Consider the following 53,743-nt stretch of genomic DNA (forward strand, 5'->3'; position numbering starts at 1 on the left):
GTAATGTCCCAGCACAGTACCTGGCCAGGTGCTGTGGCGCGTACATGTGGCGGGGAGGCGTTTCGTTTGCGTTGAGCTTGCTTGGCTTTGGTGTTGTGTCGTTGGTAGAGCAATCGTCCATGTTTTTTGGCAACTCGGTAGAAACTGCGCAGGCTTGCCAGGTAAATCCCGTTGTTTAACGCGGCGTAAAATACCTGGTCCACCCCGGAATGTGGATTGGCGTCTAACAATTCCAAGATGCGCTCGACAGTGGTATCGGACAGTCGGTTGATCCGTCGTTTGTCGTAGGCAATTGGATCGGCAACACGTGGGCGTGGCTTCGTTTGATAGAACACGCGGCTGCGTGAGACTCCGATGATGCGCATTGCGTGAGTTTTCGAATAGCCACAGTCAACTAACTGGTCAATCAGTGTTTCTTCTGCGTGTTGTCCTTGGTCGTAGAGGCGTTGTTGGTCTTGAGTGAGGACTCTTCCGCCACGTTTGAGTCCACGCCATGTTGCCCTGGCATGGTCGCTAAAGCTTTTCCCAACACATCAGTGGCTAATTCAGCCCGCTCTGCTCTTTCTGTTGCCTTATCCAGGGCACGCTGCATAGCTTCCTCCCGACGCTTCGCATCGAGTTCGAGCTTGCGCTTTTGCTGCATCAACGCGGAGACTTCCTTGCGTAACTGCTGGATTTCAACGCACTCATCCATCGTCAACGTTCCAATCCTCCTTGGTGTAGTACGCGTGGTGAGATCACCATCGGCAACCATTGCTGTCCAGCGTCGCACGGTGTGGTCAGCAAGTCCATGTTCAATCAACCACGCTTCTTTCTGGCCATACGGCACCAGCTGATATTCAATGACCATCTCACGGATGTAGTCAGGTGAATACCTTCCCCGATATGCTTCATCAACGCTGCGTTTGGCTCGTTGAATACCATCTAAACCATCAGTGGTGGACTTTGATAACTGTAATGCGCGGGCCCAGCGCTTGATATCGCAAGACTGGATTGCCTGTCGGGTGCACCATGGGCCTTTCGTGCCGTACGGCAACCGGTTATAAATCGTGATCATTTGTCGCTGCTGTGCTGGATGAAACCACCTGCCAGAGCCAGTAGTGCGGTACGGGGAGAACACGACTGCTACTGCTTGAAGTGAGGCCAACGTGTCTTCATCGAGTACTTGCCCCGCTGCCAGCACACGCGGTGGCATTGCTAGGATCTCTTTGACTTCCTCGCGTGATGTTTTAGTCTTGCCCCCGTGGGTCCTTACCGGGGTTGCAACGGTCGGTGGTGACGTCAACGCTGACGGCACCAACTCAGGCAACTGTGGGTCGGTCATGAACAAAACCTCCTATGGATTGACGTTCACAACCATCCTGACACTAAGGGAAAATGCCGGATTTTGGTGCGCAACTACCCTCCTCGCGCACTACATTCCTGGGTTTCGCGGGACGGATTGGAAAAGTCAAGGTCACTGGCAGCCAGTGGGGGAATTTGGTGTCTCCGTGCGTGGTGTGAGTGCCAGAGGACGCAGTTCTTGTTGGGGGAGGGGGTAAAAGCCCAGGTCGTGAAAAGTGGGTTGCGTCCTTTGGCACTCGGGCGATGGGTAGTGCACCAGATTCCCGGCTTAAGGGACATTTTGTGTGTATAAATCTATCCGGTTTCCCGTGATGACCTCGGCCAACAGTCCGATATGGTTTCCAAAACAGTTCCATTCGCCCGTTTCGAGAAATCAACACCGAATACCACCACACCTGTGGTATAGGCTCCGACCGTGGTGCGGTAAGGCCAATTGCTATGGCAATCACAAACCGGCCGTCTTGCCCACTATGCGGCCACACACTGATAAAAAACGGAACCACAACCGCAGGCACACAACGCTGGCGCTGCCCGAACTGCAACGCATCCACAATCAACCCCCGCGCCCGCACCAACGATGTACGCCACTTCAAAATCTTTCTCGACTGGATCCTTTCCGGGGAACCCGCAGACCGCGTCGCTCAACGACACAAGGTGACCAGACGCACCTTAACCAGATGGTTTCAACTGCTGTGGTTTATCACCGTGCCCAACATGACAGACCCATATCGCGTCTACGACCAAGTCTTTATCGACGGCACCTACTTCCACAAGAAATGCCTGCTCGTTGCATGTACGGACACACACGTCATTGCCTGGCACTGGTGTTTGCGGGAAAGCTCATCGGAGTACCTCAAACTCCTCGACAAGATCGCCCCACCGCTAATCATCACCACTGACGGCTCAGGAGGAGCCTTAAAAGCAATCCGGAGTAAATGGCCCCACGTAGCCATCCAGCGCTGCCTAGTCCACGTACAACGCAACACGTTTAGCGATATCAGTAAAAACCCGATCCACCCAGCACATAAAGCAATCCGCAAGCTTGGCTACATGCTCGTCAACGTTGCTGATACCGACGATGCCGCACGGTTTATCGCAGCCGTACACACCACCCGCATCACCTTTGACGACTGGCTCAAACAACGCACCTATCGCCGTGATATCCCCCAAGGTCAAGTACCAACATGGGTCAACGACACCCAACAATGGTGGTACACCCACCGCAATGCACGCCGTGCACTACGCAGGTTTGAAAAGCTCATCCAAGACGACCAACTCTTTGTCTTCCTCGCCCCACCAGAGGGCGTGACACAAGATGTAAAAGCCACCACGAACCTGTTAGAAGGCGGGATAAACAAGCAGCTCAAAGACAAAGCTGGCCAGCACCGTGGCATGTTCGATGAACATCAACGCATCACCATGGACTGGTGGCTATACATGCACACGCAAGACCCGGTACCGCCTCTTGAGCTTGCCCGGCACCAAGACTTCGGACGCGTCGGCGAGAAGGCCGCACGAGCTGCGTGGGCCAGAGAAGAATTACAACGCCGCGGTCACCTGGATGGGCGGCCGAAAGAATTCGATACCGGCATTGATGGTCAGTGGAACCCCAGCTTAGGCGTGAGAAAAGGGTGGGCTGGACGCAGCTAAACACACACAAAATGTCCCTTATCGCGACACGCCGTAAAAACACACAAAATGTCCCTTAAGCCTCGATACCGGCATTGATCATCAGTGGAACCCCAGCTTAGGCGTGAGAAAAGGGTGGGCTGGACGCAGCTAAACACACACAAAATGTCCCTTATCGCGACACGCCGTAAAAACACACAAAATGTCCCTTAAGCCAGATTCCCTCACGAAGCGAGCGCGACCTGGGGAAATGCTCGGGCACCACTCCGAAAAACAGGGAATGTGGTGCACAGCAAGCCCAATGCAAATACAAAAACAGCGCACCCGGCGAAAACTTCAACCGGATGCGCTGTCAAAAAGCGCGGAGGATGTGGGATTTGAACCCACGAGGGTCGTGAAACCCGCACGCGTTCCAGGCGTGTGACATAGGCCGCTAGTCGAATCCTCCTAGTTGCGACACATCATGCGTCGAGGGACTACTTTAACCCATCCCCCCAGGTTCCGACAAAACGCCTGCGCAGTCAATGTTTTGCAACGCCTAAAGCTTCAGGCTAGAGTGTTCTGCAGGATCTCACGCGGTGCTCATCTCGTGAACTCCCCCAGGGCGGGAACGCAGCAAGGGTAAGCGGGCGCTGGCAGGTGCGTGAGGTCCCCTTTTTTATGGGGTAAAACTGGGGAAAAACCGTCGCGCGGGGTGGGGTGTCGCTAGTACGATGATGGGTCGTTAGTAGATACGCCGACGTACTCGAATAGGACACCAAGACATTGAACACCCCGTTGAAAGAACTAGATGCTGAGCAGCTTGCAAGCCTGGCTGCTGAGTTGCGTGAGCAGTACAAGCAGCTGGAGGAGACCAACATGGCGTTGGATCTCACGAGGGGGAAGCCCTCGGCGCGCCAGTTGGACTTGGCGGACGATCTGTTGGCACTGCCGGGTGTGGGGAATCACCGTGATGCGTCGGGTGTGGACGTGCGTAATTACGGCGGCCTGACGGGCATTTTGCAGTTGCGTGAGTTGTGGGCCGAGGCGCTCGGTATTGACCCGAAGCTGTTGGTGGCGGGAGACTCGTCGTCGCTAAATATTATGTTTGACCTGGTGTCCTGGGCGTACACGTTTGGGACGAATGATTCGCCGCGGCCGTGGGCGGATGAGCAGCGCGAGCACGCGATTAAGTGGCTGTGCCCAGTGCCCGGCTATGACCGCCACTTCACGATTACGGAGCGCTTCGGCTTCGAAATGATCACTGTCCCGCTGCTTGAGGACGGTCCCGACATGGACGTCGTGGAGGAACTGGTGAAGGACCCTGCCGTGAAGGGCATGTGGTGCGTGCCGGTGTTTTCTAACCCGACGGGCGCGGTGTACTCGCAGGCGACTATCGAGCGCCTGGCGGCGATGGAGACGGCCGCGCCGGACTTCCGCATTGTGTGGGACAACGCGTACGCGGTACACACGCTGACGGATACCTTCCCGGTGAACGCGGACGTGCTTGCGCTGTCGGCGAAGGCGGGTAACCCGAACCGGTTCTGGTACATGTCGTCGACGTCGAAAATTACGCACGCGGGCTCGGGCGTGGCGTTCTTTGCCTCCTCGCAGGAGAACTTGGAGTGGTATGAGTCGATCGCGAATGTGCGAGGCATCGGTCCGAACAAGGTGAACCAGTTGGCGCACGCGATGTACTTCAAGGACGCGAATGGTGTGCGTGAGGTGATGCGGAAGCATGCTGAGTCGCTGGCGCCGAAGTTTGAGGCTGTGCTTGAGGTGCTGGAGAACCGGCTCGGGGGCACGGGCGTGGCGACCTGGTCGGAGCCGAGGGGCGGCTACTTCATCTCCCTGGACGTGATGGACGGGACCGCGACTCGCGTGTGGGAGTTGGCGAAGCAGGCCGGCATCAGCCTGACGAAGGCGGGCTCGGCGTTCCCGAAGGGGGAGGACCCGAACGACCGCAATATTCGCCTAGCGCCGTCGATGCCGCCACTGGAGGATGTCACGCGGGCGATGGACGGCGTGGCCACGTGCGTGTTGCTCGCGGCGGTGGAGAATCTCGGGGCATGACGGGCGACGACCTCGCCGCCTGGCTGGCCTCGGTGTTTCCGGGGATGCAGCTTTCGCTTGTCGACGCCCGCGCCGTCGCCACCGCTGAACTGGACGGTTCGAACGTGGCGGTCACCGCCGGGTTCAGCGGCACCGATTTGGGCCTGGTGCTGGCTGACGATGACGCCACCAAAGTGGTGTGTGAGGTGATGGCGGTGGGGGACGTCGAGAAGCAGGTGCTTGCCGAGACCGTCGTGGACGCGACCCGCGAGCTTGAGCGCCTTGGAGTGCCGGGGCAGCCTGGCGTGCTGCTCGAGGGGCTGCTGGTGGACGCGCCGGGCACCGTGCGGCATGGGCTGCTGCGGGAGCCGGAGGTGTTCGCGCAAGGCACCCCGATGGTGCGAGAGCCGGGCCGGATTACGCTGCTTCTGGAGCTGATTGCGCTGACGGATGAGGAGTTCGGGATCGCCTCCGAGCAGGGCTATCCGGTGCTGGAGCGGCGTCTGCGCAGGCGTGGCGTGGATGTGAAAGATTGGCGCCGGGAAGAGGGCTGATCGTCTACACTTGGCGCCGTGGCTCTGTACCGGAAATATCGTCCTGCAACGTTTGGTGAGCTGGTTGGGCAAGACCAGGTGACTGTGCCGTTATCGAACGCTCTCGACAACGGGCGCATCAGCCATGCGTACCTGTTTTCTGGGCCGCGGGGGTGCGGCAAGACGTCCTCTGCGCGCATTCTGGCGCGCTCGTTGAACTGCGTTGAGGGGCCGACATCCACTCCGTGTGGCAAGTGCGCGTCCTGCGTGTCGCTGGCGCCTGGTGGCACCGGGAACCTGGACGTGATGGAGCTCGACGCTGCCTCCCACGGCGGTGTCGACGATATGCGTGAGCTGCGCGAACGCGCCATGTTCGCGCCTGCGGAGTCCCGCTACCGCGTCTTCATCATCGACGAGGCGCACATGATTTCACCCTCCGGCAACAACGCCCTGCTCAAGATTGTGGAGGAGCCGCCAGAGCACCTCATCTTCATCTTTGCGACGACCGAGCCGGAGAAGATCCTCGGCACGATCCGCTCGCGTACCCACAACTACCCGTTCCGCCTGCTCACGCCGCAGGCGATGCGCCACCTGTTGGAAAACATCGTTGCGGAGGAGGGTGCGTACGTCGACGAGAACGTGTACCCGCTGGTCATCCGCGCTGGCGGCGGTTCGCCGCGCGACACGCTGTCGGTGTTGGATCAGCTGTTGGCGGGCGCCGGCCCGGACGGCCTGACCTACGAGATGGCGCTGCCGCTGCTCGGGGTCACGGACCTCACGCTTCTCGACGCCGCCATCGACGCCCTCGCCACCAAGGACGCCGCGGCGATGTTCCACACCATCGACAAGGTGATCGAGTCCGGCCACGAGCCGCGCCGTTTCGCCCTCGACCTGCTGGACCGGCTGCGTGACCTGCTGCTCATCGTCACCGTGCCGGATGCCTTCGGCGAAGGGCTTGTCGACGCCCCCGTCGACCGCGCCGAAATACTCCGCGCCGAAGCGCAACAGTTCCATCCGTCGACGCTGGCCGCGCTCGCGACCGAGGTGAACGACCGGATCGGTGACCTCCGCGGCGCGACGTCCCCGCGCCTGTTGTTGGAAGTGATGATGGCGCACCTGCTCACGATGGGCGACCGCCCGCCGGTCTCCTCGGCTACCGCAGCTGCACCGGCGCCTGCTGCCCCTGTGCAGGCGGCCCAGCCTGCCCAGTCGGCCCCGTCGCAGGCTCCTTCGCAGGGTGGGGGAGCCGCGGCCGCTGCGGCTGCTGCGGCCAGGATCGCGGAGCGCCGAAAGGCGCAGAGCGCGCCAAAGTCTGAGCCCAAGCCCGAGCCTGCAGCGAAGCCTGAGCCCAAGCCAGTGCCGCAGCCACCCGCGGAACCCGCAACGCCGCCGAAGCCGGAACCAACCCCGGCACCGAAGCCAGAGCCAGCACCTGCGGAAGACCTCCTCGAACGCGTGCAGCGTGACTGGATGAAGCTGCGCCAAGCTGTGGGCAAGCGCAACCAGGTCGCCGAAATCATGCTTGCCGAAGCCAAACCGCTCTCCCTCGACAACGAAGACGGCCAGCCCACACTGCTCATCGGACACAACACGGGTGCCCTCGCGGAGCGCCTCAACGCCGACAACAACAACGCGGACATCGTCGCGGTGTTCTCCGAAGCGCTTGGCACCAAGGTTGCCGTGCGTTGCGTGGTGGGCACGAAAGGGGCGAAGGGGGCGTCGAAAAGTGAAGCAACCCCAAAACCCACAGCACAGCAGCCCACTGACTGGCGGGCGATAGCGAAGGCCGCCGGGCAGCGCAGCGCGCAACAGGAGCGCCGCGAGCGCGAGGAAGTCCCACCGCCGCCCGAACCATTCCACGAAGACGCCGGATGGGAGCCGCCTCCGCCGCCGCCCGAGCCCTACAGCCAAGAGGATGAAGAGCGCGACATGGTCGACCAGGCCGAGGCCGAGTCGGCGACCTTCGACCGTCGTGACGCCACCGAAGTTGCCATGGACCTGCTTGCCAGCGAACTTGGAGCTAAGCCCTTGTAAGCATTCAGGAATCACCGGGTACACTGGTGAGCAAATTAGACAAAATCACTGACACGAAAGGGTGTTACACACCATGACCCAGCCAAATATGCCTCAGGACATGCAGGAACTCATCCGCCAGGCAGCCGAGGTGCAGCAGGCGCTGCAGCAGGCACAGCAGGAGCTGCTCAGCACCACCGTCACCGGCACCGCTGGCGGCGGCCTGGTCACCGTCGTCATGACCGGTGGCGCAGAGATCACCGACCTGCAGATCAAGCCGGAGGCTGTTGACGCCGACGACGTCGAGACGCTGCAGGACCTCATCCTCGCCGCATACCGCGACGCCCACAACAAGGCCGGCGAGCTGGCACAGGAGAAGATCGGCCCACTGACCGGCGGCGCAATGCCACAGGAGGCTCCTGGTGGTCAGCAGCCTGCACCTGGTGAGATTCCGTTCGGCGGCATCATCTAAACCCACCCGCTTGAACGCCTGGCACTTCGCCAGGCGTTTTGTGTTGTAAAGGACCCCCATGTTCGAAGGACCGCTCCAAGACCTTATCGACGAGCTCTCGCGCCTCCCCGGCGTCGGACCCAAGTCTGCGCAACGGATCGCCTTCCACCTCCTCCAAACCGAGCCCGAAGATATCGACCGACTCCGCGCCGCCCTCGCCGGCGTCCGCGACGGCGTGACGTTCTGCCGCATCTGCAACAACGTCTCCCGCGAAGCGGTCTGCCGCATCTGCGCCGACTCCGGCCGCAAAAAAGACCTCATCTGCGTCGTCGAAGACGCCAAAGATATCCAGGTCATCGAGCGGACCGGTGAGTTCAACGGCCGCTACCACGTGCTCGGTGGGGCACTGGACCCACTTGCGAACGTGGGCCCCAAGGACCTCGCCGTCACGCCCCTGCTGAAGCGCATCGGCGGCGTCCTTCCCGACCTCGACGGCGACGACGCCCCCCAAATCACCGAAGTCATCCTCGCCACCGACCCCGACACCGAAGGCGAAGCCACCGCCTCCTACCTGGCCCGCCTGCTCAAGGACTTCCCAGATCTGACCGTCTCCCGCCTGGCCTCCGGCATGCCGCTCGGCGGCGACCTCGAGTTCGTCGACGAGCTCACCCTCTCCCGCGCGCTCTCCGGGCGGCTCACGTTGTAGGAGGTGCTGTGCACCAAATTCCCTCACTGACCCTAGGTGGCAGGCTGGTTGTGGGCCAGAACCCGAAGGAGGTCCGCACCCATGTCCCCACACGATATTCCCCCGCTGATCCCCAAGCCACCAGAGAAGGATTGGGCCGATTACAACACCAACCCCGACCCCGGCAGGACTCGTAAACGTCGGCGTGCAAGCATGCTTTCTGCACGCGATGTGCTGGCGTTGCCGACTGTCACCCTTGCACCCGGTGCCACGCTTTCCGATAGTGAGTTGGTCATGCCGGATGCTGCGGCAGTCGTGTTTATCCCCAACACTGAATGCTCATGTACGGTAAAGAAGCAAGCAACCGAAAACAATAGATAGACCGCCAGCACTACACTATTCCGAACCAAAGACCAAAAGATAAGCATTTTGAGAAAATCTAAACTTTTGGATTTTCCTACAATGCCGACTACGGCGGAATCCCTCCCACTCCTTATATATTTCTTTCTGTATACATTGAATTTGTATTTAGTAAAATGCAGACAACACCACGGATCGGCTTTTGGCTGGACAATTCCAACCAAACACCGCAGCAGACAGTAGAAACCATTCTGAACGTTAGGAAGCCGGTATGATTGTTACATATAAGGGGAAGAAAAATTTCTTTTAGATACTTGTTTTCCTAAAACTGATGTGATATAATAATTCAATTCCAGAAAAGGAGTAAAAAATATGCGGCAAGGTATTCTTAAATAAAACTATAATCAAATAGTGGGAACAAAGGATTATGATAGTCCCTTTTGTAGGGGCTTAGTTTTTTGTACCCAATTTAAGAATACTTTTGCCTTATCAATTTTGACATATCCCCAAAAACAGCACTCACAAACAGGTGTATGCTGTATATGTGTATGTCCGCAAATTATCATCCCCAGTGGTAAAAGTATTTTACTGCTGGGGATTTTTATGCCCTTCGGGGCAGTAAAGGGAGGACAATCACATGAAAATAATCAATATTGGAATTCTTGCCCATGTAGACGCTGGAAAGACGACCTTGACGGAGAGCCTGCTATATGCCAGCGGAGCCATTTCAGAACCGGGGAGCGTCGAAAAAGGGACAACGAGGACGGACACCATGTTTTTGGAGCGGCAGCGTGGGATTACCATTCAAGCGGCAGTCACTTCCTTCCAGTGGCACAGATGTAAAGTCAACATTGTGGATACGCCCGGCCACATGGATTTTTTGGCGGAGGTGTACCGCTCTTTGGCTGTTTTAGATGGGGCCATCTTGGTGATCTCCGCTAAAGATGGCGTGCAGGCCCAGACCCGTATTCTGTTCCATGCCCTGCGGAAAATGAACATTCCCACCGTTATCTTTATCAACAAGATCGACCAGGCTGGCGTTGATTTGCAGAGCGTGGTTCAGTCTGTTCGGGATAAGCTCTCCGCCGATATTATCATCAAGCAGACGGTGTCGCTGTCCCCGGAAATAGTCCTGGAGGAAAATACCGACATAGAAGCATGGGATGCGGTCATCGAAAATAACGATAAATTATTGGAAAAGTATATCGCAGGAGAACCAATCAGCCGGGAAAAACTTGTGCGGGAGGAACAGCGGCGGGTTCAAGACGCCTCCCTGTTCCCGGTCTATTATGGCAGCGCCAAAAAGGGCCTTGGCATTCAACCGTTGATGGATGCGGTGACAGGGCTGTTCCAACCGATTGGGGAACAGGGGAGCGCCGCCCTATGCGGCAGCGTTTTCAAGGTGGAGTATACAGATTGCGGCCAGCGGCGTGTCTATCTACGGCTATACAGCGGAACGCTGCGCCTGCGGGATACGGTGGCCCTGGCCGGGAGAGAAAAGCTGAAAATCACAGAGATGCGTATTCCATCCAAAAGGGGAAATTGTTCGGACAGACACCGCTTATCCGGGTGAAATTGTTATCCTTCCCAGCGACAGCGTGAGGTTAAACGATGTATTAGGGGACCCAACCCGGCTCCCTCGTAAAAGGTGGCGTGAGGACCCCCTCCCCATGCTGCGGACGTCGATTGCGCCGAAAACGGCAGCGCAAAGAGAACGGCTGCTGGACGCTCTTACGCAACTTGCGGATACTGACCCGCTTTTGCGCTGCGAGGTGGATTCCATCACCCATGAGATCATTCTTTCTTTTTTGGGCCGGGTGCAGTTGGAGGTTGTTTCCGCTTTGCTGTCGGAAAAATACAAGCTTGAAACAGTGGTAAAGGAACCCACCGTCATTTATATGGAGCGGCCGCTCAAAGCAGCCAGCCACACCATCCATATCGAGGTGCCGCCCAACCCGTTTTGGGCATCCATCGGACTGTCTGTTACACCACTCCCGCTTGGCTCCGGTGTACAATACGAGAGCCGGGTTTCGCTGGGATACTTGAACCAGAGTTTTCAAAACGCTGTCAGGGATGGTATCCGTTACGGGCTGGAGCAGGGCTTGTTCGGCTGGAACGTAACGGACTGTAAGATTTGCTTTGAATACGGGCTTTATTACAGTCCGGTCAGCACGCCGGCGGACTTCCGCTCATTGGCCCCGATTGTATTGGAACAGGCATTGAAGGAATCAGGGACGCAACTGCTGGAACCTTATCTCTCCTTCACCCTCTATGTGTCCCGGGAATATCTTTCCAGGGCTTATCATGATGCACCGAAATACTGTGCCACCATCGAAACGGTCCAGGTAAAAAAGGATGAAGTTGTCTTTACTGGCGAGATTCCCGCCCGCTGTATACAGGCATACCGTACTGATCTGGCCTTTTACACCAACGGGCAGAGCGTATGCCTTACAGAACTGAAAGGGTATCAGGCCGCTGTCGGCAAGCCAGTCATCCAGCCCCGCCGTCCAAACAGCCGCCTGGACAAGGTGCGCTATATGTTTCAGAAGATAATGTAACGTCTTGCGCAATGCAAGCGTTCATTGCTGGCTATTGCGAAATATCATTGATAACCCTAGGTGGCAGGCTGGTTGTGGGCCAGAACCTGAAGGAGGTCCGCACCCATGTCCCCGCACGATATTCCCCCGCTGATCCCCAAGCCACCGGAGAAGGATTGGGCAGATTACAACACCGACCCCGACCCCGGCAGAACTCGTAAACGTCGGCGTGCAAGCCTGCCATCTGCACGCGATGTGCTGGCGTTGCCGACTGTCACCCTTGCACCCGGTGCCACGCTTTCCGATAGTGAGTTGGTCATGCCGGATGCTGTGGCAGTCGTGTTTATCCCCAACACTGAAGATCGCGGGATTGTCACCTATAGCGATACTCAGAAACAGCAGATGGTCAGGATCTATCACCAACTACCGTACGGGACGAAGCAGGTTTGGCTGGCCCGTCACGACATGGACGCATCACGAGTGATTCGGTGGATGAAGCGGTTTGATCTTGGCACGTTTACCCAGCAACAACGCGCCGCAGTCTATACCGGGGCAACTACCCCTGTACCGGTGGTGTTAGACGCTGAAGCAATCATCTCACTTGTCCACCAGTATGTGGCTGCCCCGCATGGGACAAAACAAGCCTTGCTGGATAAACACGGTATCTTGCAGTCAGCGATGCATGGCTGGATCGAGAAAGTCGCAAACGGCACGATTGCCCACTACACGCACACAAGAAAGGCAGAACCCTTGAACACCCCCAAGACCACCAACAACGACATGGTCACCATTACCCGCAAGGAATACAACGCACTACAACGAGAAAACGCCAAGCTGCGCAAAGAAAACAAGCTGTGGAAGGACACCAGTGATGTACTGGGAAAAGCTATAGCGTCTCTGCCAAAGAAGCATGGCGGGGACTCAAACGCGGCGGGAAAATCCTCACAGGCGAACAAACACAACGCTATGAGGCAGGCCTACAACAAGAAAACGAGCTAATCGAAGCACTCGTTGGTATCGGGCACTCAATGAGGAAAGCCTGCAATGTGTTAGGCGTGGCGCGCTCTAGACGGTATTACCAGGACAATCCCCGCCCGAAGAAGCAAGATCCGATCCCGCATCACAAACGCAACATCAAACGCTTAACCGATGCGCAAGTCAACGACATTTTGGCCTTGTTGGATGCCAATCCGTATTCGAGTGTGGATGATGTCTTCTACCACGCATTGAACAATGGGTGCTATATCGCCAGCTTGCGTAGCTTCTACCGGGTCGCCAAAGCACACGGCAAACTCTTATCACAACGCCACGGCACACGCAGAACACGCCCACGGCGTGCACGCGGCAACAACCAGCCCCCACATGTTGAAGCACACCGGCCAGGTCAAGTGCTGTGCTGGGATATCACCTACCTTCCAGGCAAGTACACAAACCAGTACTACGCCTGCCATACCGCAATCGATCTGTATTCCCGTGCTGTTGTCGGCGCAGTCGTTGCCCACCACGAAGATTCCCGCGTGGCACGACATATGTTTGAAGAAATCTTTGCCGCACACCCTGATGTCGACACGGTGCACTCCGATAACGGGGCAGCGATGACCAGTCGCAGCCTTGGCAGACTTTTTGATGCCCACCAGGTCAAACGCTCCTTCAGCAGGCAGTCGATTAGCAACGATAATCCGCATATGGAGTCGTTGTTTCACACCATGAAAGGTATGGCCTACTACCCGAGGGCTTTTGCCAGCATCAAGCACGCGGCGGCCTGGGTTGATGAGTTTACAACGTTGTATAACCACCGGCCCCACAGTGGGATTAATGGCTACACACCGCAAAGCGTGCTAGACGGCACGTGGCAACAGATGGAGGCTAACCGGCGAAGTGCCGTCGAGCAAGCCCTTGCTGATGGGGTAATTACCGCGCGACCGAAAACACCGATTGGGTTGCCTGAGAAAGTCACGATTATCCGCACAACAACTAAGACAGCGCCGATGCCGCGTGCATTGATGATGCATTGTTAACCATGATTCCGGACCACAACCACTTGACACAGAGCGTTCGAGCAGGCGCTGAGGCGTTTCCCCAGGTCGCGAAAATCCAATGAGGGAATTTGGTGTCACCCCAACCGGGCCGAGTGCCAAAGGACGCAACCGCTTATTTGCGACCTGGGCTTTTCCCGAGTTCCTCGGAACGAATTGCGTCCTTTGGCACTGGCTCCTAGAGCGCTAGCGGCAACCTACCTGAGGCGCTCCTTGCGCAGCTGGTCCACCTCGGGCAACGCGAGTGGGGTGAGTTCCTGGGCGGGGATGCCGAGGGCGCGGGCCAGGAGGAGGTCGGCGAGTTCGGGGTTGCGGGCCAGGGCAGGGCCGTGCATGTAGGTGGCGATGACGCTGCCCTGCACAACGCCCTCAACGCCAGCCCGAGAACCGTTGTTGCCCACGCCGCGTTTCACCTGGCCGAGTGGGGAGGCGTCGGGGCCGAGGGTGGTGCCGCCCATGTGGTTTTCGAATCCGGTGAGGGGGGCGGAGAGGCCGTCGAGAAGTGGGTGGGATTGGACTTCCCCGATGGCGCGCTCCGACATGGGGGAGGTACGGACGTCGAGGACGCCGATGCCGGCGACTTCTTCGCCGTGGGCGGTGAAGCTGTGGCCGAGGACCTGCATGCCGGCGCAGACTGCGAAGACGGGGCGGCCGGCGTCGATGGCGCGCTGCAGGCCGGGGGATGCTTGCAGGCGGGAGGCCGCAATGATTTGGGCGGAGTCTTCGCCGCCGCCGAGGGTGTAGATGTCGCAGTCGGAGGGGATGTCCTCGGTGAGGGGGATGGGCCGGATGTGGGCGTCGATGTCGCGCATGCGGGCGCGTTGGCGCAGGACGAGTGCGTTGCCGTCGTCGCCGTAGGTGCCGAGTACGTCGGGCAGCAGCAGGCCGATGGTCAAAGTGTTAGTCACGGTCCAGATCCTTGTGTAGGTCCTTTTTGAGGTCGCGGAAGGCGGTGTAGTTGGCCAGCACTTCGACGCGGCCGGGTGGGCAGGCGCGGATGGCGTCGACGCAGTTGTGGATCAGTTCGTGTTCGATGTCGGCGTAGAGCAGGCGCACGGCGAGGTCGGTGCCGCGTTCGCCGGCGGCTTTGACGGCGATGCCGTGGAAGTCTTCGAATTTGACGTCCCAGAGCCAGGAGAGGTCTTCGCCGTCGGCGACTTGGCCGTTGACGGCGATGACGAGGCCGTCGGCGGTGCGGTCCACCATGGAGAGGGCCTCTTGCCAGCCTGCCGGATTCTTGGCCAGCAGGAGGCGGACTTCGTGGTCGCCGAAGTGGATGGTGGAGTAGCGTCCGGCGACGTCTTGGACGTCGGCGACGGCGGCGAGCGCAGAGGCGAGTGGTACACCGAAGACGTCGACGGCGCAGGCTACGGCCTGTGCGGCGTTGCCGCGGTTGGCCCGCCCCGGCAGCGCCAGGTCAAGCGTGACGACGCCCCCATCCGGGCAGCGCAGGCCGTCGTCGGTGACGGCGTAGGTGGGGGTGGGGCGTCGAAACTCAGAGCCATCGGGGAGGGGCTCGACGGCGTACCAGTCGTCCTCGGTGCGTACGACGTGGCCGCCGCTGCGGGGGTTGGTGACGGAGTCTCCGAGCCAGCCGGCGCCCGCGGAAACCCAGATGACGTTGGGGTGGTCCCAGGCGACGGAGGTCATCAGCACGTCGTCACAGTTAGCGATGACAGTGGCCTCCGGGTGTGCGTTGACGGCGCCGCGGAGGGCGCGCTCGATCTTGTTGATCTCACCGACGCGGTCCAGCTGGTCGCGCGACAGGTTGAGCAGCACGAACGCCTTCGGCTGCAGCCGGTCGGCGATGTGGGGGACGTGCAGCTCGTCGACCTCGAGCGCGATCGTGGAGGCGTCCTTGCCCGCCATGAGCGCGGAGATGATGCCGGCGTCCATGTTGTCGCCGCCGTCGTTGGTGGCCACGGTCCTGGTGGAGCGCAGCGCCGCCACCAGCATCTTTGTGGTGGTGGACTTGCCGTTCGTGCCCGTCACCAGCACGGCCGGGCGCCCTTTGGACAGGCCTGCCATGATGTTCGGGTCGATCGCGTTGGCAACGAGCCCGCCGATCATGCCGCCGGCGCCGCGGCCGGTGGCGCGCGACGCGAACGTGGCGGCCTTCGCGGCGGCCAGCGCAACAGAGGTACGCAGTTGTGAGAGCATGCCTCTACGTTAGTCGCGCGCTACGGCCTGGAGAAACTCCTGCGCGCTGAGCACCGGGATGTTTTTGCGGTGCGCGTGCATCGCTTTGCCACGCAGTTCTGCGCCGCGGGAGGGGGCGTCGGATACTACGAGGGATGCGGTGCGTGTGAGCTTTTCTTGGTAGTTCAGCCCGGCGTCGAGCGCGGCCTGGATGAGCTCGTCGGGGTCGACGGCGATGTCGTCGGAGATGGAGATCTCCATGCCTGGCTTGAGGCCCGCACCCGTGTAGACGCCCGGATTATCGACGTCCCCTTCGCGCTTATGCGCGTCCACCCGCAGTGCGGAGCGCTGCAGGCCGAAGCGGTCCGCCTTGAGGTCCTCCGGGTCAATGCTGGTCAGCGTGCCGTTTTCGCGCAGCTGCAGGTACACCGCGACGAGCTTCAGTGTGGCCGCCCGGGAGAGTTCCTCCTCGGGGACGCTGGCGCGTTCGACGGTGGCGGTGGCCGGTTCGGAGAGCACGCCGACTTGGTTGGCCACGGCGTTGAGTCGCTCGTCGATGAGGATGTGGCCCTGGCGGCGCGCGCTGCCGAGGATGTCCACGATTGCTTCGGGGCGCGGGATGTGGCCGACGCGCTGGCGGCGCCGGTTGTGCTTCCGCGCGCGTTGGCGGTTGGCGCGTTGGCGGTTGGCGCGGGCGGCGGCGTTCATGGCGCGGCGCGACTCGGAGACGAGGTACCCCCACTCCGTGGGGCTGTCGAGCACGATGAGGGTGCGGCCGTCGATAAGCTTGTTGAGTGCCTTGAGGTGCCGCGCGAACCGTGGCGCCTGAGCGAAGTCGCTCTTCTCCAGGTTGTGCAGGTGGCGCGGGCCGGCGTCTTTGACCGGGTTGAATACGGCGTGGAAGTCCTCGCCGACCTCGCCGTTTTCGTCGAACGTGACCGCATCGAGGGTGAGCAAACGCCCCGTGGAGGGGTGGATGCTTGTCGAAAGGGCGCTTACCGCGACGAACGGAAAGAGCTCGTGGTCAGGTGTTGTCATCACTCTGATAGTAGCTATGGCCACTGCACGCGGTGTAATGGCCCGCCGAGCGGCGTGTCCGACTGGATCTGCAGGCCGCCGAAATTGTACTGGTAGTCGGGCGCTGGTGCAGGGGCCGGCGCGGGCTGTTCCTGCACGGGAGCGGGCTGCTGCGCAGGCGCTGGTGCAGGCGCAGGAGCGGGCACGGGCGCAGGGGCTGGAGCCTGCCACACCGGGGCCGGCTGTGCTGGCATCTGGTACGCCGGTTCCTGTTGCGCCGGGGCTGGCGCCGAGGCCGGCTCAGACGCGGGCTCCGAAGAAGGCGGTGTGGTCTCCTCGGTGGTCTGTTCCGTCGACCGCTTCGAAGGTTCCGGCTTCTGGCCGGACTTGCTCGGGGAGTGCGCAGGCTCCGTCATGTACGTGGAAACTGTGTCCGGCGAGCCGCTCCACTGCTCGCTGAACGCCACCGAGCCGATCAGTGCGATCAGCAGCGCGCCGATGACAGCGGCTACCCAGCGCATCGGGTGGATCGGCTGGTTCTTCTTCGGCTGCGCCTCCGGGGCCTTCTCGTCCGCCGGGGTCTCCACGGCGGGGAACTCCTCCGAATCAGCCTTCGCTGCGGCGGACTTGGCCACCGCGTCGGCGCTGTCTTCCAGCTCCTCTGGGCGTACCACGGGGATCACGGTGGTCGCCGACATCGCCGAGGTATCCGGGTGGCGCGGGTGGACCTGCACCGGCGGAATCGGGGAGAGGGGCGGAAGCACGTCCGGGGCGAGTGGGCCAACGGTCACGCTCAACGACGGCTTGCCACCCAGCGGCGCGAGGTAGCCGTGAGCTACCGCCAGCAGGCCACGCTCGCTGAGGGACTGCAGCGTCGGCAGCAGCGCGGTGGCCACTGGCCCCACCAGGGTGCCGACGGCCCGATCCCCAATCGCGACCTGCACAGTATCTTCGGCAGCATCCTCCGTGGCGCTCAGCGTGAGCAGGTAATGCTTCCGGTCCAGCACCGAAACTTCCTGGGCTTCCTGCGCGTCCGGGAGGAAGGAGACGTCGTAGGTGCGGGTGTCGTCGAGAAACACCCACGGCTCGGTCGGGGGCTGGTTGGTGGGGATGCACAGGCCGGGGCGTGGCAGGCGGAGGACGGTTTGCAGGGAGCCGTCCGCAAGGCGGGTGGCGCGCACCGTGACCTGCGGGATCATCGAGGCTTCCACGATCCAGGACAGCTCCGCGTACTCGCGCGCGTCCGAGGCGCTCATGCTGCCGAGCACCGAGTCCTGGAAGTGAATGTCGAACCCGCCGCCCTCAGCGCGCGGGATAAGCAGCGCCGCGAGGTCCGCAACGTCCGTATCGGCGGAATCGAGCAGGTGAATGATGTGCTCTTGCTCCGCCTCGTGCACCGGGATGTTGCGAACAGCACCAAGCCCGTGGTCTGGAACCACGTATGTTGTTGCCATTTCGCCCTGCCTTACCCGGTGCTGCCTCGCCAGTAGATAAATCTCCGAGCAATGAGTATAAGGCGCGCACCTGGGTAAACGCATGTCGACCTGTGGAGGCGTGTGACGCGTCACGGTCGTACGCAGCGCGGATTCTTATACGCTGAGAGAGGCGTAAGAGAAGCGAGCGCGCTTTATCACTCGCATCTCAGTCCGCCAGGCAAAACTACCCCCCTGACGGGGGTAGTGTTAGGCGACGGTCGAGCGGTTCACCGCGGACACGATGGCCTGCATCGACGCCAACGTCGTCGATCCTGCCACGCCAGCGCCCCACGCACGCTTGCCGTCGACATCCGCGTAGATGTAGCAGGCCGCGTCGGCGTCGTCACCCGCGGAGCGGGCGCGCTGCGAGTAGTCCTGCACCTCGACGTTGATGCCGATGTTCTCCAGAGCGTTCGCGAACGCCGCGATCGGGCCGTTGCCGACACCCGTGACTTCGTGGTCCTGGCCGTTGTAAGTCACCTTGGCGCGGATCCCGGTCGTCGTGGCGTCCTTGCCTTCCTCATCCGACGTGCGGAAGGAGTGCAGCTCCAGTGGCGAATCCGGGTCCAGGTAGGTCGTGGCGAAGATGTCCCACATGTTCTTCGAGTTGACCTCGCCGCCCTCGTTGTCGGTGATGTTCTGCACCACCGCGGAGAACTCCGGCTGCATCGCCTTCGGCATATCGATGCCGTGGTCCGTCTTCATGATGTAGGCAACGCCACCCTTGCCGGACTGGGAGTTGACGCGGATGACAGCCTCGTAGTCGCGGCCCACATCCTTCGGGTCGATCGGCAGGTACGGGACCTCCCAGACCGTCTCGCGCAGCTCTTCCCACTGCACCTCGGTGGAGTTTGCACCCGGGCGCACCTTGCTCGCCAGCGCGTCCAGACCTTTATTAATAGCGTCCTGGTGCGAGCCGGAGAACGCGGTGAAGACCAGGTCGCCGCCGTATGGGTGGCGCTCGGGGACGCGCAGCTGGTTGCAGTACTCCACGACGTCGCGGATGCGCTGGATATCAGAGAAGTCGATCTGCGGGTCGACGCCCTGCGTCAGCATGTTCAGGCCCAGTGTGACCAGGTCGACGTTGCCGGTGCGTTCACCGTTGCCGAACAGGCAGCCTTCGATGCGGTCCGCGCCCGCCATGTAGCCCAGCTCGGCCGCGGCGATGCCTTCGCCGCGGTCGTTGTGGGGGTGCAGCGACAGGATGATGGAGTCGCGGCGCTTCAGGTTGCGGTGCATCCACTCGACCGAGTCCGCGTACACATTTGGGGTAATCATTTCGACGGTCGCCGGCAGGTTGATGATCATCGGCTGCTCAGGGGTCGCGTCCATGATCTCGACGACGGCGTCGCACACCTCAGCCGCAAAGTCCAGCTCAGTGCCGGTGAAGGACTCCGGCGAGTACTGCCAGCGCCAGTTCGTGTCCGGGTAATCCTTCGCGATGCCCTTGATCAGCTCCGCCGCGTCCGTCGCCAGCTTCTTGATCGCCGGGCGGTCTTTGCGGAACACCACTTCGCGCTGCAGCTTCGACGTCGAGTTGTAGAAGTGCACGATCACGTTCTTCGCGCCCGAGCACGCCTCGAACGTGCGATGAATCAGGTGCTCACGGGCCTGCACCAGCACCTGGATGGTGACGTCATCCGGGATCATGTCCTGCTCGATGATCTCGCGCACAAAGTTGAAGTCAGTCTGCGAGGCGGACGGGAAGCCCACCTCGATCTCCTTGTAACCCATCTCCACCAGCAGGTTGAACATGCGGCGCTTGCGCTCCGGGTTCATCGGGTCAATCAGGGCCTGGTTGCCGTCGCGCAGGTCCACCGCGCACCACTGTGGCGCGTGCGTGATGGTGGCGTCTGGCCAGGTGCGATCCGGCAGGCGGATAGGCTCTACCTCCTGCGCAAACGGCAGGTAGCGGTGCGCTGGCATCTTCGATGGCTGCTGCTTATTCCAGGCTGGTTGGGTGGTCATTGTGGCTGTTCTCCTTCGTGGCGAGTTTCACGGTCGGCGTGCACAAACTCCGCGACGGGCGCCGGCCGTGTTACAACGAGGCCTGTATCCCGCCGCGGCAGATTAGGAGCAGCAGCTGATGTGACATGCGCCAAAGCATACACGGTTTGGGCCTATCCCACTTGAATACTGACCCGTGTGAGCATCGCCGCGCTGGCCAGCATCATAATTATCGACGCCACCATCGCTACCCAACCCCCAACACTGGACACGGCGAAGTTCTCCCCAAGCAGCACGATGCCCAAGGTGAGTGCAACCAGCGGCTCAACAACCTTCATGGCCGGCAGCGTGGTGGCCAGCTTGCTGGCGCCGAACGCGAACTGCTGCACTGCCGTGCCCAGCACCGCGCAGGCCAGCATGGCCCAGAACTGCCACGACTCCACAAGTCCAACGACTCCGCCGTGTACGTAGGCGTCCACAGCCACCTTGGAAAACACCGCCAGGTAGCCGAAGATCGCGCCGCACAGGATGCCGTAGGCCAGCGCCTGCGTAGCGGCGCCACGGGTGCGGGCGAACGCGACCGTCCCGACCATCCAGGCCAGCCCAACCCCGATTGCCAGCACCCAGCCGACCATCCCCGGCGGGGCGGTGCCCGGAACCGGGCGGCCCACCAGGATCACCACCGCAACGAAAATGGTCAGCAGCGTCGCCCACGCCGTGCCCTGCGGCGACATTGTGCGGTGCTCCACGCGCGCCGAAAGTAGCAGCGTGAACATCAGTGACAGCACCAGAATCGGCTGGACTACCAGCAGGGATCCGAACGCCAGCGCCAGCGCCTGAAATCCGTACGCGGCCAGCGCAAGGGCGAGCGATGCCCACCAGGCGGGGCGTCGCAAAGAAGAAAGCGGTGAGGGATTGACCTCCGTTGTGGAGCGGCCGGCGCGCAAGATGCGGTGGCGCCACACCGTCCCCACCGCGATGAGCAGCGCAGACGTGAGCGCAAAGCTAATCGCAAGGAAGTCGTTCTGCATGGTCAACGATAATACTAATTTTCTGTGCCATGTCGCCCCATAGTCGTTTTTGGGACGCTATTCTTATAGTGCGGATTTTCACGCGACAGTTTTTACACCGATGGAAGGTTCTACCATGGCATTGATCGTGCAGAAATACGGGGGCTCGTCCCTCGAAAGCGCCGACCGCATACGCGCGGTTGCTGAACGCATCGTTGCCACTAAGAAGCAGGGGCACGATGTCGTGGTGGTGTGTTCCGCAATGGGCGACACCACCGACGAGCTGCTGGACCTCGCCGCCCGCGTCAACCCAACCCCACCCGCCCGCGAGATGGACATGCTGCTCACCGCAGGCGAGCGCATCTCGAACTCGCTGGTCGCGATGGCGGTCGCATCCTTCGGCGCTGATGTGCAGTCCTTCACCGGCTCGCAAGCGGGCGTCATCACCACCGAGCGCCACGGCAACGCCCGCATTATTGAGGTGACGCCGGGCCGCGTCCAAGAAGCTATCGACGCCGGCCGCATCGCCATCGTCGCCGGCTTCCAGGGCGTCAACCGTGACACCAAGGACGTCACCACCCTCGGCCGCGGCGGGTCCGATACCACCGCCGTCGCCCTCGCCGCCGCCCTCGGCGCCGACGAGTGCGAAATCTACTCGGACGTCGACGGCGTCTACACCGCCGACCCACGCATCGTCCACGATGCCCGCAAGCTCGACAAACTCTGCTTCGAAGAGATGCTTGAGCTCGCCGCGTCCGGCTCGAAAATCCTTGTGCTGCGCAGTGTGGAATATGCGCGCGCATTCAACGTACCCATGCGGGTGCGTTCGTCATACAGCAACGATCCCGGCACCCTCGTCGCCGGAGCATTGGAGGATATCCCCATGGAAGAAGCAGTACTGTCCGGCGTTGCCACCGACGCCTCCGAAGCGAAAATCACCATCCTCGGCGTCAAGGACCTGCCAGGGGAGGCCGCCAAGGTGTTCCGCGTCCTCGCCGACAACGAGATCAACATCGACATGGTGCTGCAGAACATCTCCAGCCTCCACAACCTGACCACCGACATCACCTTCACCCTCCCAATTGCCGACGGCCCCCGCGCCATGGAACTGCTCAAGGCCCTCCAGGCGAAAGAAGGCTGGGACAACATCACCTACAACGACCAGATCGGCAAGGTGTCCCTCATCGGTGCAGGCATGAAGACCCACCCGGGCGTCACCGCCGACTTCACCGAAGCACTTCGCGACGCCGGCGTGAACATCGACATGATCACCACCTCCGAAATCCGCATCACTGCCGTTGTACGCGAAATCGACCTTGAGGAAGCCACCCGCGCTATCCACGACAAGTTCGAACTCGGCGGCGACGAACCAGCCATCGTCTACGCTGGCACCGGACGCTAAGAAAGGACACACTTCATGACCACCATCGCAGTAGTAGGTGCAACCGGCCAGGTCGGCCGCGTCATGCGCGAAATCCTCGCCGAACGAGACTTCCCAGCGGACAAAGTGCGCTTCTTCGCATCACCACGCTCCGCGGGTAAGCACCTCGAATACCGCGGCCAGGACGTCGTCGTCGAAGACCTCACCCAGGTCACCGAAGACTCCGTCGCCGACGTCGACATCGCGCTCTTTTCCGCAGGCGGCGGCACCTCCAAGCAGTGGGCCCCAGTCTTCGCAGCCGCCGGCGCCACCGTCGTAGACAACTCCTCCGCGTGGCGCAAGGACGACGACGTCCCCCTCATCGTCTCCGAGGTCAACCCCGACGAAGCCAAGGCGCCAGCCAAGGGCATCATCGCGAACCCGAACTGCACCACCATGGCAATCATGCCCGTGGCCAAGGCACTCCATGACGCCGCCGGCCTTCACACCATGCGCGTAGCCTCCTACCAGGCCGTATCCGGCTCCGGCCTCGCCGGTGTGCAGGCGCTTGCAAATCAGGTCGCCGAAATCGGCGAGCGCAACACCGAACTCGCCCTCGACGGCTCCCTCCTCCAGCCCGAGGAGCTCGGCCCATACGTCGCACCGATCGCCTTCAACGCGCTGCCACTCGCCGGCAACCTCGTCGACGACGGCACCGAAGAAACCGACGAGGAGCAGAAACTCCGCAACGAATCGCGCAAGATCCTCTCCATCCCAGACCTGCGCGTCTCCGGCACCTGCGTCCGCGTCCCAGTGTTCACCGGGCACACCATGGTCGTCCACGCCGAGTTTGAGAAGGAAATCACCCCTGACCAGGCTCGCGCCGTCCTGGAGGCCGCGCCGGGCGTCTCCGTCGTCGACGTACCGACCCCTCTCGCCGCCGCCGGCAAGGACGATTCCCTCGTCGGTCGCATCCGCCAGGACCAGGCCGTCGACGGCAACCGCGGCCTCGTGTTCGTCGTCTCCGGCGACAACCTGCGCAAGGGCGCCGCACTGAACACGATTCAGATCGCGGAGCTGCTTGTGAAGTAGCTTTTCTGGCTTCTTGAGGGCGCTTGAGGGCGCTTGAGGCGGTCCCCTGGGGTTTGCTCCCTGGCGGGGCCGCTTTTCTGCTTCGGCTTTTGGGGCAGGCCGTTCCGCGACCAGGGGAAATGCCCAAATACTTTCCTGGATCCAGGGTTTGAGGTGTGGTTGCTAGGTAGCAGTGCCAATGGACGCACCTGAAAACGTCTAGCACATTGCTGACCTGCAGTGTTGAATAGCTGCACCAAAACCGGTTGCGTCCTTTGGTACTAGGCCTCTCTGGGTGCACACCAAATTCGCCCATGCAGAATCAACGACCTGGGGAAACGTCCCGACCCCTCTCCGGAAAAACAGGAATTTGGTGCGCTCACCCTTGTATGAGCCAAAGAAAAAGTGCCAAAGCACGCATCTTGCGTCCCTTGGCACTTGGCTGGGCAGGATTATTTAGCCTGGCTCTCAGCCTCTTCCGTCTCGAGGACTTCTTCCGCTTCGAGGGCCTGCTCGGCCTCTTCGATCATGGCTTCCTTGAAGTCCTTATTTTCCATGACGGACTTCTCGGTAATCTTGTCCAGCTCGCGCTGGTCGTGGCGGGTGAACTTCACGCGCGGATCGAGTTTGTCCTTCATGAGCTCGAGGGCGCGGCGTCGCAGGCTGCCTTCGTGGCGCAGGGTTTCCGAGCCGCGGATGCGGGCTGATGTGACCACAACGATGAGTACCAGGCCCAGGTAGCCCAGGATCGGGTAGACGAACGAGATTAAGTCCTTGAAGCCGACGAAGGACAGGACGAACCCGATCAGGCACGCGGAGATGTAGATGACGCGGAACCTCTGCTGGCGACCGCGTGCCAGGCGCTTGCCTAGGGCGTAGAACATGCCCAACGAGGTGGCGAAAATCATGCCGAAGATCACGAACGTCATGATGAGGCCGAGTGTTGGGTTGATGTTGTTGATGAGGGTGAGCATCGGCATGTCGTGGCCGTTGACGTCGCTGATGCTGACCATGAGGCCCATGCCGAGCAGGAGCAGCATCGCGAGGTAGGCAATGCCGCCGAAGAGGCCGCCGAGGCCGGTTTCGCGCGGATCGAGGTAGTTGCCGCCGATGACGACCGCCATGGACACAACGCAGATGAAGTTCAGGCCGGTGTAGTTCAGTGCGGCGATCCACCAGTTTGGCAGCTCGGTTGCGACGTCCTGGGCTGCGATGTTGATGCTATCCCAGTCTGGCTGCGCGTTGACGATGGTCCAGGTGCAGCCGCCGATCACGAAGATCAGGAGGAATGGGGTGAGGATGCCGATCGCGCCGGTCACCTTATTGACGTCCAGCATGCCAACACCGAGCACCATTGCCAGCATGATGACGGCGCCGATCCAGACCGGGATGCCGAACTGCTGGTTCAGGTTCGCGCCCGCACCTGCGAACATGATGAACCCGATGGAGAACAGCGTGATGATGGTCGAGATGTCGAGCACCCAGCCCATGACCTTGCCCGTGATGTTGCCGAGCACTTCCATGTGTTCAGTCGCCTGGAAGTAGGAGCCAAGCTGGAGGATGGAGATACCGCCGACCAGCATCAGGGCCGAGCTCAAGAGTGCTCCCCAAATGCCTTGCGTGCCGAAGGCTACAAAGTACTGCATCGCTTCCTGCCCGGACGCAAACCCGGCGCCGACAACGATGCCGATGAAGGCAAAGGAGATCGCTATTGCGTTTCGAATCATAAAAGGCAGTGTAGTTGATGGGTTGGGCCTGGTCGGTGAATTCGGAACCTTTTTGGTTTGGTTCCATGTGGATCATTCGTCCGTGTTGGTGCGCTGCGCTGCGTCCCTTTTGCGTATGAATGCGAAGACGTCGTCGGCGTATAGGCGCCGGTGCGCCCCGACTTTGTGGCCGGCTAATTGGCCGGTGTCGATGAGCTTCACGACGTGAGGCCTGGACACGTGGAGGAGGTCCGCCGCCTGCTGGGTGGTGAGTTCTTTACGTACGGGCACTATTTCAACCGGCCTGCCCTCCACCTCGTTGGCGAGCACTTCGCGTAGTGCAGAGGCGGCGGATCGTGGAATCCGTAGCGGCTGCTGGGACCCATCGACGACAATGTCGACGCTGCTCGAGTGGGGTTGTGAAAGCGCGATGTCAAGGTCTTCGAGGGCCTGCTGTGCAATAAACGAAAAATGGGATTATGAACTAGGTCTGTTCAGTGAGTCGCATGATGTCTTTTCGGGCGCGGGCGACGCGGGAGCGGATGGTCCCGATGCGCACGCCAGCGATTTTGGCGGCTTCCTCGTAGCTGTAGCCGAGCACTTGCGTGAGGACGATGGCTTCGCGCCTGTCGGGGGCGAGTTCGTTGAGGAGGTTGTGGGCGTCGATAACTTCGGGCCACAGGTTCGGGTCGTCGGTGCTGGGCTGTTGGTTGGCGACGTCGTCGTAGTCACTGTTGGTGGCGCGCGGGCGGCTGCGGTCGTGGCGCACGGAGTCGATCCAGGTGCGGCGCGCGATGGAGAGGAGCCACGTGCGGGCGGTGGAGCGGCCGGCGAAGCGTGGGAGGGCGCCGAGGGCGCGCAGGTAGGTTTCCTGGGTGAGGTCGTCGGCGGCGTCGTGTCCTGCGAGGTGGGCGAGGAGGCGCCAGACGTCGTCTTGGGTGGCGGCGATGAAGTCGGTGAGGGCAGCTTTGTCGCCCCGACCTGCCCGGAGGGCGAGGTCGGTGACGTACTGGCTATCGCTGCTGTTCACGAATAAAAAGGGTACCAGTATTGGAAAAACCCTTGATGCCACTCTGATATTCGCGTACTGTATAAATCGAACCCTAACAATAAGGAGGGCCTAACAATGGCAGAGAAGAACGTAGACCACATCCTTTCGAACGGCGAACGTCCAGCGGGCAAGGGTCAAACCACCCAGCTCAGTGGCCAGCCCGTCCCATCGGAAAACGTGAGTGTTACGCAGGGCCGTCAGGGCGCGAATGTCCTGGATGACATTCACCTCATCGAGAAGCTTGCGCACTTCAACCGCGAGAATGTCCCCGAACGTATTCCACACGCGAAGGGCCACGGAGCATTCGGTGAGCTGCACATCACCGAGGACGTGTCCAAGTACACGAAGGCGAAGCTCTTCCAGCCTGGCACCGTCACCCCGATGGCTGCACGCTTCTCCACCGTTGCTGGTGAGGCAGGCTCCCCAGACACTTGGCGTGACGTTCACGGTTTCGCACTGCGCTTCTACACCGAAGACGGCAACTATGACATTGTCGGCAATAACACCCCGACGTTCTTCCTGCGCGACGGCATCAAGTTCCCGGACTTCATCCACTCCCAGAAGCGCCAGCCGAACTCCGGCCTGCGCGATGACGAGATGCAGTGGGACTTCTGGACCCGCACCCCTGAATCCGCCCACCAGGTGACCTACCTGCTCGGCGACCGCGGCACTCCGAAGACCTCCCGTCACCAGGACGGATTCGGCTCCCACACCTTCCAGTGGATCAACGAGGAAGGCACCCCAGTTTGGGTCAAATACCACTTCAAGACCCGCCAGGGCTGGGAATGCTTCACCGACGAAGAAGCCACCGAGAAGGCCGGCACGGACCCGGACTTCCAGCGCGAGGACCTCTTCAATGCCATCAAGGAGGGGGACTACCCAATCTGGGACGTCAAGGTCCAGATCATGCCGTTCGAGGAAGCGAAAGACTACCGCTTCAACCCGTTCGACCTCACCAAGACGTGGTCGCAGAAGGACTACCCGCTTATCGACGTCGGCTACTTCGTCCTCAACCGCAACCCGAAGAACTTCCACGCCCAGATCGAGCAGCTGGCACTCGACCCAGCCAACCTGGTCCCAGGCATTGGCCTGTCCCCGGACCGTATGCTGCAGGCTCGCGTCTTTGCGTACTCTGACCAGCAGCGCTACCGCATCGGTGCCAATTACAAGGACCTGCCGGTCAACCGCCCGATCAACCAGGTGAACACCTACGCCGAGCGTGGCTCCATGGCGTACTTCTTCAACGAGGAGAACGAGCCAAACTACAGCCCGAACTCCTACGAGAAGGGCGCCGGCTACCTCGACGACGGCGAAACCTCCGCCAGCGGCCAGGACCTCGGCCTCGCCGAGAACCTCTACATCAACCCGGACCCGGAGGGCACCGACCTGGTGCGCGCCGCCTACGTTAAGCACCCCGAGGATGACGACTTCGGCCAGGCCGGCACCCTCTACCGCGACGTCTTCGACGACGCCGCCAAGGAACGCTTCGTGCACAACATCACGAACAAGATGATGGCGATCACCAACAAGGAGATCGAGGAGCGCGTCTACGAATACTGGGGCAAGGTCGACGCTGACCTGGAAACCAAGGTCCGCGAATCCTTCGCCGCTAAGCGCGCAGCGCAGCAGAAGTAACCCTTAACGATTTAAACCCGCCAGGACGGTGACGTCCCGGCGGGTTTAGGCGTTTTTGGGGTACAGACACGGCACCACCCCAAGCGTTTTGTTCGTGTCGAGGTGTTAATGGAGTGCGATGCTGGTCACCGAAAATCGGCCCGGGCGGGTGAAAATGCGCGACCTGCATCGCACTCCTTTAAGCCCACGCTATGAACGGTTTTGAGCGCGCGCAAACCTCCAGAACCGGAACCTAAATCCGGTAGTTCGGCCGGTTCGGGTGCCGGTCGCGCTTATCGGAGACGGTCACGCCGTAGAGGGTGCGGCCCATGATGAAGGAGCCGACGGAGCCGACGATCCATACGCCGGCGATGGCGATGATGGCGCGGAGGAAGTCATTGAGGTCGAAGCCGGTGGTGGACCAGGACCAGATCAGCTTGGCAACGACCAGGATCGGAAAGGCCAGGCAGACGGTTGGGCCGAGTAGGTTCGCGCGGGTTAGTGCGTCGGGGGCGCGCAGCTGCAGGAGCGCGGTGGCGACCACCAGTAGGGTGGCCACGATGACGAGCGCTGCGACGATGATTTCGATGATGGTCATTAGCGGCGTCCTCTCGTGATGATGCGGGCCATGGAGATGGTCGGGATAACGCCACAGACGAGGCCTGCGAGGATGGCGATTTCGTAGCCGATCATGGTCTGGGTCCAGATGGACCAGACGAGGAAGATGGTGACCATGGCGTAGAAAATGAGGTCGGCCATGACGGCGCGGGAAAGCTCGTCCTTGACCAGGATCAGACCAGCGAGGCCGACGAGCAGGCTGAGCGCCATGACGATGACGCAGCCCATGAGGATCATTTCAAACATGTTCTAGTCCATCCTTTCCGCTGGTGGCAGGGTGTGGTCGTCGGGGTCGCCGAGGTCCACGTAGGGGTCCCACCCGATGGTTGCTGGGTCCAACGGGGTGGCTTTGACTGCCGGGTTGATGCGCTCTTCCATGTCGATGAGGCCAGCGATCTGCTCCAAAGGGTCGCTGCCGAACGCGGCCTGCACCAGCAACACGATCGGGCCGTCTTCCTGGGCGGGGTAGCGCAGTCCAAGGGACAGGGTGCCCGGGGTGACGGTGATGGAGGTGGAGTACCAGAAGATCTGCCAGTCGGTGGTCAGGCGCAGCGGGTAGTAGATGATGATCGGGTCCAGCCCAGTGTTGGGTTTGAACGCGGCCGCGGCCGCGCTGAAGCCGGAGGCGAAGATTTCTTTGATGAGCCAGGCGGTGTAGCCCACGCCGTGTGCGAAGCGTTGCAGCATGGTTAGTTACCTCCTTGGAGGGTGTCCACATCGGGGATGCCGATGGCGTCGTCGCCGAGGACGGCGGTGGTGTAGGAGTCGACGTCGAGAAGACTGTCGACGGCCGCGGTGCTGGCTGCCCAGAGTGGGCCGGCGCCGATGAACATGCCGAGGGACATGAACATGAGCAGCGCGGACGGTGCGAGCAGCTTCGCGCGGACGTTGAGGGCCTTCGGGTAGTGCTGCATTGGGCGGCCCCAGAAGACGCGCTTCCAGACGCGCATCATGGACAGCAGCGCACCGAAGGACGCGACGATGATGGTGGTGATTGCCACCCAGGAGCGCCAGTCGCCGGGTGTAGCGGCGGCGAGCACGATGGTGACTTTGCCGAAGAGGCCGGAGAACGGCGGGAAGCCGACGATGGAGAACGCGCCGGCGACGAATACCGCGGAGGTGAGCGGGTCGCGGCGTGCGAGGCCGGACAGCTTCGAGATGGTGCCGGTGCCGTAGGTTTCCTCGATGGCACCGACGTTGAGCACGAGTGCTGCGATGGTGATCATGTGGTGCAGCGTGTACATGAGGCCGGCGGCGAGGGCGTAGCGGGCGTCGTCGTTAGTAAAGGCCAGCATGATGAGGATGAACGGCATGCCGTTGACCATCTGGTAGCCCAGGACGCGGCGCATGGTGTGCTCAGCAAGGCCGGCGAAGCCACCGATGAGCATGGAGATCACCATGATGACGATGATCAGTGCGTTCCAGCGCGCGTCCATGTCGAAGATGACCACCCAGATGCGGAAGAGCATGTAGACGGCCACCTTGGTGTGCAGGCCGGAGAACAGGCCCATGACGGCGGCACTGGTGGAGGGGTAGGTGCGTGGCAGCCAGGTATGGACCGGGAAGACGCCGGCTTTGGCGGCGATGGCGATGACGACCAGGCCGGTGGCCACGGTGATCGGTCCGTTGCCGGCCGCGGCGCCGCGCAGGGCGGCGATGTTGACGGCGCCGGCAACACCGTAGATGTAGCCCACGCCCATCACGAGCAGCGTCGACGCCGCCAGGTTCACCAGCACGAACGTGCGGGCGGACAGCAGGCGGTTGCGGGTGCCGGTCATGGCGATGAGGCCGTAGGACGGCAGCAGCATGACCTCGATCATGACGAAGAAGTTGAACAGGTCCGCGGTGAGCAGTGCGCCGGAGACACCGGTGATAAGCACCAGGGTTAGCGGCGTGAAGTAGCGCGCCTGGGTTTCACCGGCCACGCTGGCGAACCAGTTGGAGGTCAGCGCCACGATCATGGTGGTGATCAGCATGATGGCCGAGAACTGGTCGGCAGCAAAGGAGATGCCGACGCCACCCTGGTACAGGCCGATGACGTGGGAGATGGTGCCGTGCTCGGCGGTGTAGCTGTACAGCCAAATGGCCAGGCCGAGGTTGATAGCGGGGATGATGAGGCCCAGGGCGTCGTTGCCGCGCTTCCAGGGACTGAGCGTCGTCACCGCCGCCATGATGAGCGGCAGCGCGACGAAGACTGGGAGGATTGCGTCCGCACTCATGCGCGTGGTGCTCCTTCCGTGTTGTTCATCTTGTTCGGGTTGAGGCGCGCGGTGCGGCCTGCGGTGGACAGCGCGGACGGGCTCAGGCGCATCAGGTCGTAGGTGCCTGCGACGCCGGTCGGGTTGTCCATGGTGTCGTCATCCTTGCCGAGTGAGGCCAGCATGAGCAGGATCGTGGTCGTCGCCATGGAGATAACGATGGCGGTGAGCACGAAGGCTTGCGGCAGCGGGTCGGACAGGTCGGCGAAGGCGGTGCGGGAGGGGAATGCCTCGCCGCGCCAGGCGCCGACGCCGGTGGCCAGCAGTGTCAGGTTGGAGGCGTGCCCGAACAGGGACATGCCGAAAATGATGCGGACCATGCCGCGCTGGAGGATCATGTAGACGGACCCTGCAACCAGGACCGCGATGGTAAGTGCCATGACCATGTGGTTTACAGCTCCTTCGTGGTAACTGGGCGCGGGTTTTCCGCGGGGTTGAGTGGGGCTGGGTGGGCGTCGACAGGCTCGGCGGGTGCTTCCGGCTCTGGTACATCCGGCAGTGGGTTTTCGCCGCCGCGGGTGTAGGTGAGGTCGGAAATCTCGGTGCCGGGGCGCAGGTAGCCGCCGAGCGCGTTGAGCGCCTGCGTGACCATGCCGAGCACGGCGAGGTAGATGCCGAAGTCGAAGATGAGGGACGTCGTCATGTGCTCCCCCGCGATGGTGCCGTGGATGGCGTACATGAATCCGCCTTCGAGGAATCCGAGGAAGCCGGAGCTGATGGCGATGATGATGCCCCAGCCCGTCAGCCTGATCGGGGTGAGTTGCTTGACGACGTACGCGTCCGCGCCACGGGACAGGTAGTTGAGGCCGAACGCGGTGGCCAGCACGAGCGCTGCGACGAAGCCGCCGCCGGGCGCGGTGTGGCCACGGAAGAAGATGAGGACGGACAGCAGCGCGAGGATCGGCACGACGAGCGCGGATGCCTTGCGCAGTGGCAGCGAGTTGAGCTGCGACTGGCCGAACGGGCGTGGACGGGTGCCGGCCTCGAACATGTGACGTGGCATGGACTGGACGACGGCCGCGATGACCACTGCCGCCATGCCGAGCACGGAGAGCTCGCCGAGGGTATCGAAGCCACGGAACTCAACGATGATGACGGCGACGATGTTGTCGGCGCTGGTCATCTTGCCGCCCTCGGTGAGGTACCACAGGGCGAGGTCGGAGCGGTCGTGGCGGCCCAGCAGGGCGTAGACGCCGAGGAAGGCGACCACGCCGGCGATGGCAGCGACGACGGCCGCGAAGACCTTGCGTGAGGTCGGGGTCTTGGGGAAGGTGCGTGGCTGGTAGCGCAGCACCACCATGATGATCACGACGGTCAGCGACTCGACGAGGAACTGGGTGAGCGCCACGTCGGGTGCGCCGAGCATGAGCATCTGCAGCGTCATGCCGACGCCGGTGGTGCCCAGCAGTACCGCCGCGGCGAGGCGGGAGCGGGTGCGCACCAGGCCGATGACGGACAGGGCGATGATGGCGAATGGGATGAGGTCCCACCACACGTCGATGCCCTCGGCGCGTGGGGCGAGCGGCATGCCGTCGACACCCTGGGTGAGCACGGCGGTGCTGACGCCCAGGACGAGGATGCACAGCACGAGTGGCAGCAGGTGGCGCGACGGGTTGAACGTGTCCGCCATCGCGCCGAGCCAGCGGCCCACCTTGGAAAGCCCGCGGACCATGGCGTTGAGTAGGTCATTGCCGCTGGTTGGCAGCAGCTGCTTGTTCTCGACGGCCGCGAAGAACGGCTTGCGCACGAAGAGGACGAAGCAAACACCCAGCACGAGCACGATGAGCGAGACGATGAATGGCGCGTTCAGCCCGTGCCACAGTGCCAGGTGCGAGTGGAACTCGGTGTCGCCAGTGATGGTGCGCACGCCCGCGTTGATCGGGTTATCTACCCAGCCGAGCGTGAACGGCAGGACCAGGGAGGTCAGGCCGGGCAGCGCGGCTGGCAGCCAGAGCGCGACGGGCGCTTCGGTGACGTGCGGCATGGGCTTGGTGCCGTCGATAAATGCGCCGAAGACGATCTTCGCCGAGTAGATGAAGGTCAGCAGGGCGGCAAGCCCGGCGATAGCGAGCAGCAGCGGGCCGAAGCTTGTGGCGTCGAACGCTGTGAGGATGGATTCCTTCGAAATGAAGCCGAACAGCGGCGGGATGGCGGCCATGGAGGCCGCGGCCACGCAGGTGGAGGCGAAGGTGAACGGCAGCTGCTTGTACAGCTGGCCGAGACGGCGGATGTCGCGGGAGCCGGCCTGGTGGTCAATGACGCCGATGAGCATGAACAGGGAGGACTTGAACAGCGCGTGGGCCAGCGTGTGCACCATCGCGGCGGCAAGCGCCGCCGGGGTGCCGATGCCGATCGCCGCGACGATCCAACCCAGGTGGGAGACCGTGGAGTAGGCCGTCAGGTGCTTCAGGTCCGTCTTCGTAATGGCGAAGGCTGCCGACATCAGCGCGGTAAACAGGCCGGTGACCAGCAGCAGCGTGTTCCACGCGGTGACGTCGTGGAAGATGGTGGAGAAGCGCAGCAGGACGTAGACGCCCGCCTTGACCACTGCCGCTGCGTGCAGGAACGCGGAGACTGGCGTGGCTGCCGCCATGGCTTCAGGCAGCCAGAAGTGGAAGGGGAACTGCGCGGCCTTGGTGAAGGCGGAGAAGCCGATGAGCAGTGCCACCGTGGTGGTCAGCCCCGGAGACTGTGCCCAGACCGGCGACGCGAGCACTGCGCTGAGCTGCGTCGTTCCTGCCGCGACGGAGACGACCGCCAGGCCCGCCAGCAGCGTCAGTCCGCCGAAGAAGGTCAGGATGAGCGTGCGGTAGGAGCCGGCCTCGCCGCCGGAGCCGGAGCGCGCAATGAGCAGGAAGGAGGCAATCGAAACGAGTTCCCAGCCGATGAAGAGGAGCACGGTGTCGTCCGCAAGCACGAGCAGCAGTACCGAGAGGGTAAACGCCGTCATGATGGTATAGAAGCTGGTGTTGCCCTCGCGCTTCGGCAGGTATGCGGCCGAATATATAAGGACAATGCCGCCAATGACGAGCGCGAGCAACGCAAAGAAGATACTCAGGCCGTCTGCGCGCAGTGAGAACGCGATTTCGGTGCCGGGCCCGAGGATGTCGTTGGCCCACGTAAGGGACCACGTTTCCACGTTGCCTTGGGAAATGCTGGGAAATTCGCGGCCCAGCGTGACCGCTGCGGCGAACAGCAGGAGCGCCAGCGGCCAGCCTGCTTTCCTGTCGAAAACTCGCACGAGCAGCGGCGATAGCGGAACCGTCGCGGCCACGAATGCGAGCACGAGAGGTAGTGCCATGGTGAACCCTCTCTGAGTTTGGGATTTGAAAACTGTCAGTTGCTTTAAAGGGTAGCAACAAGCTTGGACAAGGCCACAACATCTTTGGGAGCGTGCGGTGTGCCTTCCAGCATTCATGCAGTTGCAGGGGTTACATTGTGCACCATGAAGTGGCGCGTGTTGTGTGTGTTGTTGGTGTGTATTGTTGCGGCGTTCCTGCCGTTGAGCCCGGTGAGTACCTGGATGTCTACGCAGGGGGACGCCAGCGCGCCGCAGCTGCCGTCGGATCGCGGCAATCCGAACGAGGCACGCCGCGCGGCGGGGGAGGCCAACACGCAGGCCGGTTTTCTCACGCAGGGCACCAAAGAGCTTGTCGACGGCACCTCCCAACTCACCGGCGGCGCCGACGAACTCGTCGCCGCGATCTCCCAGGCGCAGGCTGGTGCGCAGGAGTTGTCGGCCGGGATGGTGCAGCTACAGGCGGCGACGGGCCAGCTCGGGGGTGGCGCGACGGAGGTCGCGGACGCGATTGGCCAGGTTGTTGAGCAGGCCACGGCCTTCGACGCGGTGCGTGGCCAGGTCACGGCTGCCATCGACCGCGCCCTCGTATCGACGAAGGCCTCCAAGGACCCGGACGTCATCGCCGCACGCGAGCAGCTTCAACAACTGAAGGTCCAGGCGGACAATGCCCAGTTGCCGCCGGAGGTTGTCGCCCAGATGAACAAGCTGCGCGACGGCTCCCGCGAGGTAGCCAACCAGCTAGCGGTGCCGGGCTACGCCTACCACGACGGCGTCTACACGGCCACGAACGGCGCCCAGCAGCTGGCGAGTGGACTGACTCAGCTCAATAACGAGGCGCAGGGCGCGGTCGGCGGTATTGCACAGCTTGATGAGGGTGTCGCAAAGATTGACCACATGGCGAACCTGACCGCCGACCAGATTCGCGCGGTGCGTGGCGCTGTCTCTTTAACCCATCTACTTGTGTATAAGAGCAACGCCATGGACACCCTGGCCTCGCCGGTGGCCGCCGCGGGTGGCGACCTGGCGCACGATGGCGGGACCCTGTCTCTTAGCCACATCTCGATGTGTATAAGCGACAGGCGCTAGGCGTCGTGCTCCTGGCGGTCGCCGGTTGGACCCTTGTGTTTATCCTCGGCCACAACTTGAGCCCGGCGACCCTGGGAATCGCGGCTCTCGCGCTGCTGTGCGGTGCGGCCGCCTCCGTTGGTGTGACGACGGCGCTCGCGGCGCTGTTTGGCCGCGGATGGGGGAGTCTGGTTGCCGCAATCCTGATAATTCTTCAGATGGGGGTAGTCGGGTGGGTTTGGAAAGCCGCCGCGGCTGCCCCTGTTAGTGGGGTCCTCGAGGCACTTTCTTCGGCGATGCCGATGCACTGGCTGGCCGCGTCGCTCTCGAGCGCGGGCAATAACGGCTCTGCGCAGGCACTATGGATTGGTATCGCTATGAGCGCGCTCGTCGCGGCGGTCGGGCTGCTGGGCGGAGTACCGCAGCGACGTGACGTTGCGGTTCACGTGGAGGAATAATCCGAGCACACGGACATGGTTCCTACTTTCGGATGGGTTTGTGTTAATCTAGCGGTGCTCATTTCAAGTAATAGGGGCTTGGATTGAGTGGTCTCCTTTCGCCCATTGTGGGCAAGAAAGGGGTTAGGGATGGGGAAGGCCCCGTCGGCTTCGGCTGGCGGGGCCTTCACTTATTGTCACTTATGCAACGTTAAGAGTGTACGAAGCGCACAGCCCGAATTACGCTGTTACTGACAAATCGTTGTGAAAAGTGAAGGGCAGCCACATGCAAGGCACATTTCCGGGCGCGGGGCGTCGGAAAGTACGTGTTGGAATTACCGTAACGTCTGCGATAGCGCTCGCGTTGGGGAGCGCGGCTGTGGTTGTACCTTCCCCTGCTGCATATGCGCAGGAGAACTTGGCGTACACCGGTGCGGTGATCGGCGCTGAGCAGCAGGCGAAGTCAGAGGGGCTGGGCGATGATGCCTGCCGAGTGGTGCTGGAGAAGGACGATGATGGCAAGGACGTTGCGGGTTTCAGGTTTGACGCGCTCAACCCTGGCGAGTACTCCGAGAGTGCAACTGAGTTCGGCATTCAGCTGCACTTCAACGCGGACAAGCAGCGCACCTTCACGGATACAGGGTTTAGCGACAGCGGGCCTGTTCCAGTCGAAGCTGGCGAGCTAGGCGTTGTCCCCGCGGGTGAGAAGCTCGATGGCGGTAACCCGTTCACGGTGAACAACACTGCTGAGCCCGCCGAGATTACCGCTTCCCGAGTTCAGCGCAACTTGAACGGCGCGTTCCCCTTCACGGAACAGTTCCAGCAACAAGCCGTGAGTCCGGAAGGGCTCACCTTTGCGTGGAAAGGGGCTTACACAAAGGAAGACTCTGACCACAGGTTTTTCAAAAGCCAAAACTTCCAAGCTGACGCGAACGCAAACCCTTGGCCGAGCGAGACCGACGATTGCGTCCCCCTCAAACTTGATTGGGAGCACATTTCGAAGGCCGTGATCAAGCCGGGGGAGAAGGTCAAGATCGCCTCTGCTGGCGGGATGTTCACGGAACGTGACCTGAGCCGCCTGCGTATCCAGGTCGCGGACGGCAGCGGCAAGGTGCTCGAGCACGTCACCATCACTCGTGACGGCTCCGACTTCTTCCTTACCTGGCCGAAGTTCGCCGACGACGCCGAGCTCGACGGCCTCCAGGGCCTCACGTTTACCGCGGTTGCGCTGCCGCGCAGCGTCGAGGAGCTCGAGGCTATCGCTCAGAACCACGCGTACGAAGATACAAGGATTGGGGTAACGGCCAGCTCCATTGCGCTGCCACGCTACAACACCGCCAACGAGCTCAGCTCGCACGCGATCAGCGTCGACGACACGCTCTACCACGATCCGCAGTTCACCAGGTCTGAGGTCACCATCACCTCCGGGATCTCAAAGGGCGCGATCGTCTTCGAGGAGCGTCGCGACGCAAACGGGCACACCCTCGCCGACCTGAAAGAGGAGTTCGACGCCACCATCACCCTCGACGAGAGCCTCGTCTACGACGGCTGGACCGCCAAGTTCGCCGACGAGGAAAAGGGCGACTACAGGGTGATCATGACGGCGCCGGAGGGCGTCGATAAGCCGACGCCTGGGACGTTTGCGCAGCCTGTGGTGCATGTTCTCTACTCGAACGGCTCCAAGGACGCCATCCCGCTGCTCGTTGTCGTCGAGCCGAATCACACGCAGCAGACCAACCTCGAGTACCCCGCGGAGCCAGTGCGGGGCGCCCAAAACACAACACTTACCGCCACAGCGAGCCTGACACGGGTGCTGGGCAAGGGGGACGTCATCAAGCCGAAGAAATTCGAGCTTATCGACGCCCCCTCCGACAAAGACGGCTGGGACGTCACAATCGACGACCAGGGCACCGTCACCGCGAAGGCGAAGGCAACCGTGCCGAACTTCACCACCATCAAACCCGTGGTGAAGGCGACCTACCCGGACGGCACGACCGACGAAGCTCCGGTGTCCTTCCAGGTGTTCTCGGACGTGAAGGTGCCGTCGTATGGCTCGATTTCGGGCAAGGCGACGGACAGCGTGACGCTCACGCCGACCGTGCCGAAGGTTGGCCTCGGCGGCAACGAAATCGACGAAACTCCGAACCGCTATACCTTCCCTAACGGCTCCCAGCAGTACAAAGTCGGCGACTGGAACGTCACCCTCGACGCCACCACCGGCGAGCTGACCGTCACCATCCCGGACACCGCGCTGCCGGGCGCCTACATCACGGTGCCGGTGCGTACCCACTACGCCAGCGGCGCTGTGCCGCAGGAAACCACCGCCACCATCAACGTGATCGGCGACGGTACGGGCACCGACGTTGCGAACTACCCGCAGAGCTTCACCAAGCCCGGGCTGCCGGTCTCCTCGATGATCAGCACCCTGCTGGCGGACCCGATGAAGGCGAAGTACAGCCTGCCGGAGCAACTCCCGGACGGCTGGACGTTCGACGTGTCGAAGAAGGGCGTGGTCACGGCCACTCCGCCGAAGGACGCGCGGCCCGGTGACCAGGCGATCATCGACATCCACGTTCGCTACCCGGACGGCTCCGAGGCGGACGTCCCGGCGGCGTTCACCGTCGTCGGTGACGACAAGGGCATGAACAACCCGCGGTACCAGACCAAGTCGGGCAAGCCGGGCACCACGGTCACGAGCAAACTGGACACTGGAAGCGTCCGGGACATCTCGGAACCGAAGTTCGCACTGATCACGGACCCGAAGGACAAGCACTACATCGCTCCGCCGCGTAACCTCCGGTGGGAGCAGGTCAAGATCGACCCGAAGACGGGCACCATCACCACCCCGGTCAGCGAGCGCGCCGTACCTGGCAGCTCCGCGGACATCCCGGTGCGCGTGACCTATAAGGACGGCACGACCGCCATCATCGTCGCCACTGTGGTGGTGCTCGGCGAGCAGCGCGCCGTCTACGAGCCGCGATACGAGCAGCAGGAGGCGAAGCCGGGCGTCGAAAAGCGATCTGCGATCACCGAGCCCACCCGCATCCCTGCCCGCGACCTCGCGGAAAAGGCGCCGTTCAGCGTGCCCGCGAGCCTCGACGGCTGGAAGCTGCGCGTCGACGGCAAAGGCACCGTCACTGCGACCCCACCGAAAGACGCCGAGTCTGGCGACCACCTCAACGTCCCCGTCACCGTCACCTACCAGGACGGCTCGAAAGACGTGGTCACCGCCGCGTTCGTCGTGGTCAGCGAGCCCGCGCCAGACGTCTCCTTCGACATCAACACCGAGTACGAAGTCATTGTGCCGTTTGAGACGCAGATCGTCTTCGACCCCACACTCGACGTAGGCACGCAGGTCGTCGACGCCGAACACCCCGGCGTGCTCGGCACCGACAAAGTGACCACGACCAGGACCATCACGAACTCCGAGGTGGTCAGCACACGCATCGAGCAGACGCGCATCGCGGACCCGCAGGATCGCATCGTGCGCGTCGGCACGAAGGAAACACCGGGCGTCACGCCGGAAATCCACTGGTCTGAAGAGACGCCGTACCGCGTCATCATCCGGGAAGACCCGACGCTCGAGGCCGGCACCCACAAGGTCGGACAGCGCGGCAAGGTGGGCAGGATCTCCTACAAAATTATCGACGGCATCGCGCAGAAACCGCAGGTCGTGGAGGCCGAGGACCAACTCATCCTGGTCGGCACCAAGAAGGAATCCAAGCAGACAGAGCTACGCGAGACCATCCACACCCCCGTGCCGTTCAAGACCGAAATCCGCCAGGTAGACAGCCTGCCCGCCGGCGTGGTCAAGACCATCCAGGAAGGCTCCTACGGCCAAACCATCACGGAGAAGACCTGGCAGCTTGTCGACGGCCACGTCGTCGGCAACCCCGTCGAACACACCACCACGACCAAGACCCCGGTCAAGCGCATCATCGAGGTCGGCGTCGGCCACATCGTGCCAACCTACGGCAAGGTCGTCCAGGAACCGGGAGCAACCGACGAGGTCCCTCTCCACGAAGGCTCCAAGGTTCCTTCCGACGCCACCTTCGAAATCGACCCCGAGTGGAAGCCAACCATCCCAGGCTGGACCGCCACCGTCGACGAGCACGGCCGCGTCTTCTCGACGCCGCCAGCCGACGCCAAGCCCGGCGACTCCATCCTCATCCCCGTCAAGGTCACCTACACCGACGGAGCCATCCTGGTCGTTCCGGCATTCGCGGCCATCAAGGAAACCGACGAATCCCCGCACGTCAGCTACGCCTCCGCCTCCGTCCTTCCCGGCGAGACGAGTACTCAGCCTGCAACGAATGCCACCGACGGCAACCGCTACTCGGTACCCGACCGGGTCAATGGCTGGAAGGTGAGCGTCGACGAGCACGGCACCGTTACCGCGACCGCGCCGAAGTCCACCACCCCAGGCACCTGGATCCGCGTCCCCGTCACCGTCACCCCAGCCCACGGCGAGGCCTACACCACCCAGGCCGTCTTCACCGTGGCCAACGTGCCGACCGGGCCAGTTGAACCTACTTCTTCCGCGACTGCTGCGCCGGAGCCGTCCCCGACTGCCACTCCGACTGCTCCTTCAACTGCGCCGACTGAAGCGCCAGCACCGTCGTACCCGCCGGCCATCACCGCGCCGGGCGTGCCGACGTCCATCAAGATCAGCGGCCACACCGACGGCAACACCTACAAGATCGGTGATCTGCCGACCGGGTGGCGGGCCTCCGTGTCCGCAACCGGCGACCTGCTGGTCACCCCACCCGCCTCCGCCGAAGTAGGCGAGAAGGTCGACATCCCAGTCATGGTCACCACCGCCTCGGGCGCAACGTACGAGGTGAAAACAGTCGTGGGGGTCATCGCGAAGGGCGGCACTACCACGAGTCCGACCACGCCTGCGCCGACCACATCTACTCCCACTCCAGCCGATTCATCTGCCGACGGCTTCAAGCGCTGCATGGCCAACATGTTCGCGCTCAACAGCCCGATCCTCTGGCTGCTGCCAATCGGGCTCGCCGCCGCAGTTGGCATTGGCGTTGCGAACACGATGCAGCCACAGATCAACGCCGCTCTTGGGCAGTTCAACGACTCCCTGCGCCACGTAGGCCGCGGGTTCGAGGACCAGATTGCCGCCATTAACAGGCAGTTCGGCGTCGACGCCCGTCAGCTGCAGCCCGTTGCTATCGCGTTTGGAGCCATCGCAGTCGGCGGCCTGGCGATCTCCCTGATCGTCCAGGCATGCCAGTCCGAGGGCTTCGACCACGGCATGACCGTCCTCGGTTCCTCCAAAGATGGTGAGCCAGTGCCAAAGGACGCATCTTCCAAAAAGTAGGCCTTTTTGGACCTGCAGGTTTAGACGTCTAATCCAAATGGTGTTGCGTCCTTTGGCACTCGCCCCGGTTGGGGTGACACCAAATTTTCCCATGAGGTTTTCGTGACCAGGGCTTTTCCAGATCTTCGAGCGAAAAACCGGGAATTTGGTGTCTAGCCCGTTCGTCGTGACACCAAATTCCCACCCTGCCCCTTGGCGACCTGGGGAAACGCCGACGGTGCTCCCCAAAAACAAGGAATGTGGTGCGCGGGTCCCAAGCCCATCTGAGCAACGCGAAACCCCGCCGCGAAAGCGACGGGGTTTCATTGGTCGGGATAACAGGATTTGAACCTGCGACCTCTTCGTCCCGAACGAAGCGCGCTACCAAGCTGCGCCATATCCCGTGGGCACCTGGTTACTTTACTCCTGTGCCCGCGAAAAACAAAAGCCGTGGTCAGGGCCGCTCCGTGATGTGGAGGAGTGCTGCGGATGGCGGGCAGAAGATCCGTACGGGGGCGTACTTGGAGGTGCCCAGCCCGTTGGAGACTTCCATCCACATGCGGCCGAAGCGGTGGAGGCCGGAGGCGCGCTCGCGGTCGATGTCGGCGTTGGTGACGATGGCGCGCTCGCCAGGTAGGCAGATCTGCCCGCCGTGGGTGTGGCCGGATAGCGCCAGTTGGTAGCCGTCGCGCTCGAAGGCGTCGAGGACTTCCCGGTAGGGGGCGTGGAGAAGCGCGATGGCGAGGTCCGCGTCGGCGTTGGGGGCGCCGGCGATGGTGGAGTAGTCGTGCAGGTTGTGGTGTGGGTCGTCGACGCCGGCGAGGGCGAGGCGGACGTCGTTAATTTTGAACTCGAGCCTGCGGTGTGTGGCGTCGTGCCAGCCGTGCTCCTGGAATGCGGCGCGCATGCCTTCCCAGGGGAGGTCGACGTAGGAGGGCTCGCGCTTGGTGCCGAGGAGGTATTTGAAGGGGTTGACGGGGCGGGGTGCCCAGTAGTCGTTGGTGCCGAAGACGAACGCACCCGGGACGTCGAGGAGGGGGCCGAGGGCCTGGAAGACCCAGGGCACGCCCTTGGGGTCGGAGAGGTTGTCGCCGGTGTTGATCACCAGGTCGGGTTGGAGTTCGGCGAGGCTGGAGACCCAGGCGGCTTTGACGCGTTGACCTGGGATCATGTGGAGGTCGCTGACGTGCAAGATGTCGAAGGAGTCCCGCCCGTTGAGGGTGCCGGGTGGGAGGAGGGGGAGGGTGTATTCCTTCAGGCGGTAGTTGTTCAGCTGGCTCACGCCGTACGCGGCGGTGGCCATGCCGGTCGCAGCGATGACGCCGGCGGCACGCGTGAGGCGTTTGAGGGAAGTATTCACGCGTCCTAGCGTACAGATGGACTACGCTTTCCCACATGAGTGAATTGAAAGCACAGCTGCGCGCAGACCTGAAAACCGCGATGAAGGCGAAGGAGAAGGAACGCACCGGCACGATCCGTATGTTGCTGGCCGCGATCCAGACCGCTGAGACCGAGGGTACGAAGCACGAGGTGGACGATGCGGAGATCCTGAAGATCATTGCCCGCGAGGTGAAGAAGCGCCGCGAGTCCGCGGAGATTTACGCCACGAACGGCCGCCAAGAGCTTGCCGACGCCGAACTCCACGAAGCCGAAATCCTTGAGGCATACCAACCCGCCCAGCTCACGGACGAGGAGGTCGACGCCCTGGTGGAGGAGGCCGTCGCCGAGGTTGGTGCGGAGTCGATGGCGCAGATGGGACAGGTCATGAAGGCTGCGAACGCGAAAGCCGCCGGCCGTGTTGACGGCAAGCGGCTCTCCACGGCGGTCAAGGCCCGCCTGAGCTAAGGCTGAGCTAGAACCCAGTCCTATTGGAAGACGTTCGTGAGCGCATCGCGGGCGTCGTTGAGCGATTGCTGGATGCCGTCGAAGTCGACGGCGGGGGCCTGCGTGCTGGTCGGCGGGGGTGTGGACGCCGACGGTGACGCGGTGGGGGCGGCGGCGCTGCCGTCGGACACGTTGAGGGTCACCATGGTGCCCTGCGTGAGCGCGGGGTTGGCGGGGATCGCGGCGATGACGTTGCCGGCGGGCACCCCGTTGCCGAAGACGGTTTGGGTGGTCACGTTGAACCCTTGCGCCTGGAGCTGCTGCTTCGCGGTGGCGGCCGGGAGGCCGACGACGGCGTCGAGCGCCGATTGCTTCGTGCCGCGCGTGTAGGTCGCGTTGGTCGGTGGTAGGCCTGCGCCCGCGGCGCCGGGGACGCCGTGGGCGGCCTGGAACCAGGTGCGCGCGGCCTCGTTGCCGCCGAACAGGTTGCCAACGGAGCACTGGCGCACCGGGCCGGTGCACAGCGGGGTGGTTTGGGTGCCGTCGTTGAAGATGTACGGTGCGCCGGCCATCCCGCGGGTGAACCCGAGGAACGCGGAGGACTGGTGGGATTCCGTGGTGCCGGTCTTGGCTGCGACGGGCGCGGTCCACCGGGAGGCGGCGGCTGCGTCCTTGGCGGTGCCGTCGATAGTGTCGTGTGACATGCCGAGGGCGAGCGCACCTGCGATGTCCGGGTCGATGACCTGCTCGCACGGCGGGCGCTGGATGAACACTTCCTGCCCGTGCTTATCTACGACACTCTTGATCGGGTTCGGCTCGCACCAGCGGCCACCGGCGGCGAGCGTGGCGCCCACGTTGGACAGTTCGAGCGGGTTCACAGCCGTGGGGCCGAGCACGAAGGAGCCCATGTTCTCTTCCTTCGCGGCTTGGGCGACGGAGCGGCCGTCGCCAAACGTATTGGGTTCGGTGTAGGAGCGAAGGCCCAGGCGCACCGCCATATCCACTGTTGGGGTGACGCCGACGCTCTGGATGAGCTCTATGAACGAGGTGTTCGGGGACTGAGCCAGGGCGTCGCGCAGCGTCATCTGCGGCGGGTAGACGCCGGCGTTCTCCACGCAGTAGGCGCCCGGCGGGCAGCCGGCGGCGCCGCCCTTGCCCATGCCGTAGACCACGGAGCGCGCCGGGGTGTTCAGCATGGAGTCGAGGCCGTAGCCCTGCTCGAGCGCTGCAGCCGCCGTGAAAATCTTGAACACGGAACCGGCGCCATTGCCCACCATGGAGGTCGGCTGCGGCATGATCGTCTGGTGCTTCTCCAGCTCGAGGCCGTAGTAGCGCGAGGATGCCATCGCGAGGATGTCGCGGGAGTCCGTGCCAGGCCGGATCACGTTGAGGACCTCGGCCACGCCGTGGGTGGCTGGGTTGACGTTGTTGCGTACCGCCTGCACTGTCGAGGCCTGCACCGCCGGGTCGAGGGTGGTGGTGATCGTGTAGGAGCCGCGCTCGATCTCGTCGATGCTCAGGCCCTTGCTTTCCAGGTACTGCAGGGCGTAATCGCACATAAAGCCTGCGTCACCGGCGGTGATGCAGCCGTCCGGCAGGCCCTTCGGCTTGTCCACCACGCCCAGTGGGGTCGCCGCGTAGCGGTCCGCTTCCGCCTGCGTGAGGTGGCCTTCGTTCACCATGTTCTGCAGCACGGTGTTGCGGCGCTGCGTCGCGCCCTCCGGGTTCGTGTACGGGTTCAGGTACTCCACGGACTGCAGCAGCCCCACCAGCAGCGCCGCCTGCGGCGGGTTCAGTTCAGCGGCGGGGATGTCGAAATAGATGCGGGCTGCGGCCTCGATGCCGTAGGCGTGGTTTCCGAAGGAAACTAGGTTGAGGTAGCGGGTGAGGATCTCGTCCTTCGTCAGCGTCTTGTCCAGGTCGGATGCCATGCGCATTTCGCGCAGCTTCCTCGGGATCGACTGCTCGGTCGCCGCCTGCGCCTCCTCGTCGTTACCTGCCTCCACCAGCCACAGGTAGTTCTTCACGTACTGCTGATTAATTGTCGACGCCCCCTGCTCGACACCACCCGCCAGCACATTGGTCACCATGGCCCTCGCGAAGCCCTGCATATCAACGCCGTCGTGCATATAAAAGCGTCGATCCTCTGTGGAAACCAGCGCATGTTTTACATGCGCTGAAATTTTTTCGCTTGGAACCTCGTATCTACGCTGTTTGTATAACCACGCAATGGGGGTGCCGTTGACGTCCGTAACGGTCGTGACACCGGGGACATCGCCGTGTGTCAGGTCGAGCAGATTCGACTGCATTGTATTCGCGGTGCGCGCAATCGCGAGGCCCGTCAGGCCTGCGACCGGCGCCAAACACAGGGCAATCGCCAGCGCAACGGCGCAAAGGCCGAGCAAAAGGTTTCCAAAGGAACGAAGTGCAGTCACACCGTTACCTTAAATGAAACGCGGGGGAGAGTGAATAGGACGCCCCCACCTTTCATGTGATGCATTTTACAAGGTGCATACCCTGTGAATACACTTACAAGCGCTTAATGGGTCTAAGTATTATACTTTGCCTCCGCTTGAAAGGAGACCGATTCATGACTGCCACTCTTGGAACCGCGACGTACGAGGACACCCGCGCCATTCCGCGCCGTGTGAACTCTGCTGGGGATCTTGTGTTTGACCGTGGGGAGTGGATTACTCGTGCAATCTGTCGCACAGGTGACCCAGACGCTCTCTTCGTGCAAGGTGCCGAGCAGCGCAAGGCCGCAGAAATTTGTCGACGCTGCCCCGTCCAACTCGAGTGCCTCGCCGAGGCCCTCGAAAACCGGGTCGAGTTCGGCGTGTGGGGCGGCCTGACCGAGCGCCAGCGCCGCGCCGTCCTGCGCAAGAACCCACAGGTCAACGACTGGGGCGAGCACCTCGTCGCCGGCCGCGAGATTATCGGCCTCTAGAATTCGTCTAGGGTAGTGGCCATGACGAAATGGGAATACGCAACGGTTCCGTTGCTCACGCACGCCACGAAGCAAATCCTGGACACCTGGGGTGAAGACGGCTGGGAACTGGTCACCGTCACCCCAGGGCCGACGCCCGACAGCGTCGTCGCCTATATGAAGCGCCCGCAGGAGTAGGCCATGGCACACACAGATTGGGCCGCGCGCCTCGCCGAACTCGGCATCACCCTGCCCGCCGTCGCCGCGCCCGTCGCGGCCTACGTTCCCGCGGTGCAGACCGGCAACCACGTGCACACCTCCGGGCAGCTCCCATTTATCGACGGCACCCTGCCCGCCACCGGCAAAGTCGGCGCGGACGTCTCCGCCGAGGACGCCTACGGCTACGCCCGGCAGGCCGCCCTCAACGCGTTAGCTGCCGTCGATAATTTGGTGGGCCTCGAGCGCATCAAGCGCGTGGTGAAAGTCGTGGGCTTCGTCGCCTCCGACCCCGCCTTCACCGGCCAGCCAGGCGTGATCAACGGCGCCTCCGATGTCATCGGCGACATTTTTGGCGATGCCGGCGCCCACGCCCGCTCCGCCGTCGGCGTTGCCGTGCTGCCGCTCGACAGCCCAGTCGAAGTGGAGCTCGTCGTCGAGCTGCAGTGATACCGCGCGGTGCCCCTAAGCGGGGGAATCGCGTTGTTTCGCAGCAAAATCCGCGCGCAAGGCGGTAGGGTGGGTGGCATGCAGCATCCCGCTTATAGTCAGTTGCGTCCTGTAACGGCATCCGTCGCGGTCGTTCTTGCGCCCAATCCAAGCTACGCGGCGCTCGAAGGCACAAACTCCTGGGTTGTGCGCGACCCCGAAGACGAGTACAGCATCGTCGTCGACCCGGGCCCAGAAGACGAAGGCCACCTCAACGTCCTGCAGTCTAAAGCGGACAAGGTTGCCCTCATCCTCCTGACTCACCGCCACCACGACCACGCCGACGGCGCCCGCCGCTTCTCGCAGCTCACCGGCGCCCCAATCCGTGCTCTTGACGCCCGCTACACCCACGGCGCCGAGCCACTCACCGATGGCGAAATCATCTCCATCGAAGGCGTCTCCCCCAAGATCCAGGTCGTTGCGACCCCGGGCCACACCGCGGACTCTACCTGCTTCTTCGTCTACACCCACGACGTCGAAGACGACCAGCTCGAAGGCATCATTACCGGCGATACCATCGCCGGCCGCCACACCACCATGATCTCCGAAACCGACGGCGACCTGGCGCAATACCTGGAAACGCTGTCCATGCTGGAGCGCCGCGGTAAGAACATCCCGCTGCTGCCAGGCCACGGCCCCGATGCCCCGGACCTCTCCGCTTTCGCCCGCAAGTACATCGACCGCCGCGAGCAGCGCCTCGACCAGATCCGTGAGGCCCTGAAGAAGTACGGCGAGGACGTAGACATCAACACCCTTGTCGACGCCATCTACGACGACGTCGACCCAGTCCTCCGCGGCGCCGCGGAACAGTCCACGCGCGTCGCCCTGCGCTACCTGAAGGAACACTAGTTGTTGGTGTTTTGAGTTCTAGAGCCCTAGTTGCCTTAGTTGTGGATGCTGGCAGCTAGGGCTTTTGTGTTGCCTTTTGCATGGCTGGCGCTGCACCAAATTCCAGGGTTTCGGGATCGAGTTTTGCGTTTCCCCAGTTCGTAGGGTTTTAGTGTGGGAATTTGGTGCTTGGACCAATCTGCGTGGCACCAAATTCCCCCATTTCCAACAGGGGTGGTCTGGAAAAGCCCAGGTCGCCGAAGCCGAGTGTAGGAATTTGGTGCGCGCCGGGCCCTCCCAGTGCCAAGGGACGCAATCCAGAAGAAACTAGACATTCAAACAGCCTGGTAGTAAAAGGGCTATCCAAAATAAGGTGCGTCCTTTGGCACTGACGGTGAAAGAGGTCCCCCAAGCAGGCAGAAGAAAACCCCCGGGGAAGGCCCGGGGGGCTCACAAAACAGGCAAAAACTAGAAAAGCAGCCTACCGCGCGCGGCGGGCGAGGTGCTCCGTGTTCACGATGACCACGGACTTGCCTTCGAGGCGGATCCAGTCGCGGTGGGCGAAGGTCGCTAGGGCTTTGTTGACGGTCTCGCGGGATGCGCCGACAAGCTGGGCGATTTCCTCTTGGGTGAGGTCGTGGTTGACGCGGAGGACGCCGCCTTCCTGGGTGCCGAACCGGTTGGCCAGCTGGAGGAGGGTTTTGGCAACGCGGCCGGGGACGTCGGTGAAGATGAGGTCGGCGAGGGACGCGTTGGTGCGGCGGAGGCGGCGGGCCAGGACGCGGAGGAGCTGCTGGGAGATCTCTGGGTGGTTGTCGATCCACTTCTTCAGCAGCGTGGAGTCCATGGTGGCCGCGGTGACTTCGGTGACGCACACTGCGGAGGAGGTGCGTGGTCCTGGGTCGAAGATGGACAGTTCGCCGAACATGTCGGAGGGGCCCATGACGGAGAGGAGGTTTTCGCGTCCGTCGGGGGCGTGGCGGGCGAGTTTCACTTTGCCGCTGATGATGATGTAGAGGCGGTTGCCGGGTTCACCTTCGTCGAAAATAGTGGTGCCGCGGTTGAAGGTGACTGTTTCCATGTCTTGGATCAGTGCTGCGACGGCCGCGGGATCCACGCCTTGAAATATGCCCGCGCGGGCGAGAATTTCGTGTGCGCCTTCCATGAATCCTCCTTGTGGACGGGTGTGACAGTCCGTGTCGGTTGTCACGTTAGCTCTTGAAGTGTGCGTGAGTCACACCACATTGGGAACTGTACCACTAGTCGACGACTGCGGACTCTAGGTGTTCCATTCCTATGGTGAACAGCCCGAGAATGAGGGGAATCGCGACGACTAAGAGTACTGCCATGCGTCCATCGTATCGCTTACCCCGTTAAGGTGAGAAAGCATGTCTGGTTCGTTGACGCCGCAGCAGCGGCGGGTCCCTGGTAAGCATCCGGTGTTGAAGGGGGAGGAGTCGCCGTTGGCGCGGAAGCGTCGTGCGCGGAGGATTAATCGTACGCTGGCGAAAGCGTTCCCTGATGCCCATGCGGAGTTGGATTTTTCGAACCCGCTGGAGCTGCTGGTGGCGACGGTGTTGTCGGCGCAGACGACGGATGTGCGGGTGAATCAGGTCACCCCCGCGCTGTTCCGGGCGTACCCGACGGCGGCGGATTATGCGGCGGCGTCGCAGGCGGAGGTGGAGGAGATCATTCGCCCGACGGGCTTCTTCCGCGCGAAGGCTGCGAACTTGATTGGGTTGGGGCAGAAGTTGGTGTCGGATTTTGGGGGTGAGGTGCCGGTCGCGTTGGAGGACTTGGTGAGCTTGCCGGGTGTGGGGCGCAAGACGGCGCACGTTGTGCGGGGGAATGCGTTTGGGAGGCCGGGGCTGACCGTCGATACGCATTTTCAGCGATTGATGCACAGGCTGAAGCTTATCGACGCCTCCTTGGGCTCGAACGCGGTGAAGATTGAGCATGCTGTGGCGGAGTTGATTGAGCCTTCGGAGTGGACGATGTTTTCGCATCGGATCATTTTTGAGGGCCGGAGGGTGTGTCATGCCAAGTCGCCGGCATGTGGTGTCTGCCCTATCGCGTACGATTGTCCCAGCTTTGGTCTGGAGGGTCCGACGGATCCTGCTGAGGCGGCGAAACGTGTCAAGGGCGAGATGGAGCAGGTGTGAGCGCGAGTAGGTCGGTGGTTGCGAGCGTCGCTGCGATTGTGGTGGTGTCGGCGCTGGTGGTTGGGGGTGCGTGGCAGTTGTTGCGCCCTGGGGATCCGGCGCAGCCGGATAACCAGCCCGCCACGACGGCGCAGGTGGCGCAGCGCCCGGATTGCCCGGGCCCGACCGTGGCCGGCGTCGCGTTGCCGTGTTTGGGTGGGGAGTCGGGCCAGGAGGCGGAGTCGGGCTTGACGGTGGTGAACGTGTGGGCGTGGTGGTGCGAGCCGTGCCGCGCGGAGTTGCCGTTGTTTGACGCGCTGGCGGAGGCGCACCCGGACGTGCGCGTGGTGGGTGTGCACGCGGATGGCAACGCTGCGAATGGGGCGGCGTTGTTGGGGGATCTGGGTGTCGATGTGCCGAGTTACCAGGACAGTGAGAATGCGTTCGCGGGCGCGTTGGGGCTGCCTGCGGTGGTGCCGTTGACGTTGGCGTTGCGCGATGGGCAGCAGGTGGGGTTGTTCCCGAAGGAGTTCGGCTCGCTAGAGGAGCTCGAGGAAGCGGTGGGGCTCTAGTGCTTATCGACGTCCTCATCCTCATCATCGTGCTCGCCGCCTGTGTGAGCGGTTGGCGGCGCGGTGCGTTTTCGGCGGTGCTGTCGGCCCTGGGGATCGTGGCTGGCCTGACGCTCGCGGTGGTGGGGGTGCCGCCGTTGATTCAGCGCGCGGACGCGCAGTGGGTGCGCGTGGCGGTGCTTATTGTGGTGGTTGTGCTGGTGGTCTGCCTGGGGTCCTTCGCGGGATCGACGGTGGGTGACTGGGTGCATGACCGGTTCCGACGGAAGGCGGCGCAGCGTCTCGATTCGCTGTTCGGTGCCCTGTTCCAGGGGGCCGTGGCGGTGGCGTTGGTGTGGTGCGTGTGTATGCCGTTGGCGGCGTCGTTGCCGGGGGCGTGGGCGAAGCACTTGCAGAGCTCGCGGGTGCTCACGCAGATTGATGCTGCGATGCCGGCGGCGGGCAAGCAGTTGCCGTCGCAGGTGGCGGCGGTGCTGGCGGATTCGGGTCTGCCGCCGCTGATTTCCCCGTTTGCCTCGGATGGGCACGCGGAGGTCGACGCCCCGGACCCGTCGGTTGCGCGCCCCGAGCTTGTCGACGCCGTCCGCGCCTCCGTGGTGCACGTGATGGGGGACGCGGAGTCCTGCAGTCGGCGGCTGATGGGCTCCGGATTCGTGATCGAGGACGGTTACGTGCTCACCAACGCGCACGTGGTGGCGGGTACGGAGACGGTGTCCCTGGACACGGTGCTTGGGGTGAAGAAGGCAAAAGTGGTCTTCTACGACTCGGAGGCGGACATCGCGGTGCTGCACGCGGAGGCGCTGGGGATCGCGCCGCTGCGCTGGGCCGAGGGCACGCTGCGCACCGGCGACAGCGCCCTGGTGATGGGTTTCCCGGAGTCCGGCCCGTTTGAAGCGATGCCGGTGCGGGTGCGCAACCAAGTCAGCCTGTCTGGCCCCGATATTTACGCGAAGCGGCACGTGCAACGCCAGGTGTACACGATCCGCGGCAATATCCGTCAGGGCAACTCGGGTGGACCGATGCTGACCCCGTCCGGCGGTGTCGCGGGCATGGTGTTCGGTGCCTCTGTGGACGCCACGGAGACCGGTTACGTGCTCACCGCGCAGCAGATCCTGGAGCGTACGGGCGAGATCGCTGGGCTGCGTGAGCAGGTTGGTACGGGGGCGTGCGTCGGGCGCTAGCTACATGCGGGCTTCGATGCGCGCGAGCTCCAGAATGTAGGGCAGCGCGTTGGTGATGTGGGTGCCGTCCCGGCGCAGGCGCAGTTGGTCGGCGGTGGCGTCCTCGGGCTGGTTGCGCAGCAGGTCGCGCAGCCACAGCTGGTCGAAGAGGGCCGGGAAGTGGCGGTAGAGGGGCGTCGGCACAAAGGCGGCTTTGCTGCCGGTCCATGGTGCTGAGGTGTGGCGCGTGACCAGGCGCGGGGAGCGTTCCCGCAGCGTGTTCGTGATCACGGTGGAGGCGCCAGCGCTGATCACCTCCGCGGAGTCGTGGCCCAGCGTGTGGATCGCGCCCTTCAGGTCACCGGCGTGCAGCAGGAGGGCGTCGCCGCTGCGGCGCACCGGCTTGTCGGACAGGCCGCAGCCACGCAGGTCGAGGGCTGCGACGTGATAGCCGGAATCGGCAAAGTCGGCGATGCGGTTGCGGTAGTCATACCAGCCGCCGAACGCGCTGTGCAGCAGCAACAGCAGGGGATTCGTAGGGTCGCCCGCGACGGCCGCATGCAGACGCAACCCACGAGTGTGCAACCACTCGTGGGTAAAAGGACCAGGTAGGTCGATAGCCGAAGGGGACGTCGAAAAGTCTGGCACGCCCTAGTTCGAGCCCGTGTAGAGCCCCGAGCTGTCCTTGGCAAGGTTCTTCTGCGCCTGGCCTGGGCGCAGGTTCTTCAGCTCGTTGACGGAATCGATGGTCTTCTTCGGCGCGCGGATCTTCTTCAGGCTCTTCACGCCGACCAGCGCCAGAATGCCCGCCAGGGCGATCATGATGGCGAAGACAATCAGGAACGCCCAACCCCGGTGCATCCAGGAGGACAGCATCTCGGCGAACGCGAAGAAGAGGAAGAAGGAGGAGTACAGGGCGATAACACCCGCGACGCCCAGCAGGCCGCCGCCAACAGCGCCCTTCTTGGCCTCGCCGATGACCTCGGCCTTGGCCAGCTCAATCTCGCCGCGAACAAGCGTGGAAACCTGCTCGGAGGCGTTCGAAATCAACGTACCGATGGAGTCCTTGCCCGGGTGGGTGACATCGGTGTCGTGCAAAGGAATCGAGTTAACCTTTGCGGACACTGCGGACGTTCCACTGGTGTACAGACCTTCGTTGCTCACTGTATGTTCAACCTTCCTGCGATTATTGAATGCACTCAACCCTAGCAACCATTGATGGGATTTGTCGCACACCCTCAGGGCTTAGGCAGACTTATCTTTCTTAATGGCCTTCGCCAGCAGCGTCCCTGCCACGGCTAACGCGGTCACGCCCGCGATGACGGACGCCCCGATACCGACTTCTTTCGCGTTCGGCATCTGGATCAGCGGCTCCGGGTTTTTGAACGTTTGCACGTCCCAGCCCTCCGCCTGCGCGTGCTTGCGCAGCGCCCGGTCCGGGTTGACGGCGACGGGGTTGCCAACCAGCTCCAGCATGGGGATGTCGGTGGCGGAGTCGGAGTAGGCGTAGCTGCGATCCAGGTCGTAGCCGTGTTCGGCGACGAATTCGCGGATGGCTTCGGCCTTGGCGTCGCCTTTGAGGTAGCGGGTGATGCGGCCGGTGAGGGTGCCGTCGACAACCTCGACCTCGCTGGCCACAATCATGTCGATGCCCAGCTCCTTCGCAATCGGCGCCACCAGAATATTTGCCGACGCCGAAATAATAATGACGTCGTGGCCGAGCTCGCGGTGCGCCTCGATGAGCTCGCGGGCCTCCGAGTAGATCGCCGGGGTGATCACGTTGTGCATCGTTTCGGTGGTGACAGCGGTGACGTCCTCGACGCTCCAGCCGGTGATCATGTTGGCCAGGTTGTCGCGGGTGGTGTCCATCTTTTCGCTGCTCTGCCCGATGAGCATGTAGGCGGCTTTGGTCAGGTAGAGGTCCAGCGCTTCCTGGCGCGTGATCATGCCGTTGTTCAGGAACTCTTTGCCGAACGCGAACACGGACGAGGTGGCGATGATCGTCTTATCCAGATCAAAAAACGCCGCTACCGGTGCCGAGTTCGAAGCCATGAGGCACATTCTAACGCCACATACACGAACGCGTTGGGCTGTGCAGCAGGCTCTCCACAAAACGAGGTTGAACGCTCAGGCAGCACGGGAGTTATCCACAGGCGCGCCTTGAACCGTTGTAGTGGCGGTGTGACGTCAGCGATGCTCGAAGCCATGAGCACGCACAACATCACCATCGCCGTCAACGACGCGGCGCTGCACCCCGAGGCCATGCACCTCGCGGCGGCAACAGGGATGCCCGTCACCGACCTCAGTAGCGCCGAGCCAGCGGAGGTCGCCCGCCGCTGCGAGCAGGCCTTCGCCATACTTATCGACGCCCACTTCGCCACCCACCTGCCACCCGCGGTACTGCGCCGCCCGAACTGTTTCGAGCTCGGCCAGCAGCGCGGCGCCTACGACGTCCCGGATCAGTCCGGGCAGCTGTTGCGCGCGCTCGGGGCGCTGCGGACCCCGAAGGAACGCGGCAGGGTCATCGGCTGTCCCTTATACACCTCTAGATGGGTATAAGAGGCAGAACCTGGAGCGGACCGGGG

General features: G+C 62.5%; 47 protein-coding genes, 2 tRNA genes, 1 other RNA gene and 1 pseudogene (1 of these 51 running past the window's edge). 26 read left to right on the top strand and 25 right to left on the bottom strand.

The window, feature by feature from the left end; all coding sequences use genetic code 11:
• Nucleotides 1–365, bottom strand: the 5' end (the start) of a protein-coding gene (locus tag BQ4436_RS00500; protein WP_070975143.1) for an IS3 family transposase. 610 nt of this gene lie to the left of the window's left edge; 365 of the gene's 975 nt are visible here — the first part of the coding sequence; its start codon is at nucleotides 363–365; its stop codon lies off the left edge, out of view.
• A gap of 41 nt (nucleotides 366–406) precedes the next feature.
• Nucleotides 407–1,324: a hypothetical protein gene (locus tag BQ4436_RS11810; protein WP_143000740.1), complete on the bottom strand. Its 918-nt coding sequence runs from the start codon at nucleotides 1,322–1,324 to the stop codon at nucleotides 407–409.
• Nucleotides 1,325–1,782: 458 nt separating this feature from the next.
• On the opposite strand from BQ4436_RS11810, the gene BQ4436_RS00510 reads away from it, so the two are divergent.
• On the top strand, nucleotides 1,783–2,994 hold the full coding sequence (locus BQ4436_RS00510; protein WP_083329360.1) for an IS1249 family transposase: 1,212 nt from the start codon (nucleotides 1,783–1,785) through the stop codon (nucleotides 2,992–2,994).
• Between the two features lie 341 nt (nucleotides 2,995–3,335).
• Here the strand turns inward: BQ4436_RS00510 and BQ4436_RS00515 are convergent.
• A tRNA-Ser gene (locus tag BQ4436_RS00515) sits at nucleotides 3,336–3,421 on the bottom strand.
• 114 nt (nucleotides 3,422–3,535) lie between these two features.
• On the opposite strand from BQ4436_RS00515, the gene ffs reads away from it, so the two are divergent.
• The 10 genes and pseudogenes from ffs to BQ4436_RS11400 all read left to right on the top strand — a co-directional run bounded on the left by ffs (nucleotide 3,536) and on the right by BQ4436_RS11400 (nucleotide 13,601).
• Nucleotides 3,536–3,634, top strand: an RNA gene (ffs, locus tag BQ4436_RS00520) — signal recognition particle sRNA small type.
• Nucleotides 3,635–3,738: 104 nt separating this feature from the next.
• Entirely contained in the window at nucleotides 3,739–5,025 is a 1,287-nt protein-coding gene (locus BQ4436_RS00525; protein WP_255366071.1) for an aspartate aminotransferase type Ic, read from the top strand.
• Entirely contained in the window at nucleotides 4,986–5,558 is a 573-nt protein-coding gene (locus BQ4436_RS00530; RefSeq protein ID WP_143000741.1) for a hypothetical protein, read from the top strand. The genes BQ4436_RS00525 and BQ4436_RS00530 overlap by 40 nt, the downstream gene beginning before the upstream one ends.
• Nucleotides 5,559–5,576: 18 nt before the next feature.
• Nucleotides 5,577–7,571, top strand: coding sequence for a DNA polymerase III subunit gamma and tau (locus tag BQ4436_RS00535; RefSeq protein ID WP_070975147.1), 1,995 nt, complete (start codon nucleotides 5,577–5,579; stop codon nucleotides 7,569–7,571).
• A gap of 73 nt (nucleotides 7,572–7,644) precedes the next feature.
• The gene (locus tag BQ4436_RS00540) at nucleotides 7,645–8,022 is read left to right on the top strand and encodes a YbaB/EbfC family nucleoid-associated protein (protein ID WP_070363280.1); all 378 of its coding nucleotides are present in this window, start codon (nucleotides 7,645–7,647) and stop codon (nucleotides 8,020–8,022) included.
• A 58-nt stretch (nucleotides 8,023–8,080) separates the two neighbouring features.
• Nucleotides 8,081–8,707 (top strand): recombination mediator RecR, encoded by a 627-nt coding sequence (recR, locus tag BQ4436_RS00545; protein WP_070363279.1) that lies wholly within the window; start codon nucleotides 8,081–8,083, stop codon nucleotides 8,705–8,707.
• Between the two features lie 81 nt (nucleotides 8,708–8,788).
• On the top strand, nucleotides 8,789–9,067 hold the full coding sequence (locus tag BQ4436_RS00550) for a hypothetical protein (RefSeq protein ID WP_005391230.1): 279 nt from the start codon (nucleotides 8,789–8,791) through the stop codon (nucleotides 9,065–9,067).
• Nucleotides 9,068–9,683: 616 nt separating this feature from the next.
• Nucleotides 9,684–11,604, top strand: a pseudogene (gene tet(W) / locus BQ4436_RS12345) (tetracycline resistance ribosomal protection protein Tet(W)).
• Nucleotides 11,605–11,709: 105 nt separating this feature from the next.
• Nucleotides 11,710–12,582, top strand: a complete 873-nt coding sequence (locus BQ4436_RS12350; protein ID WP_255366072.1) for a hypothetical protein — start codon at nucleotides 11,710–11,712, stop codon at nucleotides 12,580–12,582.
• 29 nt (nucleotides 12,583–12,611) lie between these two features.
• Entirely contained in the window at nucleotides 12,612–13,601 is a 990-nt protein-coding gene (locus tag BQ4436_RS11400; protein WP_083329361.1) for a DDE-type integrase/transposase/recombinase, read from the top strand.
• Between the two features lie 215 nt (nucleotides 13,602–13,816).
• On the opposite strand, the gene BQ4436_RS00575 is transcribed toward BQ4436_RS11400, so the two are convergent.
• The 6 genes from BQ4436_RS00575 to BQ4436_RS00600 form a co-directional block, all read right to left on the bottom strand.
• Nucleotides 13,817–14,527 (bottom strand): type 1 glutamine amidotransferase, encoded by a 711-nt coding sequence (locus tag BQ4436_RS00575; RefSeq protein WP_070975150.1) that lies wholly within the window; start codon nucleotides 14,525–14,527, stop codon nucleotides 13,817–13,819.
• The gene (locus BQ4436_RS00580) at nucleotides 14,520–15,779 is read right to left on the bottom strand and encodes a Mur ligase family protein (RefSeq protein ID WP_070975151.1); all 1,260 of its coding nucleotides are present in this window, start codon (nucleotides 15,777–15,779) and stop codon (nucleotides 14,520–14,522) included. Before BQ4436_RS00580 ends, BQ4436_RS00575 begins: the two co-directional genes overlap by 8 nt.
• A gap of 9 nt (nucleotides 15,780–15,788) precedes the next feature.
• On the bottom strand, nucleotides 15,789–16,796 hold the full coding sequence (locus BQ4436_RS00585; RefSeq protein ID WP_070975152.1) for a DNA polymerase III subunit epsilon: 1,008 nt from the start codon (nucleotides 16,794–16,796) through the stop codon (nucleotides 15,789–15,791).
• Between the two features lie 14 nt (nucleotides 16,797–16,810).
• Nucleotides 16,811–18,229, bottom strand: coding sequence for a hypothetical protein (locus BQ4436_RS11820; RefSeq protein WP_070975153.1), 1,419 nt, complete (start codon nucleotides 18,227–18,229; stop codon nucleotides 16,811–16,813).
• A gap of 228 nt (nucleotides 18,230–18,457) precedes the next feature.
• A complete protein-coding gene (gene leuA / locus BQ4436_RS00595) occupies nucleotides 18,458–20,218 on the bottom strand; it encodes a 2-isopropylmalate synthase (RefSeq protein ID WP_255366073.1) in 1,761 nt (586 codons plus the stop codon).
• A 152-nt stretch (nucleotides 20,219–20,370) separates the two neighbouring features.
• The gene (locus tag BQ4436_RS00600) at nucleotides 20,371–21,228 is read right to left on the bottom strand and encodes a DMT family transporter (RefSeq protein ID WP_070363273.1); all 858 of its coding nucleotides are present in this window, start codon (nucleotides 21,226–21,228) and stop codon (nucleotides 20,371–20,373) included.
• A 115-nt stretch (nucleotides 21,229–21,343) separates the two neighbouring features.
• On the opposite strand from BQ4436_RS00600, the gene BQ4436_RS00605 reads away from it, so the two are divergent.
• Nucleotides 21,344–22,609 carry an aspartate kinase gene (locus tag BQ4436_RS00605; protein WP_070363272.1) on the top strand — a complete coding sequence of 422 codons (1,266 nt, stop codon included), beginning with the start codon at nucleotides 21,344–21,346 and terminating at the stop codon, nucleotides 22,607–22,609.
• A 15-nt stretch (nucleotides 22,610–22,624) separates the two neighbouring features.
• Nucleotides 22,625–23,659 carry an aspartate-semialdehyde dehydrogenase gene (locus BQ4436_RS00610; protein WP_070477284.1) on the top strand — a complete coding sequence of 345 codons (1,035 nt, stop codon included), beginning with the start codon at nucleotides 22,625–22,627 and terminating at the stop codon, nucleotides 23,657–23,659.
• 431 nt (nucleotides 23,660–24,090) lie between these two features.
• On the opposite strand, the gene BQ4436_RS00615 is transcribed toward BQ4436_RS00610, so the two are convergent.
• The 3 genes from BQ4436_RS00615 to BQ4436_RS00625 all read right to left on the bottom strand — a co-directional run bounded on the left by BQ4436_RS00615 (nucleotide 24,091) and on the right by BQ4436_RS00625 (nucleotide 26,374).
• Nucleotides 24,091–25,365 (bottom strand): YkvI family membrane protein, encoded by a 1,275-nt coding sequence (locus BQ4436_RS00615; RefSeq protein WP_070975154.1) that lies wholly within the window; start codon nucleotides 25,363–25,365, stop codon nucleotides 24,091–24,093.
• Between the two features lie 72 nt (nucleotides 25,366–25,437).
• Complete coding sequence (locus tag BQ4436_RS12355) at nucleotides 25,438–25,635, bottom strand: helix-turn-helix domain-containing protein (RefSeq protein ID WP_176754774.1); 198 nt, start codon at nucleotides 25,633–25,635, stop codon at nucleotides 25,438–25,440.
• Between the two features lie 193 nt (nucleotides 25,636–25,828).
• Complete coding sequence (locus BQ4436_RS00625; protein ID WP_070363268.1) at nucleotides 25,829–26,374, bottom strand: RNA polymerase sigma factor; 546 nt, start codon at nucleotides 26,372–26,374, stop codon at nucleotides 25,829–25,831.
• A 96-nt stretch (nucleotides 26,375–26,470) separates the two neighbouring features.
• On the opposite strand from BQ4436_RS00625, the gene BQ4436_RS00630 reads away from it, so the two are divergent.
• Entirely contained in the window at nucleotides 26,471–28,030 is a 1,560-nt protein-coding gene (locus tag BQ4436_RS00630; protein WP_070975156.1) for a catalase, read from the top strand.
• A gap of 232 nt (nucleotides 28,031–28,262) precedes the next feature.
• On the opposite strand, the gene BQ4436_RS00635 is transcribed toward BQ4436_RS00630, so the two are convergent.
• Genes BQ4436_RS00635 through BQ4436_RS00660 form a run of 6 tightly spaced genes read right to left on the bottom strand, consistent with a single transcriptional unit; the run spans nucleotide 28,263 to nucleotide 34,186 of the window.
• The gene (locus BQ4436_RS00635; RefSeq protein ID WP_070363266.1) at nucleotides 28,263–28,607 is read right to left on the bottom strand and encodes a Na+/H+ antiporter subunit G; all 345 of its coding nucleotides are present in this window, start codon (nucleotides 28,605–28,607) and stop codon (nucleotides 28,263–28,265) included.
• Complete coding sequence (locus tag BQ4436_RS00640; protein ID WP_070363265.1) at nucleotides 28,607–28,873, bottom strand: cation:proton antiporter; 267 nt, start codon at nucleotides 28,871–28,873, stop codon at nucleotides 28,607–28,609. The genes BQ4436_RS00635 and BQ4436_RS00640 overlap by 1 nt, the downstream gene beginning before the upstream one ends.
• A 3-nt stretch (nucleotides 28,874–28,876) precedes the next feature.
• Complete coding sequence (locus tag BQ4436_RS00645) at nucleotides 28,877–29,314, bottom strand: monovalent cation/H+ antiporter subunit E (RefSeq protein ID WP_083329363.1); 438 nt, start codon at nucleotides 29,312–29,314, stop codon at nucleotides 28,877–28,879.
• 2 nt (nucleotides 29,315–29,316) lie between these two features.
• Nucleotides 29,317–30,846, bottom strand: coding sequence for a monovalent cation/H+ antiporter subunit D family protein (locus BQ4436_RS00650; protein ID WP_070477295.1), 1,530 nt, complete (start codon nucleotides 30,844–30,846; stop codon nucleotides 29,317–29,319).
• The gene (locus BQ4436_RS00655; RefSeq protein ID WP_070975157.1) at nucleotides 30,843–31,271 is read right to left on the bottom strand and encodes a cation:proton antiporter subunit C; all 429 of its coding nucleotides are present in this window, start codon (nucleotides 31,269–31,271) and stop codon (nucleotides 30,843–30,845) included. Before BQ4436_RS00655 ends, BQ4436_RS00650 begins: the two co-directional genes overlap by 4 nt.
• 5 nt (nucleotides 31,272–31,276) lie before the next feature.
• A complete protein-coding gene (locus BQ4436_RS00660) occupies nucleotides 31,277–34,186 on the bottom strand; it encodes a DUF4040 family protein (RefSeq protein WP_070975158.1) in 2,910 nt (969 codons plus the stop codon).
• Nucleotides 34,187–34,330: 144 nt separating this feature from the next.
• On the opposite strand from BQ4436_RS00660, the gene BQ4436_RS00665 reads away from it, so the two are divergent.
• From BQ4436_RS00665 to BQ4436_RS12570, 3 genes are all read left to right on the top strand, one after another.
• Complete coding sequence (locus BQ4436_RS00665) at nucleotides 34,331–35,272, top strand: hypothetical protein (protein ID WP_070975159.1); 942 nt, start codon at nucleotides 34,331–34,333, stop codon at nucleotides 35,270–35,272.
• Nucleotides 35,251–35,709 carry a hypothetical protein gene (locus BQ4436_RS00670; RefSeq protein WP_143000742.1) on the top strand — a complete coding sequence of 153 codons (459 nt, stop codon included), beginning with the start codon at nucleotides 35,251–35,253 and terminating at the stop codon, nucleotides 35,707–35,709. The genes BQ4436_RS00665 and BQ4436_RS00670 overlap by 22 nt, the downstream gene beginning before the upstream one ends.
• A 265-nt stretch (nucleotides 35,710–35,974) precedes the next feature.
• Nucleotides 35,975–41,023 carry a YPDG domain-containing protein gene (locus BQ4436_RS12570; protein ID WP_083329364.1) on the top strand — a complete coding sequence of 1,683 codons (5,049 nt, stop codon included), beginning with the start codon at nucleotides 35,975–35,977 and terminating at the stop codon, nucleotides 41,021–41,023.
• A 306-nt stretch (nucleotides 41,024–41,329) separates the two neighbouring features.
• On the opposite strand, the gene BQ4436_RS00680 is transcribed toward BQ4436_RS12570, so the two are convergent.
• Both BQ4436_RS00680 and BQ4436_RS00685 read right to left on the bottom strand, forming a co-directional pair.
• Nucleotides 41,330–41,406 (bottom strand) — tRNA-Pro (locus BQ4436_RS00680).
• Between the two features lie 50 nt (nucleotides 41,407–41,456).
• Nucleotides 41,457–42,305, bottom strand: coding sequence for a metallophosphoesterase (locus BQ4436_RS00685; RefSeq protein WP_070975200.1), 849 nt, complete (start codon nucleotides 42,303–42,305; stop codon nucleotides 41,457–41,459).
• A 92-nt stretch (nucleotides 42,306–42,397) separates the two neighbouring features.
• On the opposite strand from BQ4436_RS00685, the gene BQ4436_RS00690 reads away from it, so the two are divergent.
• Nucleotides 42,398–42,847: a GatB/YqeY domain-containing protein gene (locus tag BQ4436_RS00690; protein ID WP_070975162.1), complete on the top strand. Its 450-nt coding sequence runs from the start codon at nucleotides 42,398–42,400 to the stop codon at nucleotides 42,845–42,847.
• A gap of 20 nt (nucleotides 42,848–42,867) precedes the next feature.
• On the opposite strand, the gene BQ4436_RS00695 is transcribed toward BQ4436_RS00690, so the two are convergent.
• Nucleotides 42,868–45,261 (bottom strand): transglycosylase domain-containing protein, encoded by a 2,394-nt coding sequence (locus BQ4436_RS00695; RefSeq protein ID WP_070975163.1) that lies wholly within the window; start codon nucleotides 45,259–45,261, stop codon nucleotides 42,868–42,870.
• Nucleotides 45,262–45,416: 155 nt separating this feature from the next.
• Between BQ4436_RS00695 and BQ4436_RS00700 the strand changes: the two genes are divergently transcribed.
• The 4 genes from BQ4436_RS00700 to BQ4436_RS00710 all read left to right on the top strand — a co-directional run bounded on the left by BQ4436_RS00700 (nucleotide 45,417) and on the right by BQ4436_RS00710 (nucleotide 47,306).
• Nucleotides 45,417–45,773: a WhiB family transcriptional regulator gene (locus BQ4436_RS00700; RefSeq protein WP_083329365.1), complete on the top strand. Its 357-nt coding sequence runs from the start codon at nucleotides 45,417–45,419 to the stop codon at nucleotides 45,771–45,773.
• Nucleotides 45,774–45,794: 21 nt separating this feature from the next.
• Nucleotides 45,795–45,950, top strand: coding sequence for a DUF4177 domain-containing protein (locus BQ4436_RS11825; RefSeq protein ID WP_071569552.1), 156 nt, complete (start codon nucleotides 45,795–45,797; stop codon nucleotides 45,948–45,950).
• A gap of 3 nt (nucleotides 45,951–45,953) precedes the next feature.
• The gene (locus BQ4436_RS00705; RefSeq protein WP_070975164.1) at nucleotides 45,954–46,418 is read left to right on the top strand and encodes a RidA family protein; all 465 of its coding nucleotides are present in this window, start codon (nucleotides 45,954–45,956) and stop codon (nucleotides 46,416–46,418) included.
• A 78-nt stretch (nucleotides 46,419–46,496) separates the two neighbouring features.
• The gene (locus BQ4436_RS00710; RefSeq protein WP_070363614.1) at nucleotides 46,497–47,306 is read left to right on the top strand and encodes an MBL fold metallo-hydrolase; all 810 of its coding nucleotides are present in this window, start codon (nucleotides 46,497–46,499) and stop codon (nucleotides 47,304–47,306) included.
• Between the two features lie 460 nt (nucleotides 47,307–47,766).
• On the opposite strand, the gene glxR is transcribed toward BQ4436_RS00710, so the two are convergent.
• Nucleotides 47,767–48,450 carry a CRP-like cAMP-activated global transcriptional regulator GlxR gene (gene glxR / locus BQ4436_RS00715; RefSeq protein WP_070363256.1) on the bottom strand — a complete coding sequence of 228 codons (684 nt, stop codon included), beginning with the start codon at nucleotides 48,448–48,450 and terminating at the stop codon, nucleotides 47,767–47,769.
• A gap of 223 nt (nucleotides 48,451–48,673) precedes the next feature.
• On the opposite strand from glxR, the gene nth reads away from it, so the two are divergent.
• Genes nth through BQ4436_RS00730 form a run of 3 tightly spaced genes read left to right on the top strand, consistent with a single transcriptional unit; the run spans nucleotide 48,674 to nucleotide 51,179 of the window.
• A complete protein-coding gene (gene nth / locus BQ4436_RS00720; protein WP_070975165.1) occupies nucleotides 48,674–49,447 on the top strand; it encodes an endonuclease III in 774 nt (257 codons plus the stop codon).
• Nucleotides 49,444–49,998 (top strand): TlpA family protein disulfide reductase, encoded by a 555-nt coding sequence (locus BQ4436_RS00725; RefSeq protein ID WP_070975166.1) that lies wholly within the window; start codon nucleotides 49,444–49,446, stop codon nucleotides 49,996–49,998. The genes nth and BQ4436_RS00725 overlap by 4 nt, the downstream gene beginning before the upstream one ends.
• Complete coding sequence (locus BQ4436_RS00730; RefSeq protein ID WP_070363253.1) at nucleotides 49,998–51,179, top strand: MarP family serine protease; 1,182 nt, start codon at nucleotides 49,998–50,000, stop codon at nucleotides 51,177–51,179. The genes BQ4436_RS00725 and BQ4436_RS00730 overlap by 1 nt, the downstream gene beginning before the upstream one ends.
• Here the strand turns inward: BQ4436_RS00730 and BQ4436_RS00735 are convergent, their stop codons facing one another.
• The 3 genes from BQ4436_RS00735 to BQ4436_RS00745 all read right to left on the bottom strand — a co-directional run bounded on the left by BQ4436_RS00735 (nucleotide 51,180) and on the right by BQ4436_RS00745 (nucleotide 53,210).
• Entirely contained in the window at nucleotides 51,180–51,806 is a 627-nt protein-coding gene (locus BQ4436_RS00735; RefSeq protein WP_143000743.1) for an alpha/beta fold hydrolase, read from the bottom strand.
• 3 nt (nucleotides 51,807–51,809) lie between these two features.
• A complete protein-coding gene (locus BQ4436_RS00740) occupies nucleotides 51,810–52,322 on the bottom strand; it encodes a phage holin family protein (RefSeq protein ID WP_070363251.1) in 513 nt (170 codons plus the stop codon).
• An 81-nt stretch (nucleotides 52,323–52,403) separates the two neighbouring features.
• Nucleotides 52,404–53,210: an HAD family hydrolase gene (locus tag BQ4436_RS00745; protein WP_070975168.1), complete on the bottom strand. Its 807-nt coding sequence runs from the start codon at nucleotides 53,208–53,210 to the stop codon at nucleotides 52,404–52,406.
• A gap of 153 nt (nucleotides 53,211–53,363) precedes the next feature.
• On the opposite strand from BQ4436_RS00745, the gene BQ4436_RS00750 reads away from it, so the two are divergent.
• Complete coding sequence (locus BQ4436_RS00750; RefSeq protein WP_143000744.1) at nucleotides 53,364–53,717, top strand: hypothetical protein; 354 nt, start codon at nucleotides 53,364–53,366, stop codon at nucleotides 53,715–53,717.
• Nucleotides 53,718–53,743: the final 26 nt, after the last annotated feature.

The organism is Corynebacterium sp. MC3 (genome assembly GCF_900099485.1).
GTDB classification, from domain to species: Bacteria; Actinomycetota; Actinomycetes; order Mycobacteriales; family Mycobacteriaceae; genus Corynebacterium; species Corynebacterium pseudogenitalium.

Bases quoted from the DNA above. Each gene is read 5' to 3' on its own strand.
- BQ4436_RS11810 (WP_143000740.1), bottom strand. From the start codon at position 1,324: ATGACCGACCCACAGTTGCCTGAGTTGGTGCCGTCAGCGTTGACGTCA.
- BQ4436_RS00510 (WP_083329360.1), top strand. From the start codon at position 1,783: ATGGCAATCACAAACCGGCCGTCTTGCCCACTATGCGGCCACACACTG.
- BQ4436_RS00540 (WP_070363280.1), top strand. From the start codon at position 7,645: ATGACCCAGCCAAATATGCCTCAGGACATGCAGGAACTCATCCGCCAG.
- recR (WP_070363279.1), top strand. From the start codon at position 8,081: ATGTTCGAAGGACCGCTCCAAGACCTTATCGACGAGCTCTCGCGCCTC.
- BQ4436_RS00550 (WP_005391230.1), top strand. From the start codon at position 8,789: ATGTCCCCACACGATATTCCCCCGCTGATCCCCAAGCCACCAGAGAAG.
- BQ4436_RS12350 (WP_255366072.1), top strand. From the start codon at position 11,710: ATGTCCCCGCACGATATTCCCCCGCTGATCCCCAAGCCACCGGAGAAG.
- BQ4436_RS11400 (WP_083329361.1), top strand. From the start codon at position 12,612: ATGAGGAAAGCCTGCAATGTGTTAGGCGTGGCGCGCTCTAGACGGTAT.
- BQ4436_RS00580 (WP_070975151.1), bottom strand. From the start codon at position 15,779: ATGCTCTCACAACTGCGTACCTCTGTTGCGCTGGCCGCCGCGAAGGCC.
- BQ4436_RS00585 (WP_070975152.1), bottom strand. From the start codon at position 16,796: ATGACAACACCTGACCACGAGCTCTTTCCGTTCGTCGCGGTAAGCGCC.
- BQ4436_RS11820 (WP_070975153.1), bottom strand. From the start codon at position 18,229: ATGGCAACAACATACGTGGTTCCAGACCACGGGCTTGGTGCTGTTCGC.
- leuA (WP_255366073.1), bottom strand. From the start codon at position 20,218: ATGACCACCCAACCAGCCTGGAATAAGCAGCAGCCATCGAAGATGCCA.
- BQ4436_RS00600 (WP_070363273.1), bottom strand. From the start codon at position 21,228: ATGCAGAACGACTTCCTTGCGATTAGCTTTGCGCTCACGTCTGCGCTG.
- BQ4436_RS00605 (WP_070363272.1), top strand. From the start codon at position 21,344: ATGGCATTGATCGTGCAGAAATACGGGGGCTCGTCCCTCGAAAGCGCC.
- BQ4436_RS00610 (WP_070477284.1), top strand. From the start codon at position 22,625: ATGACCACCATCGCAGTAGTAGGTGCAACCGGCCAGGTCGGCCGCGTC.
- BQ4436_RS00615 (WP_070975154.1), bottom strand. From the start codon at position 25,365: ATGATTCGAAACGCAATAGCGATCTCCTTTGCCTTCATCGGCATCGTT.
- BQ4436_RS00630 (WP_070975156.1), top strand. From the start codon at position 26,471: ATGGCAGAGAAGAACGTAGACCACATCCTTTCGAACGGCGAACGTCCA.
- BQ4436_RS00635 (WP_070363266.1), bottom strand. From the start codon at position 28,607: ATGACCATCATCGAAATCATCGTCGCAGCGCTCGTCATCGTGGCCACC.
- BQ4436_RS00640 (WP_070363265.1), bottom strand. From the start codon at position 28,873: ATGTTTGAAATGATCCTCATGGGCTGCGTCATCGTCATGGCGCTCAGC.
- BQ4436_RS00645 (WP_083329363.1), bottom strand. From the start codon at position 29,314: ATGCTGCAACGCTTCGCACACGGCGTGGGCTACACCGCCTGGCTCATC.
- BQ4436_RS00650 (WP_070477295.1), bottom strand. From the start codon at position 30,846: ATGAGTGCGGACGCAATCCTCCCAGTCTTCGTCGCGCTGCCGCTCATC.
- BQ4436_RS00655 (WP_070975157.1), bottom strand. From the start codon at position 31,271: ATGGTCATGGCACTTACCATCGCGGTCCTGGTTGCAGGGTCCGTCTAC.
- BQ4436_RS00660 (WP_070975158.1), bottom strand. From the start codon at position 34,186: ATGGCACTACCTCTCGTGCTCGCATTCGTGGCCGCGACGGTTCCGCTA.
- BQ4436_RS00665 (WP_070975159.1), top strand. From the start codon at position 34,331: ATGAAGTGGCGCGTGTTGTGTGTGTTGTTGGTGTGTATTGTTGCGGCG.
- BQ4436_RS12570 (WP_083329364.1), top strand. From the start codon at position 35,975: ATGCAAGGCACATTTCCGGGCGCGGGGCGTCGGAAAGTACGTGTTGGA.
- BQ4436_RS00685 (WP_070975200.1), bottom strand. From the start codon at position 42,305: ATGGCCACCGCCGCGTACGGCGTGAGCCAGCTGAACAACTACCGCCTG.
- BQ4436_RS00690 (WP_070975162.1), top strand. From the start codon at position 42,398: ATGAGTGAATTGAAAGCACAGCTGCGCGCAGACCTGAAAACCGCGATG.
- BQ4436_RS00700 (WP_083329365.1), top strand. From the start codon at position 45,417: ATGACTGCCACTCTTGGAACCGCGACGTACGAGGACACCCGCGCCATT.
- BQ4436_RS11825 (WP_071569552.1), top strand. From the start codon at position 45,795: ATGACGAAATGGGAATACGCAACGGTTCCGTTGCTCACGCACGCCACG.
- BQ4436_RS00705 (WP_070975164.1), top strand. From the start codon at position 45,954: ATGGCACACACAGATTGGGCCGCGCGCCTCGCCGAACTCGGCATCACC.
- BQ4436_RS00710 (WP_070363614.1), top strand. From the start codon at position 46,497: ATGCAGCATCCCGCTTATAGTCAGTTGCGTCCTGTAACGGCATCCGTC.
- glxR (WP_070363256.1), bottom strand. From the start codon at position 48,450: ATGGAAGGCGCACACGAAATTCTCGCCCGCGCGGGCATATTTCAAGGC.
- nth (WP_070975165.1), top strand. From the start codon at position 48,674: ATGTCTGGTTCGTTGACGCCGCAGCAGCGGCGGGTCCCTGGTAAGCAT.
- BQ4436_RS00745 (WP_070975168.1), bottom strand. From the start codon at position 53,210: ATGGCTTCGAACTCGGCACCGGTAGCGGCGTTTTTTGATCTGGATAAG.
- BQ4436_RS00750 (WP_143000744.1), top strand. From the start codon at position 53,364: ATGAGCACGCACAACATCACCATCGCCGTCAACGACGCGGCGCTGCAC.